The sequence below is a fragment of the Actinoplanes sp. NPDC049681 genome (assembly GCF_044465265.1).
Lineage (GTDB): Bacteria > Actinomycetota > Actinomycetes > Mycobacteriales > Micromonosporaceae > Actinoplanes.
Genome location: NZ_JBITLP010000011.1, coordinates 1 through 57,121 on the forward strand (window position 1 = coordinate 1; position 57,121 = coordinate 57,121).

The window sequence follows — 57,121 nt, forward strand, 5'->3', positions numbered from 1 at the left end:
GTGCGACCGCTGAGCTTCTCCCAGTCCTTGAGCGCGGTGTCTCGCGGCGCGTCGGTGAAACCACCCGCGGCGGCACCCCACAACACCCCACACGACGGCACCAGCAGCTCGCCGGTCACGCAGTCGCCGGCCGCTGGGGCGGCGGGCGGCGGCATGTCCTCGTCCTCGATCGGGGTCGCCACCGGGGTGGTCGGCGCCGGAGTCGTCTCCGCGGGCTGGGCCGGGGTCGTCTCCACCGGCTGGGCGGGAGTCGTCTCGGCCGGCTGGGCCGGGGTGGTCGGGGCGGGCTGGGCCGGCGTGGCGGGCACCGGCTTGGTCGGCGTGACCGGCGCGGGCTTCGCGGGGGTGGCAGCAACCGCGGCGGTGGAGACGATCAGGGCCGGGCCACCGGTGTTCTCGGCCGAGCGCAGCCGGGTCACGACGCTGGTGGAGGAGGACTGCAGGGCGAAGGCGTACGCGCCGGGGCGGGTGACGGCCTTGCTCAGGTCGAAGGTGACCTCGGTGGCGCCCGGGGCCGGGGTGGCAGCACCGACGACCGCACCGAGCGCGGGGGCGTTGGCCGAGGTGAGCGTGCGCTCCGACCAGGCCGTGCCGGCGACCCGGCTGAGCGTCAGCCGGCCGGTGACCGGGCCGACGGCGGTCAACCGCAGCCGGGCGGCGCCGACCGTGACGCCGGCCGGCACCTCGAAGCGCAGGAACGCGGTCTTGGTGTCGCCGTTCAGGCGGCCGACGGCGAGCTTGTCCTCGGCGCCGAAGCCGGCGTTCTTGCGGACGCTGGAGACGTACGCGTCGTCGGTGGCGGCCAGCTTCAGCTCGGCGCCGGCCGGAGCGGCGGCGGCCGCGGCGGCGCCCGCCGTCACGGATCCGGCACCGGCGGCCAGGGCGGCCAGGGCCGTCACGGACTTCGTCAGCTTCGATCGACGCACTTGTCATCTCCCCCGCGTTGTCCGGCCGCATCTCGGCCGGGCATGCGAAGAAGATTCCGGGGCGTGCGGTGCGCGCGGCGTGCCCGTCACGGTGCGGCCCGGTTGCGAACCGTCCGAACGGCGGCACTTGAGGATTTCGGGGTCCGAGCCGGCGCGCGCACGGGCGTACGGGGCCATATGCTCGCCGCGCTGATCGACCGAGAAGGGGACCCCTGGTGACCGACATCGCCGCCGTCCTGGCGACCTCGCCCGTGATCGACGGGCACAACGACCTGCCGATGGCGCTGCGGGCCCGCGCCGGCTACCGCGTCGAGGGGCTGGCCGCGGACCGGCGCGAGTTCCACACGGACATCGCGCGGCTGCGGGCCGGCGGCGTCGGCGGGCAGTTCTGGTCGGTCTACGTGCCCTCGGACCTGCCGGAGGCGGAGGCCGTGGTCGCCACGATGGAACAGGTCGACGCGGTGTACCGGCTCGTCGCCGCGTACCCGGAGGATCTGGCGATCGCGTACACGGCAGCGGACGTCACGGCGGCGAACCGGGACGGGAAGATCGCGTCGCTGATCGGCATCGAGGGCGGGCACAGCCTGGCGTCGTCCCTCGGCGTGCTGCGCGCCTTCGCTCGGCTCGGCGTCCGCTACGTCACGCTGACGCACAACCACAACACGCCGTGGGCCGACTCGGCAGCCGACGAGGCCAGCAGCGGCGGGCTGAACGACGAGGGCCGCGCGGTCGTGGCGGAGATGCAGCGCATCGGCGTCCTCGTGGACCTGTCCCACGTGGCGACGGCCACCATGCACGCCGCACTCGACGCCGCCACCGCCCCGGTGATCTTCAGCCACTCGTCGGCGCGGGCGGTCACGGGCCACCGCCGCAACGCGCCCGACGACGTGCTGGTCAGACTGCGCGGCAACGGTGGCGTGTGCATGGTGACCTTCGTACCGGCGTTCGTCTCCGCGGAGGTCGCCGCCTGGACAGAGGCGGCGGAGCAGGAGTGGGCGCGGCTCGGGCTGCCCGAGGACGCGGACGCGTGGCCGCGAGCGCCGCGGCCCGGCGAGGAGATCCCGGCACGGCCCGTACCGGAGCAGGGACCCGGCGGTGATCACCCGCCGGCCGCCTTCCGCCCGTGGCTGGCCGCCCACCCGCGACCGGAGGCCACCCTCGGCCAGGTGGCCGATCATGTCGACCACGTCCGGGAGACGGCGGGCGTCGACCACGTCGGGCTCGGCGGCGACTACGACGGCTGCGACCGGCTGCCCGCCGGCCTCGAGGACGTGTCCGGCTATCCGCGCCTGCTCAGCGAGCTCGCGGAGCGCGGGTGGACGCGGGCCGATCTGGAGAAGCTGACCGGCCGCAACGTGCTTCGCGTGCTGCAGGCTGCGGAGGAGCACGCCACCGAGCCCCTGTGGCCTTCTACGACTTTGGGCCGAGACCGCCCGTAGATGATCTCCGTCCGCAGCCGGATACCCCCGCCCGCGCCCGGCGGCGAGGCTGCAGCGCATCATGCGAAATCGACGGAGTCTTCTACGGGGCGCGCTGCTCGCGGCGGCCGGGCTGGGGCTCGGCGCGGCCGGCGCGGACCGGCTCCCGCACTGGTGCGGATGGGACCAGCCGCCGCTGGGTGGCGGCTACGCCCCGGCGGCGGACCGGCTCACCGCCGTCCGACGGTCGGAGGTGCGGGTCCGCTACTACGTCCAGACCGACGAACCGGTCGTGGCGTTCACCTTCGACGACGGTCCCGGGCCGCGGTGGACGCCGATGGTGCTCGACGCCCTGGACGCGGCGCGGATCCCGGCCACGTTCTTCACGGTGGGGCGCAACCTCGAGACCCATGCCGATCTCGTACGTCACCGGCTCGGCGCCCACGAGATCGGCAACCACTCGTGGTCCCACCCCGACCTGGCCACGCTGGACCTCGCGGCGACGACCGACGAGCTCAGCCGGACCCACGAGACGATCACGCGGGTGACCGGGCGGGCGCCGACGCTGATGCGGCCCCCGTACGGCCACCTGGGCGGATCCACCCTGCTCGCCGCCGACTCGATGGGCTACGACATCGTGCTCTGGTCCGACCAGATGCACGAGCGTGAGTACGAGGACGACCCCGCCGGCCAGGTCCGCGCGATCGTGGACGCCGTCCGTCCCGGCTGCATCATCCTGGCGCACGACGTGGGCGCCGAGCGCCGCCTGGTCGCGCTGCGCCACCTCGGGGAGATGATCGACGGCCTGAAGAAGCGCGGCTTCCGGTTCGCCACGGTGAGCGAGCTGGCCGCCCTTGGGACCCGCGTCTGAACACCCTCGCGATCGAGGCCTCAACCCCGCAAGGCACACAGTGGACCCGGCACCGGGGCCCTGATCCGAAAGGTGTCTGGTCTCCGCGACGTACGCTGGCCCGGTGCTCGACGCACCCACCAACGTCGATTTCGAAGACGGCGCGCAAGATGGCGCCGAATCCGGCGGCGAGCAGGGCGGTGTCGCGCCGGCGCACTGGTTCGATCCCGACGGCGTGGTCGGTGCTCGGCGCGATGGTGACATGGCTGGGTACGGCCGCGAAGTGGCTGGACATCAACGTCACGTCGGTGCCGCTGAGCGAGCCGTCGATGACCGCCGGCGAAGGGGCCCGGCTCGGTGTGGCGTGCGCGTTGTGGGTGGGGCTGCCGCTGGTGCTGGGCACGATGCGGGTGCTGCGCCGAGAGGTCTCCTGAAAGTGCCGTCCCCGGCCGGCGCGGGGGTCCGCCGCGGCCCCGGCGGCGGTAGGCTCGCGGTATGCCGATCGGTCCGCAGCCCCGCGGCCGGCGGGGCACGGTCGACGAGCCGTACAGCGCGCTGAACCTGCGGCTCGTGCTGGCCGTGTTCGGTTTCGTCGTATGCACGGTCCTGGCCGTGCTGCTGTTCCGTGCCCGGTGGACGGTGCCGGCGTGGCTGCTGGCGGCATGGGCGCTGGTCGCGGTGGGCGACGCGGTGGTGGTCCAGCTCCGGCGGCGGGCCCGCTCCCGCGCCGAGCACGGGCGCGACCACTCACTCTTCGAGTGACCGGCGGCCGGAGTCTTGGGGCTTGTCCTCGGTGTGGGCGGGACACCTGCACCGGTCCGGATACGGGCAATCGGCATGCCAGGTCGCCCGGCGCGCCGGCGGCCGCCTCGACTCGATGTCGCAGGGCAGGCTGATGAACCTGATGCTCGTCATGAGCGGAACGATCCTGCGCCGCCGGTCAACTGGACTGGGGTCATGAGATCCCGCCGGCCGGGTCTTGCATCCGGTCCGCCGGGGTCGTCGAGCCATAGCCGAATGGAACCCGGGGTAGCACCACGGTGGGACCAGTCCACGCAGGGCGTCTCCGGACGGAGGGCTGCAGCATCGGCTGAGCCCGCTGCCCTCGCACCGGGCACGGCCAGGCAGCGATACCGCAGCGGCAGATCCGGCGCCACGGCCGCAGCCACGGCCGCCGGGCGCCATGGGTGATGATGTTCCGTCGTCGCATTGCGGTCTCCCCACGTGAGTCCGCGGACCATCCGCGGCTCACGCATGAAGCTTTCCGGTCATGGCGAGATGCCGGGAGAGGCCTGCTGTCCGTGAGCGCTGTCCGCGGACGGACCACGGACACGCCCGGCTCCAAGGCGCAGGGTCCGGGCGATCCGCTCGATCTCCTCGGGGAGTGGCCGGGAGCCGCTCGTCGCGGCGACACGGCGGGCCTCGGCCAGCAGGTCGCACGCCACGTCGTCGTCGCCCGCTTCGGCGTGGGCCTCGGCCAGCTGCAGGACGTATTTCGTCACGAACTCGGATCCGCGGACCGCGCCCTCCGTGGCCGTCAAGCCGGACCTGAGGTGAGCGATGGCTTCGTCGCGGCGGCCCAGCAACCGGTACGCGAGCCCGCGCTGGAGCTGCAAGTAGCCCGGTGAGTAGAAGTAGATCCAGGCAGGCTCAGCCTCCGGGTGCTCGGAGGCTTCCTCCATCAGTACGGCAGCGCGGTCGAGTTGTTCGTCCACGGCGAAGGCTTCGCCGAGCATCGCGTGGCCGCGGGCTCGCTGCTGCGCCGCCATCGCGCGGATGCCGGGGCTGGTCGCGTATGCGGCGGCGGCCGACGACAGGCCGACGACGGGCCCCGGCCGGCGGGCCATCCACGCGAGGTTTCCGCGCATCGAAAGGGCGGTTGCGACCAGGTCCCGGTTTCCGGCCTCCGTGCCGTACTCGAGGGTACGGGCGTACCAGCGCTCGGCTTGTTCGAAGGCGTTCGTGGCCGCGTGGAGCCAGCCCGCGAACTGCACCCACTGCCCCGCCAGGTCGAGGACCGTGTTCCGAACGGGGCCGTGGGCCGCGTCGGCGAGCTCTTCGACCACCGCGAGAGGACCGGCCGTGGCGGGGATCAGGGCGCTCGCCCCGAGCGAATCCTCCAAGCGGCGCAGGTTCGCCAGGACGCCGTGCAGCGCGCCCACGGCGGCCTCGTCCACCCGGCGTGGATGAGTGGCGGCGTACCGCAGCCGGTCGAGGTCCGTGCCGGCAGGGGTGGCGGCGGGCAGGGACGCCGCCTCCCTGAGAGCACCACCGGCATCGAGAAGGTCGTCCATGCGAGCCGCCGCCCTCGCATTGGGCTCCTTGCGGCCCGTCTCCCATTCGCAGATCACGGTCTTGGAGACGTAGGCCAGCTTGCCGAGATCCCGCAGGGACATGTCACGTGCGGTGCGCAGTCGGCGGAGCTTCTCGCCGAAGGGTTCCGGTCGGTCCACAACGTCACGTCCCGGTTATACGGCCCATTGAATCCACGATATCCGAGCCGCGTCCTGCCCGATTTGGGCGGTTGGTGCCTGTACCGTCCTGTGCTGTGCGCGCCTCAATTCGCTTCGCCGCCGTCGCCGTTCTCCTGATCACTCCCCTCGTGCCGCCCGCGGGCGTCGGCGTCGCCGCGCCGGCCCCCGGCACGGCCGCGGTGCTCAACGACGTCCGTGAGCCGGTCCGTAAGACCTATTCGACCGCCGGGCTCGAGAAACGCGGAGCCGGTCTCGCGCGGCGGGCGGCGGCCGGCCCGCCGCCCACCGCGGGCACGGTCCGCAAGTGGCCCGCGCTCGACGACGTCGACGGCCGGTTCTATCGCAAGGACTACACGCTGCGGGGCATCGGTGAGCACATCGAGGTGTGGGTGGCCTCGGACGTGGGCTTCCCCGCCGGGGACTGCCGCCCGGACGGTTCGACCACCGTCACCGACGCGCAGATCGCCGCCCTCGTCCGGGAGTTCGACCGCACCATCCAGCCGCGGGAGACCGCGGCGTTCAGCACCCCGCCGGACCGGGACGGCAGCGATGCTCAGCTCACCGGCGACTACACCGGTGCCGGGCAGAAGACGGTCACGCTGGTCGACAACATCCGCGACGACAACTACTACGACTTTCCCGAGGCGGCGACGTACATCGCCGGGTTCTTCTCGGACCAGCTCAACGAGCTCGTCGACCGCAACGTCATGACGATCGACGCGTACGACTGGCGGCACCGTACCGGGGCCAACCCGCCGGACGAGCCCACCGCCGACCTGTGCACGAGCCGCCCGGCCCGGCCGCGGTTGTACGAGGGGACCTTCGCGCACGAGTGGCAGCACCTGCTGCAGCACTACACCGATCCCGACGAGGCGCTCTGGATCAACGAGGGGCTGTCGGACTACGCGCAGAGCCTCGTGGGCTATGTCGACGGCACCGCGACCGTCTTCCACCGGGGCGCGGACACCCACCTGGTGTGCTTCCAGGGGTTCGCCGTGGTGAAGACGGCCTTCAACGCGAATCCGCGGGCGTGCGGCGGGGCGCAGAACTCGCTGAACCTGTGGGACGAGGGCGCGCCCGCGGAGGTGCTCGCCGATTACGGCAACGCGTACCAGTTCCTGCTCTACCTGCACGACCGGTTCGGTCCGGCGGCGCTGTCGCGGCTGCACCGCGACGGCCGCCATCAGGGTCTGGCCGCGGTGCAGGCGGCGCTCGGGCCGAAGGTACGCCTGTACGGGGTGCTGCACGACTTCCAGACCATGACGCTCGTCGACAAGGTCGCCGGGGACGGGACGATGATCGGCGTGCCGCGGGAACGGGTCACCGCGGCGAGCCTGCGTTCGACCGTGAACCTGGCCAATCCCGCGTCGTACGACCGTCCGGGCGCGGCCCCGAACGGCGCGGACTATGTGCGGCTGCGCGACGCGGACGGGTGGTCGCTGCGCGGCGCGGACCTGCGCTCGGTGCGGTTCCGGGGGGCCCGCACGCTGCCGCCGCTCCCGCTGACGTGGACGGTACGCGATGGCGCACTGTTCTCCGGCGACGCCAGTGACACCGACGCCACCGCGGTGATCCCGGTGCGGGTCCCCGGCAAGGCGGCGACGCTCACGCTGCGGGCCCGGTACGGCGCGGAGAAGGGCTACGACTTCGGGTACGTGACGGTGTCCGCCGACGGGGGCCGGACGTACCGGGCGGTGGCGGGTGACCGTACCGTGGCGGGCCCGCTCGGACCCGCGGTCACCGGCAGCACCGACGGCTTCGAGAAGCACGGCTACGACCTTTCCGCGTACGCCGGCAAGCAGGTCCTGCTCGGCTTCCGCTACGTCAGCGACGGCGCGGTGAACGAGGGCGGCTGGTACGTCGACGACGTGGCGATCGGCGGCCGGACGATCAGCGACGGCACGACCCTGCACGGCTTCCGCTCGCCTACGCAGATCTTGCCGGTGCCGGTGCACGCGTGGAACGTACGGCTGGTGGGGATCGACGGTGCCGGCAAGCGGGCGCGGCAGGTGCCCGTGGGGCAGTTCGCGGCGCTGCGGGCGTACCCGAAGGTGGTGGCGATCGTCGCCTACGACGAGCCGACCGGGCAGGTCGACCAGTACGCGCCCTACACGCTGACCGTCAACGGCGTCGTTCAGCCGGGTGGCAGTACGCCGTAGACGATTCCCGGCGAGCCGGCGCCGCCGCGGACGATCTGGCCGCCGCACAGGATCCACGCCCCGGTCGGGGGCAGCGCGGCGAGGTTGGCGAGCACCTCCAGGCTGAGGCGGTGCTCGCGGTGGACCAGGCGGGAGACCGCGTACGTCGGGTCCACGCCGGGGTCGGGGCCGAACGTGTCGGTGCCGGTGCCGCCGCGCCGGCCCAGCCGCCCGGTCTCGATGAGCCACCGCACCGCGTCCAGGCCGAAGCCGGGCTGGTGCAGGGTGCCGTCGGTGTCGCGGCCGTAGTAGGCCTCCGTCCCCCACCTCGCATCCCAGCCGGTCCAGAGGACGACGAACGACTCGGGCGGGATCGGGCCGTGCCGGTCCTCCCAGGCCCGCAGGTCGGCCCGGGAGAGGGTGAAGTCCGGGTCGGCGGCGCACCGGTCCCGTACGTCGATCTTCACCGCCGGCCGGAACAGGTCGCCCACCTCGAGGTCGTCGGCGAGCGCGGCGCCCTCGGTGAAGTGGCCGGGCGCGCTCCAGTGGGTGCCGGTGTGCTCGCCCTGCCGTACGTAGCGCAGGCGGAAGCCGTCCCGCGCGATGGTGGCGACGGTGTCCACCGTGAACGCCGGATCGCCCGGGTAGAGGCAGACCGTCGCCGGGTCGGCGACGTGCGACAGGCTGACGAGGTCGAGCTGCATGCGCTCAGTCTGCCGGTGCGGGAGCGGTCAGTCGGCGAGGGCCAGGGCGAGGCGTCCGGTGCGGCTGTTCTTGGCCGCGTACATGGCGGCGTCCGCGCGGGCGATCAGCGTGTCCGCCGCCGCGGTCCGCGGGTCACCCCAGGCGACGCCGATGCTGGCCTGCGGCAGCAGGCGGTGGCCGTCGTGGTCGAGGCCGCCGGTGGCGAGGGCCGCCACCAGGGTCTGGCCGATGTGCCGGGCATCGGCCGCGGCCGGGACGTCGGGGCAGATGACCACGAACTCGTCGCCGCCGAAGCGGCCGACCACGTCACCGTCGCGCACCGCGTCGCGCAGCCGGGCCGCGACGTGGGTGAGCAGGCGGTCGCCCGCCGCGTGCCCGTACACGTCGTTGACCTGCTTGAACTGGTTGAGGTCGATGAAGATGACCGCGGTGCCGCGGGTCCGGCCGGGGCCGCACAGCGATTCCTGGAGGGCGGCCAGGGTGGACGCCCGGTTCCGGCACCCCGTCAGCGCGTCGTACGTGGCCCGGTGCTTGAGCTCGTCGCGCAGCCGGACGTCCTCGGTGACGTCGGTGAGGCAGATGATCGCGCCGGTCACCTCGCCGCGGGCGCCGGTCAGGCAGCGCAGGTTGGCGCGCACCCGCCGCAGGCCGCGCTCGGCGTGGTGGTAGCCGTACTCGGCATCCGTGTCCTGCCCGGCCAGGACGGCGTCGATCGCCGCGTCGATGGCGGGCCGGTCGGCGGACAGGATCCGGTCCAGGCGGTGCCCGCCGAGCACCTCGCCCGGGTCGGCGCCGATCGCCCGGGCGGCCCGCTCGTTCTGGTACGCGATCCGGCGGTCGGTCCCGATCTGCACGATGCCCATCGGGATGGTCGAGGTGAGCCGGCGCATGAGCTGCTCGCTCGCCCGCAGCGCCTCCTGGGCCGCCATCTCGTCGGAGATGTCGAGCATCTCGGCCACCACCTCGCCGATCTCCGGGTCGGCCAGGTGGTTGTGGTTGGTGACCTCGAACCACACGACGTGCCCGTCGCGGTGCAGGTGGCGCAGGCGTACGCGGCGGCCCTCGCCGTCCTTCGCGGCGAGCAGGTCCATCCAGCTGGAGATGGCCCGCACCCGGTCGTCGGGGTGGATGAGGTCGACGGCGCGGGTGCCCTTCAGCTCCTCGGCGGTCCAGCCCAGCACCTCGGCGATCTCCGGATCGGCGCCCAGGAAGATGGCGTTGAGGTCCTTGCGGACCGTGACCAGGCGAGGCTTGATCGGCTCGTGCTCGAGCGGCCCGTTGCCGCCGGGGCCGTCAAGCCCGGCGATGAGGACGAGCGCCGCGCCGTAGCGGTGCGAGAGGTCGATGATCCGCAGCTCGACGAGCTGGGCAGGGGCGGCGACCGGGCGCACCCGGCAGGCGGCGCTGCCGCGGGCCAGGAAGTCGTGCCACGCGTCGATCACCACCGGGTGGTCGTCGGCGAGGAAGAGGTCGAGCGCGGAGCGCGGTCCCACCACCGGGCGCAGGGTGCCGAGCTCGAAGTCCGCGGGGAGGCCGGTGAACTGCCCGGACGGCGTGATCGTGCTGACGAAGGCGTCCGGGTGCCGGGCCACCGCCCCGGCGTACACCGCGTCGCGCTCCGCCTCGGTCAACTTCGCGTCCGCCATGACTGTCGCATCGGCGATCGCCCCCGGGACTGAAGAAGAACGCCGTCGTTGACACTGTCACATTGACAGTGTCAGTATGGTCGGCGTGTGGACGATGGACGAGCTCGTGGATCGCGTACGCCAGGCGCTGGCGGCGGAATATCCCGGCGCGCCCAACGGCCGGGTCCGCGACGTGCCCGACCGGCGGGCCATCCGGTGGTACACGACGACCGGCCTCGTCGACCGCCCGGCGGGCATGCGGGGGCGCACGGCCCTCTACGGCCCGCGCCACCTGCTGCAGCTCGTGGCGCTGAAGCGGCGCCAGGCTCAGGGCCACTCGCTGGCCGCCATCCAGGCCGAGCTGGCCGGGGCGAGCGACGCCGAACTGGCCGCCGCCGCCCGCGTCCCGCAGGAGCTGCTGGCGGGCGCCGGCGAGCCGGACGCTCCTCAGCCGGCCAGGCCGAAATTCTGGGCTGCCGCACCCCAGGTGCAGCTCCCGGAGGTCGGTGGCGTCGCGCTGGGTGGCGGGGCGATCCTGATTCTTCCGGTACGCCCGCAGCCGGGCGACCACGCCGCCATCGCGAACGCCGCCCGCACCCTGCTCGACCTGCTCACCGCCCGCGGCCTGCTGGAGTCCACCCCCGACCCCGATGATGGGAGCCCGTCATGACCCTTTCCGTCACCCCGATGGAGCCGGCGGAGCTCGGCCGCATCCGGATCCTGCCCGACGCGGGCCTGGGGGCGCTGCGCACCGACCGCGGCAATCTCCCGCTGGACCGGCTCGACGTGCGGGCCCGGATCAGCGGGCTGGTCGCCGACACCACCGTCACCACCGAGTTCGTCAACGCGTACGACACGGCGCTGGAGGCCACGTACGTCTTCCCGCTGCCGGACCGGGCCGCGGTCACCGGCATGACGATGACCGCCGACGGCCGCACCGTCCGCGCCGAGCTGCAGGAACGGGCGGCCGCCCGGGAGGCGTACGACCGGGCGATCGAGGCCGGGCAGCGCGCGTCCATCGCCGAGGAGGACCGTCCCGACGTCTTCACCATGCGGGTCGGCAACATCCTGCCCGGCGAGCGGGTGGTCGTGGAGCTGACCCTGGTCGGCCCCCTGCCGTGGGAGGACGGGGCCGCGACGTTCCGGTTCCCGCTGGTGGTCGCGCCGCGCTACATCCCCGGTACGGCGCTGGCAGGCACCCCGGTCGGCGACGGCCAGGTGCGCGACACCGACGCGGTGCCGGATGCCTCCCGGATCACTCCCCCGGTGCTGCTGCCCGGCTTCCCGAACCCGTTGCGGCTGTCCATCGGGGTGGACATCGACACCGCCGGCCTGCCCCTCGGCGAGGTCCGCTCCAGCCTGCACACGGTCACCACGTCCGGCGGCCGGGTGGAGATCGCGCCCGGCGAGCGCGCGGACCGCGACTTCGTCCTGCGGCTGCCGTACGCCGGCGACGGCTCCGGGGCGGTGTTCGTGCCGGACTCCTCGGGCGACGGTGGCGAGGGCACGTACCAGCTCGTGGTCCTCCCGCCGGCCGACGATGAGGCCCCCGCCCGGCCCAAGGACGTCGTCCTGCTGCTCGACCGCTCCGGCAGTATGGGCGGCTGGAAGATGGTGGCCGCCCGCCGGGCCGCCGCGCGGGTCGTGGACACGCTGACCGCCGCCGACCGGTTCGCGGTGCTGACCTTCGACCACCAGATCGACCGCCCCGGGGACCTCGGCGAGGGGCTGTCCGAGGCCACCGACCGGCACCGCTTCCGCGCCGTCGAGCACCTGGCCCGCGCCGACGCCCGCGGCGGCACCGAACTGCTCGCGCCGCTGCGCGAGGGCCTCTCCCTGCTCACCGGTGCGGACGGCCGCGACCGGGTGCTGGTGCTGGTCACCGACGGCCAGGTCGGCAACGAGGACCAGATCATCGCCGAGGTGGGCAAACTGATCGGCACCACCCGCGTGCACACCGTGGGCATCGACCGGGCGGTGAACGCCGGCTTCCTCGGCCGGCTCGCCGCGCTCGGCGCCGGCCGCTGCGAGCTCGTGGAGAGCGAGGACCGGCTGGACGAGGCGATGGAGCAGATCCACCGGCGGATCGGTGCGCCCCTGGTCACCGACGTGACGGTCAGCGACGTGGAGCCGGGCCGGCCGCAATCCCTGTTCCCCGGGGTGCCACTGGTCCTCTTCGGCCGCTACACGGGCACCGCGCCGGCGAGCGTGACCGTGCGCGGCCGCCGCCGCGACGACAGCGACTTCGCCGTCGAGGTGCCGGTCGAGCGACGCGATGAGCCCGCCGTGACGGCACAGTGGGCGCGCACGCGCCTGCGGGAGCTCGAGGACTGGTACGCCGCCGGCGACCACGCCCTGGAACCGCAGATCGTGACGACGTCCCTGCGCTACGGCGTGCTGTGCCGGTTCACCGCGTTCGTCGCCGTGGACAGCCGGGTGGTGAACGAGGGCGGGCCGAGCCGGCGGGTGACCCAGCCGGTCGAGTCGCCGTCCGGATGGGACATGTTCGACGCGGCGCAACCACCGTCGTTCCTGGCCGCCGGGGCCGCCACGCCGCTGCCGCCGCCCGCCGCACCCGCGCCCGGCGTCCCGCCCCGGCCGAGCTTCGCGCCCGTACGCGCGCAGGGAGCCCGGGGGCCGCAGCCGTTCGCGGCCGTACCGTCCGCGATGATGGCCCGCGGCAGCAGCCGCAAGATGGTCGCACCGGGCGGCGCCGCGCTGACGCTGCAGGACCTCACCGCCATCGTGCGGGTCGAGGCCGAGCGGCTGCGCGAGGCGCAGGACCGGCCGGTGGCCGAGCGCCGGGAGCTGCTGGCCGACCTCGGCACCCGGCTCGCCGCGCTGCTGGAGGGCATGACCGGTCCCGAAATCACGACGTTGCGGGAGCTCGCCGACCGGCTGCGCGCCGGCGGTGACACCGAGGCCGGCTGGGCGTACGCCCGCCAGGTGCTGGACGGATTCGCGCCCGGGGCTCCGCAGCGCAAGGCGTTCTGGAAGCGCTGACGGAGCCCGGACCGGTCAGAACGGGAAGGTGCCCACCGGCGGCAGCTGCTTCGGCGCGTCCGCGGGCGGCAGGCCCTGGGCGGCGATCTCGGCCTTCGTGGCCGTGGCGAGGTCCAGGGCCACCGCCGTGCCGGTGGCCACCTCCTGCAGCGGCGTGGTGAACGGCTGGGCGGCCCGGCAGACCGCACCGGCCGGCGGCAGCGCCTTGTGCAGCAGGTAGCGGTCCATCGCGCTGGTCACGCAGGGCGACGTGCCATAGGCGGTGTGGCCGAAGTTGTCGCTGCTGAGCAGGCGCGCGTCGGCGAGCAGCCCGGCGGACCCGACCGCCTGGTAGTAGTTCGTCGCCGGGTCCCAGTAGCTGCCGACGACCAGCACCGTGTTGCGGGTACGCCGCGAGAACGGTCCGGTGTAGGCGTCCTCGTCGTGCACGTGCCAGATGTCGCGGGCGCAGGGCGCACTCGCCCAGGCCCACGCCTGCCCGAAGTACGGCGCCTTCCTCGTCGCCTTCGCCACCTTCGCCGGCCAGGACGACACCTGGGCCGGGTGCCGCCCGTCGGTGCACATGACCGCGGCGTACGCGTCGGTCGAGTTCTCGTACGGGAACGCCCGGGCCTGGCGCCGCAGCACCGCGGCGGTCGCAGTGGCCACGGCGCTCGCCGACGGATGCGTCGAGGTGAGCGTCCACAGGTCGTGCGCCAGCCCGGTGACCTCGTCGGGCGCGTCCTCGGCGTACAGGGAGCTGAGGACGATGCCGATGAACGCCGCGTACGTGAGCTTCGCGCCCTCGAGGGTGACCGGCTCGGCCTTGAGCCGCCCGGCAAGGGTGGCGAAACGCTGCACGGGATCGCCGGCGGCGAAGGCGCACCGGCTCTCACCGGCCTTGTCGCACAGGGTGAGGATTCGCTTCAGCGCCTTCTCCGCGCCCTGCGCCGACCGCAGCCGCTCGTCCTGGATGACGCCCTGCGTGGCGCCCGAGCCGGTCCACGACCGCGGGTTGATGACGCCGTCGACCGCGATGGCCCGGAAGCGGTCCGGGAACATGTTCGCGTAGTACTGGCCCAGCGCGGTTCCGTAGCTGAAGCCGAGGTAGCTGAGCTTCTTGTCGCCGACCGCGCGGCGCATCACGTCCATGTCCCGGGCCACCTCGGCCGTGGACATCGCGCCGGCGAGCCGGCGCCCGGTGGTCGAGCAGCCGGCGGCCAGCTTCCGGACGCTCTTCAGGTACGCCCTGGTCTGCTTCGCGCCGACCGGGAAAGCCACGGCCATGCCCTTCATCGCGGCCGTCTGCCGGCCGGTGTCGGCGAAACACTCGACGTTGTCGCTGGCTCCGATGCCCCGCGGATCCATGCCCACGACGTCGAACCGCTCCAGCAGCGACGTGCTGAGCACCATGGGCGCCACCAGCGCGAACGAGGTGGCGGAGACACCCGGGCCGCCCGGGTTCACGAACAGGCTGCCGATCTTGTGCTGCTGGTCCTTCGCCCGCACCCGCAGCAGCGCCACGGTGGTCCGCTCGCCGTACGGGTGGTCGTAGTCCAGCGGGACCCGGGCGGTCGCGCACTGCGCCCAGCCGTAGCAGGCGTACCACCGCAGGTGCGGGGTGGCGACGGCACCCACCCGGCGCGCCTCGGCGGCGCTGGTGCTCGCGGTCCCCACCGCCTCGATCGCGGCGACCGGGGCGTCCGGCACGTCGGGCACGGCAGCGGCCGGCACCGCGGCGGCGGTCGCGAGGACGAGCCCGGCGACGCCCGCGGTGAGCAGGCGGAAGGAGAGCGGCATGCGGATGCCCTTTCAGGTCAGGTACGAGAGAAATCGGCCATGAGCCGAGGCCTCCGGTACGCCGTTCGGGCGGCGTCACCCTGGCCGTTCGGCCGGTCTTCGTCCCGTCCGCACGCCTGCTACCGGGCTGCTCCCGGGGCCGGTAGCGGGTAGGTTTCCGCAAGGGCATCGGACGGTGAGGCGAACGGATGGCGGAGCGGGGCGGCGACGCGGGGCGGCACCCGGAGGACGGGGATCCGCTGCTGGTCCGTCCCTACCTCGGGGGTGAACCCGAAGGCACCGCAACGGACGTTCCGGCCGAGACCTGGCCCGGCGCGGACACCGAGCCGGCACCGCCCGTCCCGGCTCCGGGTCCGGCCCCCGCCGCCGGTTCCGGGCCGGCCACCAGGCCCGCCGGTTCCGGTTCCGCCACCGCTGCCAGTTGCGGGGCCGCCGCGGATTCCGGGTCCGTCGCCGTTCCCGCCGCCGCTTCCGGGTCGGTCGCCCTCTCTGCCGCCGGTTCCGGGTCGGTCGCCCCCTCTGCCGCCGGTTCCGGGCGGCGCCGGGTTCTGCTCGTGGCAGGCGGCGTCGTGGCGCTGGTGACGGGTCTCGGCGTGGCCGGTGCGATCGCGGCGCTGCCCTCCGGCCCGGACCGCGGCCCGCAGGCCTTCACCGACGTCAGCCTGCCGCCCTACCCGGCCCCCACGACCGCCGGCACGCCTGCGCCCACCGCAACCACTGCCGCGCCCGAGGGAGCCGCGCTCACCCGGTCGCCCCGGAAAACCGGCAGCCCCAAGCCTTCCGGCACCTCAGCGCCGACGCCGGCCTCCGCCTCCGCGGTGACAGTCCCACCCGCCGGTCTCGCGCCCGGGGTGCGGACGTCCAGCGCGGCGCCGAAGCCGCCGTCCGCCGACCGCACCGGCGCCATCGGCGGGCCGGGCGGGCTGTGCCTCGACCTCAACGGCGGTGTGCCCTCCGACGGCAACCACATCCAGGTGTACGAGTGCAACCGCACGCCCGCGCAGATCTGGACCCTCGCCGCTGACGGCACCCTTCGCGTCGCCGGCATGTGCGCCGCCCCTGTGCCGGACGGGACGGTGCACATCGCCGTCTGCGACGGGCGCCCGGCCGCGCAGTGGCGGGCGGGACCCGAGCGGTCACTGGTGGCACTGGCGAACGGCGGCTGCCTCACCGACCCGTCGAACGGCACGCGCTCCGGCGAAGCGGTCGACGTCGGCGACTGCACGGGCGCGGCGAACCAGCGCTGGCTCCTACCCTGACGGCCCCGGCGGCAGCGCCCGGTACGCGGGTTTGAGGATCTCCGCCAGCGGCACCCCGCCGTACGCGAGCGGGGGCGGGTCCAGCTGGTCGAGCAGCAGGTCCGGGCGCAGGGCCGGTGGCGACGGGTGCGGTGCCGCGGGCGTACCCGGGCCCCAGAAGTCCGCCAGGTCACCGAGAGCCGCGCCGGCGGGCTGGTCCGGCACGGGCGCCGCGTCCGCCACGTGCACCGAGGTGCCGCGCAGGTCGCTGAGCCGGGTCAACAGCTCGTCGCGGCCCCGGCCCCGCCAGGCGAAGACGCCGAACGGGTCGGTCTCGAAAGACGCGGCCAGGGCGTAGCAGGTCGCCGCGAGGTGGACGCACGGCATCGGCCAGCGCTCGCAGGTGCAGTCCATGGCCACCTCGTCGAGCGACAAAGGCAGCAGCGTCAGGCCGGCGCCGCGGAACACCGCGTCGATGTCCGGGGGCATCCGGCCGGCGAGCAGATCGGCGACGTACCGTGCCTGGGCCGCGAGATCGGCTTCGACCCGCGACCACTCCACGGCGCCGAAGGCCCGGACCGCGATGCGGGCGCGGAAGGCGTGGGAGTCCTCCGGGCCGCGGACCTGCGCGGTGACCAAGCTGCTGGAGATCATCAGGCTTCGCACGTGCCCGGCGCGGGCGTCGCGGCGTCCCCGGGCGAACGTCGGCGCCATCCGCAGCGCCTCGAACATCGCCACGAACGGCGCGGAGAACGGGTCAGTCACCGACGGCCTCCGGATCCAGCCGCGCCAGGTCGCGCAGCTCGTCCGTGGAGAGCGTGGTCAGCCAGCCTTCGCCGGTGCCGACGACCCGCTCGGCGAGCACGCCCTTGTCGGCGATGAGCCGGTCGATGCGCTCCTCGAGGGTGCCGAGGCACACGAGGGTGTGCACCTGCACGTCGCGGCGCTGCCCGATGCGGAACGCCCGGTCGGTGGCCTGCGCCTCGGTCGCCGGGTTCCACCAGCGGTCGACGTGCACGACGTGGTTGGCGGCGGTCAGGTTGAGCCCCGTGCCGCCGGCCTTGAGCGACAGCACGAAGATCCCGGGCCGCCGGTCGCCCTGGAACGCGGCCACCATCTCGTCGCGCGCGCCCCGCGGCGTGCCACCGTGCAGGTAGCGCACCGGCACACCGAAGCGGGCGGCGAGATGCGGGACCAACATGGACCCGAACCGAGCGAACTGCGTGAAGCACAGCACGCTCTCCCCCGCGCCGAGGGCGGCGTCGAGGATCTCCTCGAGGCGTTCCAGCTTCCCGGACCGCCCGGCCAGCGCCGAACCGTCGCCGAGCAGCTGGGCAGGATGGTTGCAGACCTGCTTGAGCTTCGTCATGGCGGCCAGCACCAGGCCCTTGCGCCGCGTCTCGGTGGTCTCCTTGATCCGCAGCAGCATGTCGTCGAGCACCGCGCGGTACAGGGTGGCCTGCTCGGCGGTGAGCCCGCACAGGTGCCGGGTGTGCCGCTTGTCGGGCAGGTCGTCGATGACGGCCGGGTCGGCCTTCACCCGGCGAAGCAGGAAAGGCCGGGTGGCGTGGCGCAGGCGTGCGGCCGCGTCCTCGTCGGCGTACCGCTCGATCGGCACCGCGTACCGGTTGCGGAAGGTGTGGGCGGTGCCGAGCAGCCCCGGGTTCAGGAAGTCCAGGATGGACCAGAGCTCGACCAGACGGTTCTCGACGGGCGTACCGGTCAGGGCCACCCGGCTGCGAGCCCGGAACCGGCGGACCGCCCGCGCCGCCCCCGCACCGCTGTTCTTGATGTGCTGCGCCTCGTCCAGCACCACCCGGTCCCAGCTCACGGCGGCCAGCGCATCGGCATCCCGGGTCGCGGTCGCGTACGTGGTCAGCACCACGTCGGCCCCGTCGGCCAGATGCCCCGGATCCGGCCGATCTGCGCCGTGCAGCACCCGCACCCGCAACGAGGGCGCGAACCGCGCGGCCTCCCGCTGCCAGTTGCCCAGCACGGACAGCGGACAGATCAGCAGCGCCGGCCCGCTGCGGCGGTGCAGCAGCAACGCCAGCAGCTGCACGGTCTTGCCCAGCCCCATGTCGTCGGCGAGGCAGGCACCCAGCCCCAGCCCGTCGAGGAAGGCGAGCCAGGAAAAACCCCTCCTCTGGTACGGCCGCAACACCCCCGCCAGCTCCCCGGGCGGATCCAGCAGCTCCAGCCGCTCCCCCAGCCGCCCGGACAGCAGGTCGGCGACCCACCCCCGCCCCCGCACGTCCACGACCGGCAGCGGCATCTCCTCGGGCGGCAGAATCCGGATCAGCCGCAACGCGTCCCCGGCGGTCATGGCACCGCCGCCCCGCCGCAGAAATTCCAGCCCGGCCCGCAACCGCTCGGCGTCGAGATACACCCAGCGCCCCCGGAACCGCACCAGCGGCACCTTCACCCGGGCCAGCTCGGCCAGCTCGGTCTCGGTCAGCACCCGCCCCCCGAGCGCCAGCCCCCAGTTGTACCCGACGATCGTCGCCAGATCGGCGGCCTCGTCCCGCAGCACCGGCGCGGCGGTCTCGGGAGCCCGGACCTCCAGCGCCAGCCCGAGCCGCTGCGGCTCCCGCCACCACGCGGGCAGCATGACCCCGAACCCGGCCTGCTCGAGCAGCTCGGCGTGGCCGAGAAACCGGTGAGCCCCCTCGGTATCGAGAACAAGCTCCGAAGGCCGCGCAAGCCGGAGCGCGGCGTCGAGCTCGCCGAACAGACGCGAGGCGCGGCCGAGCCCGGCGATCAGCCGCTCCTGAGGCCGATGCGTCCACCGCCGCAACGGAGCGACGGCGTCACGCCAGACGTCCGAGGCGGGTACGAGCAGGCTGGGCTCGTCGACGGGCTGCAGCAGGAACTCGAGCAGCCAGGAATCAGAACCACGCCCATCGCCAGGCAGAGCAGCGTCGCCCTCCACGGCGGCGGCGGCCGCCCCCGTGGCGGCGGCGGTCATGGCGTCCGGCATTGTGGCGTCGGGCGTCGTGGCGTCCCGGTGGGTGGTCGCGTCGGGCTCCTCGTCGGAGTCGAGGTCGTCCAGGTGGCTCAGCCGGAAGACGACCCGCACGGCAGCCCCGCTGCTCGCCTCGGCGTGCCACTGCTCCAGCGCATCGGCGACCGCATCCACATCACCGGCACGGCCGCCCACGCCGGATCCGCGCCCGGGGGCCGCCGCGCCCGATCCACCCGAGGCCAACCCGTCCGGTGACCCAGCCGCGCCCGTACCACCGACGGCCGATCCGCCCGGCAGACCCACCCCGCCTGATCCGTTCCCGCCCGACCGGCGTTGCGGGCCCGAGCCGTCCGCGCCGATCGCGGCCGCCCCGGTCACCTGCGAGTCGTCGGCGGTCAGCGCAGCCAGCCATGGCGCGCCGGAGAGCGTGACGCCCGATTCCGCCAGGCGGGTGCGGACCAGCCCGTCGACCAGGCGTTCCAGCGCTGTCTGCAGCGCATCCACGGCGGGCAGCCCGTCGAGCTCGCCCGGCCGGGCCCGTTCAGCGCGACACGCCGCGGGCATCCCACCGACCAGCTCGGAATGCCGCGTGGCATCCGGGCCGGTGAGTACGGGCCGCCAGAAGGCGCGCGCCGCCGGACCATCGGTGCGCAGAGCCGGGAGCACCCGCCCGCGGGCCACCAGGTCCGCGGCAAAGGCACACACGTCCGCGAGGAACTCGAGCGAAGGAGCGGCCCGCGCCCCCGCCTCATCGGCAAGGTCGGCCGTCACGAAGGGAACCGTTGCCGCCGGCACCCGCCACGGCCGCAACCGCGGCATGCCCCGCCGCGGCGCCAGCCCCAACCGCGGCGACGGCAGCGGCCCGGCGGAGGTCGACGGCAGCAGCAGGGTCGAGGGCCGGGGCTCCCCCACCGGCGCCCGCGCCCGGGGGTGCACGCCACGCCCAGCTCCGAGGACCGGCCCACCCGCACGGCCCGCCACGTGCTCGCCCCCGGGAACCGCCCGCTGCTCGCCGTCGTCGGTCTCGAGCCAGACCGCCAACGCTCCGTCGCGGGCGATGAACCCGTGCAGCACGGCGACCTGCGGCGCGTCCGGCACCTGGTCCGTGCCGGTCATTCGACCTGCCAGGCGATGTCGGGCGGTCGCACCCGGGCGCACCGGGGACCGCCGTCCGGCCCGGTGAGCCCGAGCCGCCCCACCAGCACTCCGGCGCCGTTGTGGGCGGCGCGCAGCGTGGCGGTGGGGATGTCACCGAACAGCAGCTTCGCCCGCCGGAACATCGAGAAGGTGTCGGCGTCGACGACACCCCAGCTCAGGTAGAGGAAGCGGGCACCGGGGCGGCCGTGGACCCACGGGCCGCCGACGTCGAGGAGGTCGTCGACCTCCCGGCTGTCCACCGGGAACGCCCACACCGCCGCCTCGGCGTCCGCCGGGAAGCGGTCCACGACCGAGCTCCTGCGCTGCACGCCGACGTGCACGTTGCCGCGGCGGAGGGCGTCGGCCTCGGCGCCGGGACGCCGGCCGGGCAGGTCGTCGCCCTCGATCCTGATGTGCACGCCCTGCACTCTAGGCCGACCCCGCGACAATTCCGGGTGCCCTGTCCGGCCCGTTTTGACCGGCTGGTGCGGACTCCTCCGCGGGCGCGGACTTCCATCAAGGTCCGAAACATTTCGGGACATTGACAGCGGTAATTCGATCGAGCACCCTTCCGGCCATGGGAGCGCTTTCATGGCGCTGAGCGAACTCCGGAGGAGCGAAAACGTGGCGATGCCCCCCATCCGCCGTCCGCATCGAATGCGTGCCGGCGCAGCCATGCTGACCCTCGCGGCACTCCTGCCGCTCACGGCGACGGCGGCCGACGCGGCGGTCCCGGCAACGGCAGCCACGAACGCCACCGGGGCCGGCGGGAGGAGCGCAACCGGCGCGACCGGCCCGGAATCGACTCCGCAGGGGCAACGAGCGCCGAGCGGGGCGAGCCGGAAGAGCGGCGCGGCTCGACCGACCGGCGAGATCCGGGCCGCCCGCCGGGCCACCTTCTACACTCCGCCGCCCAACCCCGGAGCCCTCGAGCAGATCGCGGACCTCACCGCACAGGGCCGCCGGCCGCTGGCCCGCAAGCTCACCGCGATGACCGAGACCCCCCAGGCCGTCTGGATCACCCAGTACGCCGGCACCGAACTCACCGCCCTCATCCGTACCCATGTCCGCCGGGCCGCCCGCCAGCGCAGCACGCCGGTGTTCGTCGCCTACAACGTGCCCTTCCGCGACTGCGGCGCCTACTCCTCGGGCGGCGCCCGCTCCGTCGCCGAGTACGAGGCCTGGATCGATGCCTTCGCGGCCGGGATCGGCAGCACCCGCGCGGTCGTCATGCTGGAGCCGGACAGCCTCGGCATCATCCCCTGGTACACCGACATCAACGGCAACGCGGAGTGGTGCAAGCCCGCCGAGGCCGACCCCGTCACCGCCCAGCGGGACCGGTTCGCGATGCTGAACTACGCCGTGGACCGGTTCAAGGCGCTCCGGCGCACCAACGTCTACCTCGACGGCACCAACAGCAACTGGCTCAGCTCGGGCGACGCCGCCGACCGGCTGGTGCGGGCGGGCGTGCTGCGAGCCGACGGCTTCTTCCTCAACGTCTCCAACTTCGAGGCGACACCGCGGTTGCTGAAGTACGGCACCTGGACGGCGAAGTGCGTCTACTACGGCACGCACGGCGGCGCGTTCCGGGACTGCGCCAGCCAGTACCACCCGGCGGACCCGGCCGACTTCAGCACCTGGACGCGCAGCGACGCCTGGTACGACGCCACCGTCGGCACCGTCTCCCCCGATCGCCTGCCCCACTTCGTCCTGGACACCAGCCGCAACGGCCGGGGCTCCTGGACACCCCCGGCCGGCTCGGCGTGGCCGGACCCGATGACCTGGTGCAATCCGCCGGACCGGGGTCTCGGGCTCCGTCCCACCTCCCGTACCGGGAACGAGCTCGCCGACGCCTTCCTGTGGATCAAGATCCCCGGCGAGTCCGACGGTCAGTGCGACCGCGGCACCGGGACCGGCCTGGACCCGGCCCGGGGGAACACGGCCGACCCGGCCGCCGGCGCGTGGTTCCCCGGGCAGGCCGTGGAGCTGGTCCGGCTCGCGAACCCACCGCTGCGGTGAGCGCGAGCCGGGCCGGCCGGTTCACGCGTGGTCGCGCAACCACGCGTCGATCAGGCCGCCGAAGTGCCCGAGGAAGCGCTCGTGCTCGTGCGGCGGGTACATCGCCCGTACCGTCTCGGTGAGCAGGGACCGGAACTCCGGCGAGCCGACCCACTCGTGGACCATCTCGTCGACGTGGGCCAGGTGTTTCTCGCAGAACTCCTCGTACTTGTCGATCTCGAAGTAGTCGTCCGCCAGCTTGCGGTACAGCGCGAGCTTCTCCTGGTACGGCAGCGACGTGTCGTCGGCGACGGCGAAGTAGGCCGACATGTCCATGTCCAGCCGCGGTTTGCGGTCGGTGACCACGCAGTAGACGGTCCAGCGCAGCAGGGCGGTCATCGCCCACGGGAAGTAGTAGTGCAGGGAGGTGACCGCGACGTCGGGGCAGGCGTTGGCGTAGTCGATGGGGTGCACCTCGTCGCCCTTGATCAGCGACTCGCACGAGTTGAACTCCCAGCGGAAGAACGCGTTGACCAGGCGGGAGATGGTGACGACCTCGTCGCCGACCCCGGGGCTGAGGAAGTTGTGGTCGACGGCGTACCGCTCGTGCATGGGCAGTTCGGGGCGGAACTTCATCACCATGGTCTCGGGGCCGATGGTCAGCGAGCGGGCGAAGACGTCGTAGTCCTCGACGGCGGCCTGCAGGTGCATGAGCCGCTCGCCCGAGGCGTCGTACGCGGCGTGCAGCTCCTCCGGGTTGCGGATCTTGGAGACGCCGACCCAGGCGCCGCCGTCGTAGGGCTTCATGAACATCGGGTAGCCGACCGACTCCGCCAGCGCCTCGAGGTCGAACGGCTGGTTGTAGCGCGCCGACGTGTATGCGTACCGGGAGTTGTCCAGCGGGTTCTTGAACGGCACGAGCACCGTCTCGGGCACCTTGAGACCGAGCCGCATCATCGCGCAGTACGCGGCGTGCTTCTCCATGGACTGGAAGGTGAACGGGCTGTTGAGCAGGTACACGTCGTCCATCAGCGCGGCCTTCTTGAGCCATTCGCGCGGGTGGTAGTACCAGTAGGCGAGCCGGTCGATGACCAGGTCGTGCCGCGGCTCGTAGCGCAGGTTGAACGGCTCGATGGTGACCCGGACGCTGCGGATCCGGTGACTGCGCCCGGCGTCGTCGGTGATCACGCCGACGCGGCGCAGCAGCGCCTCGTACGCCCTCGGCCAGTCGTCCTCGGTGCCCAGCAGCAGTCCGATGGTGTGCTCGACATCGGCCATTGGCGCCTCCCAGCTAATTGAACACCTTCTGCAGCAGCGCGGTGAGCTGCGGGTCGAGCGCGTCGCGCCAGGCGGTCCAGTTGTGGACGTCGGGCACTTCCGCGAACGACACGGCGTACCCGTGATCCCGCAAGGCACGCGCCATGTCCCGGTTGTTGGCCAAGTTCTCCTCCACGGTGCCGCATGTGAGCGCCACCGGCACGCCGGGGCCGTCGGCCGCCCGGATCACCCGGCCGGTGAAGCGCACGATCCGCAGGTAGCGGCGGAAGCCGGATTCCTGCCGGTCGTAGCGGGGCTGGAAGAAGCTCCCGGACTGCAGGAACAGGGCGGCGAAGCGCGCCGGGTGCCGCCGCTGGGCGTGCAGCATCGCAAGGGCGCCGAGGCTGGCGCCGACACCGATCACCGGCCGGTCGGTGCCCAGCTCGGCGGCGAGCTTCGGCAGGACGTCGTTGGCGAGGGCCCGCGCGTACGCCGGGCTCGCCGAATACCACTCCAGCCGCTCCCCCGGCGGCAGCAGCACCAGGTGGTACGGCGGCACGCGCCCCGCGGCGATCATGGCGGCGGTGTAGCGGCCGAGCTCGCCGTACCGGTGGTAGTCGGGCCCGTCGTGGACGACGACGACCCGGTCGGTGGCGGCGTCGGGCGACCAGATGCGGGCCACCATCTCGCCCCGCACGGCGGGCAGCGGGAGGTAGACGTCGTGCCACCGGCCGGCGCCATGCGGCAGGTGCAACCAGTCGGGCTCGCGGTAGTCGGGGCACCACAGCACGGACGCGTCGCCCTGCCGGCGGGGATTGTCGGGGTCGTCGACGGTCTCGGTGGCGCCGTCCGGATAGCCGAGCGCGAGCCTGTACTCGAGGCGCTGCACGGCGGGCCGGGGCAGGCGCAGCTCCCAGGCGCGCAGGTCGTCGCGGTAGCGGAAGTCGCCGGACACCACGGACGAGTCCAGCCGTACCGAAGCCAGCCGGCGCTCGTGGTCGCGCAGCCGGAATCCGACCTCCGTCGACGTGCACCACGCTCCGGCAGCCGGTTCCATGTCGGAACCTTAACCGCTCGAAAGCGGTCAGGGCGATGCCGGCGACAGTCCGAACATGTCGGCGAGGCCGGTGACGCGAAGCTGGCGGTGCACGAACTCGCTCGGGTTGCGCAGCACGAACCGGGTGCCGGTCTCGCGGGCGGTGTTGTAGCCGGCGACCAGGGCGCCGACGCCCTGCGAGTCCATGAAGGTCACGTACGTGAGGTCGACGATCATCGTTGCCGGGCGCTCGGCGTGCAGGGTGCCGACCAAGGCGCTGCGTAGGGCGTCCACGGTCGCCGCGTCCAGCGTGCCGCGCACGTCGACCACGATGGCGCCGTCCGCCTGGCGCCGGGTGGTCATGACGGCCTCGCCCATGCATCCCGCCTTCCGGGGCCCGTGTGTTCCAGGCCCGTGGCCCCACCGTACAACGCTCCTGATGTTCACCGCAGGTTGCCTCACAAGTGCGGCAACGGGCCGGACATCAAGTGCGCCGGATCGGCAAGCGGACGGGGGAAGTTTCCCGCATCCCGCAGATCATCTTGCGATCGCCGCAGGTGGGGGACACGGTGACAACGATGGTCATCGACGGCCTCGGAAGGGGAGGATGGCTGTGGCAACCAGCTCTGGCCAGAAGCCGGGCATCTTCGCGGTACGCGACGTCCGGTCGCTCATCACCGAGACCGCCGAGGAGGGTCACGGCCTGAAGAAGGCCGTCGGCCCCCTGCAGCTGACCGCCATGGGCGTCGGCGCGATCATCGGCACCGGCATCTTCGTCGTCATCGGCGAGGGCGCCGGTATGGCCGGCCCCGCGGTCATCCTGTCCTTCGTCCTGGCCGCGGTGGCGTGCTCGTTCTCGGCGCTCTCCTACGCCGAGCTGGCGTCCTCCATCCCCGTCTCGGGCAGCGCCTACACCTACACCTATGCGACGCTCGGCGAGATCGTCGCGTGGATCATCGGCTGGGACCTGATCCTCGAGTACGGCGTGAGCGTCGCCGCCATCGCGGTGGGCTGGGGCGGCAACCTCAACGCCTTCCTGGACGCCGCGTTCGGGTACACGCTGCCGGACGCGATCGCCAAGTCGCCGGAGGACGGCGGCGTGTTCAACCTGCCGGCGGTCTTCATCGTCCTGGCCATCACCCTGCTGCTGGTCCGGGGCGTGACCGAGAGCGCGCGGGTCAACCTGGTCATGGTCGTGGTGAAGCTGACGGTGCTGCTCTTCTTCATCGTGGTGGCGCTCTTCAACTTCGGCACCGGCCATTTCCAGCCGTTCGCGCCGGACGGCGTCGACGGGGTGACGTCCGCGGCGGCCATCATCTTCTTCGCGTACATCGGCTTCGACGCCGTCTCCACCGGCAGCGAGGAAGCGCGCAACCCGGCCAAGGACCTGCCGCTCGCGATCATCGGATCGCTGGTGATCTGCACGATCTTCTACGTGCTGACCGCGGTCGGCGCGATCGGCATCGCCAGCCCGCAGCAGCTCGAGGGCAGCGACGCGCCGCTGGCCGCGGCCCTCGACCAGGGCGCCGGCATCAGCTGGGCGGCGGGGATCCTGGCGCTCGGCGCGGTCGTCGCGATCACCAGCGTGGTCCTGGTCATCATGTACGGCCAGACCCGCATCTTCTTCGCCATGTGCCGCGACGGCCTGCTCCCCCAGCGGCTGGCCACGGTCAACCAGCGCTACGGCACCCCGGCGACGCTGACCATCGGGCTCGGCGTCCTGATCGCGATCCTGGCGGCGCTGGTCCCGCTCTCGGAGATCGTCAAGCTCGTCAACATCGGCACGCTGTTCGCGTTCATCCTGGTCAACGTCGGAGTGATCATCCTGCGCCGGACCCGCCCGGAGATGCCGCGGCCGTACCGTGTGCCGTGGTCGCCGGTGCTGCCGATCATCGGCATCGTCTTTGCGATCTACCTGATGGCGGACCTTCCGCTCGCCACCTGGATCCGGTTCGTCGTGTGGCTCGTCGTGGGCATGCTGATCTATTTCCTGTACGGGTACCGCAACTCGCGGCTGCGCCGCGAGCACGCCGAGGGCACCCCCGGCTGGGCCCGTGAGGAGGGTGACTAACCATGACCGCGCCGGTGATCGTGGGGGTGGACGGGGGCGCGTCCGGCGAGGACGCCCTGGTGCTCGGCCGGTGGGCGGCGTCCGTGCTCGGCGCCCCGCTGGTGGTCGCCGTGGTGCATCCCGCGCCGTCCGCGCTCGGCTCCGGCCGGGTGGACGCCGAGTGGGTCGCCGACCGGCACCGCGCGGCGGCCGCCGTGCTCGACGGCGCACGCGCATTGCTGACCGACGCCACCTGCGAGGTGGAGTACCGGACCGTGGCCTCCACCTCAGCGGCGCACGGGCTGCACGACCTCGCCGAAGAACTGCGGGCGGAGACCATCGTGGTCGGCTCCGGGCGCGCCGGCCCGCGGCACCGCCTGTTCGCGGGCAGCACCGCGGACCGGCTGCTCGCCGGCAGTGTCTGCCCGGTGGCGGTCGCTCCGGCGGGGATGGAGAAGCCGCCCGGCGCCCTGGGCCGCATCGGCGTGGCGTACGTCGACACCCCGGACGGCCGGGCGGCGCTGGAGGCTGCCGTACGGCTGGCGGCCCGTACGGGGAGCCCGGTGCGCCTCTACACCGTGGTGGCCGACGCGGACGCGACACTCCCGTTCCTCGTCGGGCAGGACGCCGAGCACGCCTTCCTGGACACCGCCCGGGAGACGTACGAGCAGGCGCTGGGCCGGGCCGCCGAGTCGGTGCGGGGCGCGCCGGTGGACTGGGAGATCCGCACCGGCGACGTGGTGGATCAGCTGGCCGAGCTCGACGACGTGGACGTGCTGTTCTGCGGCTCGCGCGGGTACGGCCCGGCGCGGCGGGTGCTGCTCGGCGGCGTCTCGGCGCGGCTGGTCCGCCGCGCCCGGCGCCCGGTCGTCGTGGTGCCGCGCAGCGGGTGACCGGTCCCCCGGCGCCGCGCAGCAACCCGGCGGCCTATCCGGCGCGATGTCGGCCGGGTCGTTCCTGGAACGCGGTCTCGTCGTCGAAGGGCAGCGCGACGTCGGTGGGTGCCTCCGCCGCCCGCTCGTCCCAGGGCGAGACGGCCGACGGGCGTGGCATCCGGGTGCCCAGATCGGCCAGCGGGACGTAGACGCGGGCGTCGACCGCCTCCGCCAGCAGCAGGGCCGCGACGAGGGCGGTCGGCCGTTCCGCCGGATCCCGGTGCAGGCAGCGCGAGCACAGGTCGAGGACCTCCGGCGCCAGGCCGTCGACGTCCGGCAGGGGGTCCGGGTCGCGGAAGCGCTGGGCGTGGACGAGCTCGGTGTGCGACTCGGCGCGCCAGGGAAGCCGCCCGGAGAGGCAGTGGTAGAGCAGCACGCCGAGCGAGAACATGTCCGAGGCGGGGGTGGCGGGCAGGCCGTCGAAGCGTTCCGGGGCGACGTAGGCCGGCGTACCCATGACCGGGCCGTCCGGATCGGGGTCGTGACTGCCGGCGGCGGCCGCGATGCCGAAGTCGAGCACCTTGGCGCCGGACGGGGTCAGCATGATGTTGGCGGGCTTGATGTCGCGGTGCACGACGTGTTCGGCGTGCGCGGCGGCGAGGGCCGCCGCGACCTCCGCGCAGATGCGCACGGCGATGCGCCAGTCGAGCCGGCCCGCACCGAGATGCTCCATGAGCGTCTGGCCGTCGACCAGCTCCATGACGATGTACGGGACGTCCCGGTCGGGCGTCGGCGACGTGCCGAAGTCATGCACACCGGCGACGTTGGGATGCGCCAGCCGGGCCGCGGAGCGGGCCTCGGTCCGGACCAGGTCCACGCCGTTGACGTCACCGAGCGTGCCCTCGACGGCGGGCGCCATGATCTTCACCGCGACGGGCCGATCGAGCACCCGGTCGTGGCCGCGCCACACCTCGGACATCCCGCCGATCCCGATGCGCTGTACGAGCTGGTACCGCCCGCCCAGCGTGCGCATCGGCCACCCCCTGGTTCCCGCGCGGCGCCCGCCCGCACCGCGATCTCCGCCTCCGTACCCCCGGCCCGGGCGGCACAAACGCCTCAGTGGCCGGTCGAACCCATCGGTGTCACACCGGCACCACGATGAGCTCGTCGATGTCCTTGCCGGTGCCGACGCGCTCGGACACCGTCGCGGCCACGCGGCGGGTCAGCATGCGGCGCAGCCCCGAGGGGCGCAGCGCGGACAGGCGCAGCCGGCCGGCCCGCCGGTGCACCGCGGCCTGCGCGGCGACGGCCGGCGCGATCGCCGGGAAGTCCATGTAGACCGCCCGGTTCTCGGGCGAACCGAGGTAGGCGAACGGCCCCGATCCGGCCAGCGGCTCCAGCGGCGTGCCCATCAGCCCGATGTTGCGGTACGCGCCGCGGTCCAGCATGGAGACCGCGTGCCGGATGCCGCGACGCCGGCCGATGACGAGGAACGTCCGGTAGAGCATCGAGCTGACGATCAGTGACGACCGGCCGCCGCGGTACTTCGGCAGCACCGCGAGCGTGGCGCAGTCCCAGACCAGGCCGCCGTCCATGCCGTGCGCCGCCAGGATCGTCTCGACGTCGACGCCGATGTGCTCGGGCGCGTCGTCGATGGTCTTGACGCCGCGGCCGGTGCTCTCGATCATCCGCGCCACCCCGGCCGGGACGCCGCGCCGGCGGTCGATGACGAGGAAGAACAGGCTGTTCGCCTCGTACGGGCCGTACTCGGCGGCCATGACCGCGGCGTCGTTGCCGAAGGTGTGCTGGAAGACCTGCCGCTCGAGCGCCCGGCCGACGTCGGCGAGGGGGGTGTCCGGGCCGGCCACTGCGCAGACGAAGCGCCCGCGGGGGGTGGGGTGCGCCGCCAGGAACTCGGCGGTCACCCGGCGCGCCTGCGCCGGGGAGAGCTCGTAGCGGGTGCGGAACGCGGCGGTCACGGCTCAGAACTCCTTGGCGACGATCTCGGTCGTGCGGAAGTACTCCTCGGTGAACTCGAGGACCTTCTGCGGGTCGAACGCCTTGCAGGTGTAGATGTCGACGCTGAAGAACGAGATCGGGCGCTCCCACGAGTAGAAGTGGGCGCCGGAGGTCTCCCAGTGGATCCAGCCGGCCCACCCGTACAGCTCGCTGACGTGGGTCACCGGCTCGATGATCGTGACCATGTCGGTGACGTCCGACAGGCGCTGCAGGTAGTCCTTGATGTGCGCGTCGGTGATCACGAACGTCGGGTAACCCTCGACGACCATGCGCTGACGGTGGATAGCCGGGGCGAGGTCTTTGAAGTCGAGCATGTCGTTCCTTACGTGGGGGGTGTGACTCCGCGCCGTCGGCCGCAATCACGGGCAGTCAGGGTGAGTCCATTTCGGGAGCTTGGAGAGACTTGTAAGGAATTTAGCGCTTCATAACGCAGCGTCAACGCGAGGCCGAAGCTCACCACCGGCCGGTCCGGCGCCGATCAAGGGAAGCGGTTCGCCACATCGGTCCCAGCGGTCCCTGGAGAGGTCACCGGTTTGGGACTTTGCTGGCGGGAGTCGCCATACCACGCGGAGAGGACGGACCATCGCGCGAGGGCCGGGCGAGGACGGCGATCACAATCACGACAGGGCCGAGTGGCAGAGATCACCACCCGGCATTGGTCACACTGCGTAGCGGTCCCGACGCGAAGGAATGGGACGCAGGGGAAACACTGTAGGTAAGGATGACACCCGGAAACGACCATGGCGGAGCTCGTCCTTGTGGGACGGGCTCCGCCATGGGTGGTCACTCGCTTCGCGGCCGCCGCTTTTAGGGCGGGCGATCAGGACCGGGCGCGATGCGGTCGACGGTAGGCGAAGTGGATCACCACCGGGCTCCGGGGGCGGGCCGGGTGACGCCGCTCTCATCGCTCACCGTCTCAGTAGGAGACCTCCGTGCGAAGGTCGTGCGCGCCGTCGGCCCGCGTGGCCTCGTAGTAGAGGCGCCGGCGTCCGCCCGGAAGCGTCACCAGGCTCAGGTAGCGCAGCCCGTTGGGCGCGTGCGGGCTGCCCAGCGGCTCGCCCTCCTCGGCGGTGAGCTCGCCGAAGCTCCCGTCGGGCAGCCGGACGCCCCGGGCCACCCCGGTCCGCTCCTCCCAGTTCTCCCCCGCCGTCGCGCGGCCGTCGTACGCGGCCAGGATCGTGTCGCCCTCGACCGACACCGACGACACCCGCACGCCACGCGCGTCCCACCGGCCCGGGCGCCCGGCCAGCGCCGTGCCGCGCCACGTCCAGTGCACGCCGTCGGGGCTGGTCGCATACTCGGTGGTCATCCGGTCGGCGTCGTCCCAGGACTCGAGGGGATGCACCGAGGCCCACAGGTGCCACCCGTACTCGTCGTAGTGCAGCACGGGGTCCTTGACGCCGGCGGTCTCGTCGCCGGCCAGGACGGTCCGGGAGGGCGCGGTCTCCAGCCCCTCCGGGGTGTCGGCCTCGAGCAGCTCCACCCGCCAGTGCTTGGTGCCGGGCGTGGCGGCGCTGACGTAGAGCCGCCACCGGCCCTCCGGGGTGCGCACGAGGGCGGGGCGTTCCAGCGACTCCGCCCCGAAGCGGTCCTTGTCCACCGTGGCCACGACCGTGAAGGTCACGCCGTCGCTCGAGCGGGCGATGACGTTGGAGATGCCGCGGCCCTCCCCGATCGGCAGCCGCAGGCGGTACGCAAGATAGATGTGACCGTCCGCAACGATCGAGGACGGCGCGCCCGCCCACGCACCCGGTTCGTCACCGGGCGGCTCGACCACCACGGTCGAGTCCTCCCAGCGAGGCAGCGACAGGGTCTGGGTTCCGATGGACAAGGCGGCTCCGTTTCGTGGCGTCGGCGGCACAGCGAAGAGTATGCGGTCAAGTGTGCATTATCTATGGGCAAGATAGGATTACGGCGCGCTGGCGTGTCGGTCCACCGACAGCCAGTCGTCGTAGCGCTCGCCCGTGACGTCCTGGAGCAACGCGATGTCGTCGGCGAACAGCGGCAGCAGCGCCGCGCGCTCGGCCGGGGTGGTGACGGGCCGGTTACCCCGCTTGCGGTGCAGCAGCGTCAGCAGCGGCCCACGGGCGGCGAGCCGCAACGGCACGGGGAACCGGTGCCCGAAGGTGCCACCGGCGCGCAGCAGGCCCCGCAGCACCCCGTTCACCGCGTTGTCCTCGACGACGTGCCGGTTGACGTTCTCCTTGGGGATCTCCCGCAGCACGCCCGTGCGCACCCCGAGGAAGTCGCAGACCCGGTCGAGGGTGGCGGCCGGCGCGTCCTTCAGCTCGCGGTAGCGCAGCAGCAGCACCTGGTCGCGCGGGAAGACCTTGAAGAGGTGCTGCACCTGGCGCCCGTACAGGCCGAGGCCGACGTAGTGCCAGAAGTCCGCCCAGCCGGCGGCCCTGCGCTCCGGCTCGGCCCGGCAGGCGGTGAGGAAGTCGGCCTCCGGCTCCAGCCCGGCATTCCACAGGTGCGTCCAGTTGGAGTGCGCCCGGTCGACCGGGTCGCGCAGGAGCAGGATCAGCCGCGCGCCGGGCACGAGGGCGTGGATGCGCAGGTGGGTGCCGTGGTCGTACAGATAGAAGGGGGTGGCCTCACCCTTCAGCGAGCCGGCCGGAGCCGGGTCGAACAACGCCTCGTAGTCGGCGCGTCGCCAGACGTGCTCCTGATAGGTCTGCACGTCCCCGGGGCCACCGGTGGCCGGCGGCCGGCCGTCGGTGAGGAAGAACTTGGGCTCCTTGACCGTCGGCAGGAAGAGCTGGGGATGCCGAACCAGCGCCGCATGCAGCGCGGTGGTGCCGGCTTTGGGCACGCCGGCGATCAGGAAATCCGGGAGTGGCATGGGGGTCCCTCCTCGTGCCAGGCACGGCGCCGTACCGGGACGGCACCCGACGAAGTAAGACTTAGCCTACAGAAGTAGTAGGTTTTGGGAAGCCGGAGTCCACCTGGCGAACGGCACGCGCCCGCCGTCAGGAGCGCAGACGCCGCCACCAGGCCCGGCGACGGAAGCGCGGGCACACCTCGGCCCCGCACAGGGCACAGTCGGTGCCCCGGCGATGGTGCTCGTGGGCCGCACGCTCGTGGCCGCAGACACACAGAGCTGCCGTAGTCATCACCGGATCACGCACCGTGGGGTCGGTTCGCGGCAGCGGCATCGGGCCGGCGGCTCGTCATGGCCTCAGCGTAGGGATTGACCGCCATTCGCGCCCGTGGCACGCCGATACAACCGTCCTGCAACCTTCGCCTTACGTACGGTAATGATTACCGTAGGTGAGGTGGATCACTATCATAAATCCGACTTGGTGATTATCGACTTCCGTGGTCCCCTGTCGGCCGCGCATTACCGAAATGGCCCGGGACGACCATTCTGTGGTTAGCGGTGCCCTAGTGTCCATTACGCACTGTGACGGATGGGGCAACAGGACGATCTTGTTGCCCGAGTGAATAGTGGCTGCTCATACGTCTGGCCAGGGTTCAACGTATGGAGATTGTCACCCTGGCCCTTTGGTTAGTTGACGCTACGTAGCGTGGCGCTAGATTTGTCGACAGAAGCGAGCGACTTGGGTTCCTGCCCCCGGAAACCCTCTGATTTTGTCGCGTCTGCCGCCCCGAAGGGATCCACATGCCGCACGCCACGTCCCCCGGCAACACGCCGAGTAACGACACGTCGTCACCCTCGGTGAGTGTCGTGATCCCGGCTCTGAACGAGGAGCGGAACCTGCCGCATGTCTTCGCGAAGCTTCCCGAGGGCATCGACGAGGTGATCGTGGTCGACGGCGGCTCCGTGGACCGCACCGTCGAGGTGGCGCGCGAGCTCCGCCCGGACGTCGTGATCGTGCAGCAGAGCCGTACCGGCAAGGGCAACGCACTGGCGTGCGGCTTCGCCGCCTGCACCGGCGACATCATCGTGATGATCGACGCGGACGGCTCCACCGACCCGGCCGAGATCCCGCTCTTCGTGGCACAGCTCGTCGCCGGCGCCGACTTCGTCAAGGGCTCGCGGTTCTCCCACGGCGGCCACAGCCACGACATCACCAAGCTGCGCAAGCTCGGCAACGACGGGCTCAACCTCGTGGTGAACGTGCTGTTCGGGACCAAGTTCACCGACCTGTGCTACGGCTACAACGCGTTCTGGCGCCGGGTCGTGCCGACGCTGGACCTGCCGGACACCCGGCTGCCGCGCCCGAGCGACGGCTCCAAGCTCTGGGGCGACGGGTTCGAGATCGAGACGATGATCAACATCCGGGCCGCGGCCGACGGCATGGAGGTCGGCGAGGTCGGCAGCATCGAGCACGCCCGCATCCACGGGCAGAGCAACCTCAACACCTTCCGCGACGGCTTCCGGGTGCTGCGGACGATCTTCAGCGAGTACGGCCGGATGCGCCGCCTGCGCCGCAGCGGTGCCACCCGTACCGGCGCCGTGGTGCACCAGCACCCCACCGCCGCGCCGTCGAACACCGCGCCGGCCCACGCGCTCAACAAGGTCGTCAACCGGCCGCCGGCCGCCGGCGTCACCCCCGCCGCGGACCCGCGCCAGCACGTCGCGCACCTCAACCGGGGCCTGCGCCGCGACGAGGTCGGCACCCGGCGTACCGACGACATCAAGGCCCTGCAGGCCCGCTCCACCCGCGAGGACTGACGCCGCACGCAGGTCGTCCCGCCTGCGCGCCGGCCGTCATCCCGCTCACCACCTGCGCTCGAGGAGCACCCCCCGTGGAACCCACCCCCCGTCCCGCCGTCAGCATCGTGATCCCGACCCACAGCGAGGAGCGCTGGGCGTCGCTCGTGCGCACCGTCGCGGCCGTGAAGTGCCAGCAGTACACGCCGGCCGAGATCGTCGTCGTGGTCGACCACAACCCGGCGCTGTACCGCCGGGCCCGGCGTGACCTGGGCGGCGTGACGGTCCTGGAGAACCTCTACAACCAGGGCGTCTCCGGCAACCGCAACACCGGTGCGTTCCACACCTCGACGTCGCTGATCGCCTTCGTCGACGACGACATCGCCATGGACACCGACTGGCTGGGGCACCTGGTCGCGCCGTTCACCGACCCGCGGGTGATCGGCGCCGGCGGCGGCATCGCACCGGCCTGGGAGGGCCCCGAGCCGCGCTGGATGCCCGAGGAGTTCCTCTGGGCCGTCGGCGGCTCGTACGCCGGCCTGCCCACCACCACCAGCCGGGTCCGCAACGTCTGGTCGGCCGGCATGGTCGTCCGCCGCGACGCGTTCCTGGCGGTCGGCGGGTTCCGCACCGGCTTCGGCAAGCTGGGCAGCCAGAACCGCCCCGAGGACACCGAGCTGTGCCTGCGGATGAGCGCGCTGAACGGCGGCCACTGGATGTACGTCCCGGACGCGGTGATCCGCCACGAGGTCCCCGCCGCCCGGTCCACCTTCTCCTGGTTCGTACGCCGTTGCTACGCCGAGGGCCGCGGCAAGGTCGCGATGGCCGGCCTGCTCGACGGCTCGCAGAGCCTGGGCTCCGAGCGCGACTACCTGCGCTCGCTGCCCAAGGCCGTACTGCGCAACCTGCTCGACGCGGGGCGCGGGCGGGGCGGGCACCACGTCCTCAAGGCCGGCGGCGTGCTCGCCGGCGTCGCCGCCGCCGGTTGGGGCGGGGTGGTCGAGACGGTGACCGCCAAGCGCACCGAGCGCCGGCCCGAGCCGATCGGCGCGGCGCGATGACGGCCGAGCTGAACGGCGTCACGCGCAAGGGCTGGGAGCCGCCGCTGCGGGCCGACGAGCTGATCACCGCCCCGGCGTTCGAGGCCACCGGCGACGTCCGCCCGGCCGTCGTCCTCGACGTCGACCTGGCGGAGCCGCTGCAGACGGTTGCCGCCGTCGGCCCCGACGGGCGCCGGGTCCGCCAGGCGTGGGTGCTGGTCCGGCTCTTCACCGAGCCGCTCGGCACCGTGCTGGCCGACGTACCGGAGCAGGGTCTGACCCCGGCCGGCCTGGCCGCGGCGATCGGCGCCGAACTGGGCAGCACGCTGGCGCCCCGCCTCGCCGGGCTCGGGCTGACCGCCCTCCCGGTCGACGGCATCAGCCCGGCGGCCGAACCGGCCTTCCTGGCCCGGCGCCGCGAGGTGCTCGCCGACGCCCCGCCGATCACCGTGGTGATCTGCACCCGGGAGCGGCCCGGCGCCCTCGCCCGCTGCCTCGACAGCCTGCTCACCCAGGCGTATCCGGACTTCCGCGTGCTCGTCGTGGACAACGCGCCGGTCACCGACGCGACCGCCGAGGTGGTCCGCTCGGCGGCTCGCCGCGGGCCGGTGTCCTACCTGGTGGAGCCGAAGGCCGGGCTGTCCTTCGCCCGCAACGCCGCCGTCGCCGCCGCGCCGGGCGAGATCCTCGCCTGGATCGACGACGACGAGTACGCCGACCCGAACTGGCTCGCCGAGATCGCCCGTGCCCTCGCCGACCACCCGGAGGCCGACGTCGTCTCCGGCGTGATCGTGCCGGCCGAGCTGGAGACGCAGGCGCAGCTGTGGTTCGAGCAGTTCGGCGGCCACAGCAAGGGCCGCGGCTTCAAGCCGGACGTGTTCAGCCCGGCGACCGCGCACGTGCAGAGCCCGCTGTACCCGCTGCCGCCCTTCGGCACCGGCGCGAACATGACCTTCCGTCCGGGCGTGATCGAGCGCATCGGCGGCTGGGACACCGCGCTGGGCGCCGGCACGCCGGCCATGGGCTCGGAGGACACCCTCGCCTTCACCCAGGTCCTGGTCGGCGGCGGCACGATCGTCTACCAGCCCACGGCGGTGACGCACCACTACCACCGGCGCGACTTCGAGGGCCTGCAGAAGCAGATGGTCGGGTACGGCGCCGGGCTCACCGCCGCGTACACGAGCCTGCTGATGAAGCGGCCGGGGCTGCTGTGGCCGCTGCTCAAGCTCGTGCCGGGCGCGCTGCGCGACCTGACGAGCAAGGACAGCCTGCGCGTCTCCACCCTGCGCGAGGACTTCCCGCGCGAGCTGCTGACGGCCAACCGGCGCGGGATGATCGCGGGCCCGCGGGCATACCTGAAGGGCCGGCGGGCGGCCCGGGCCAAGGCCCGGAGCAGCCGCTGATCGTGGTGACTCCGCCGTTCCCCGGACAGTCGCCCGAGCACGGGGCATTCTCGGAGCATATGTGGCGAATGGTAGGTATCCGGTACGCCGCCCGCCCGCGACGCGGGGTGGCGGCCGGATGCTGACCGTGCCCGACCCGGAACCCGGCGAGCCGGCCCTGCGCCCGGCCGCACCCATGACCTCGATCCAGCACTTCGAGGCCCCGAGCGACGCGACCGTCGTCCTGCCCGGGGCACCCGACCAGGCCGGGGAGGCCGAACCCATGCCCGAGCAGCGCGCGGCGAAGCCGGAGCGGGCCCAGGACGACGAGCAGGTCCGGGCCGCGGCCGCCCGGGTACGCCCGGCCGCGCCCGAAGGCGCCGAGCGACCGGCCCGCGCCGACATCCAGACGACCGCGGGCGTGCCCAAGAAGCCGATCCCCGAGGAGTCGGCGGACGAGCCGACGATGGTCCTCCCCCCGTCGAAACCCGACAACCCTGAACCTCAGGTCGAGGGTGAGGGTGGCAAGTCTCGACCTCAGGTTCAGGCTGAGAGCGACGCGGACAAAACCGTCGTCATCAGACTGCCCGAGCGCAAAACGGACGAGGATCCCGACCAGACCGCGATCATCCGGACGACTGCGCCGAGGAACCCCGGCCCGTCGCCGGAGGACACGGTCGTGATCCCGGGGCCGGTCAAGAAGGCCCCCGCGGCCGGGTCGCCCCCGGCCAAGGCTCAGCCCGCCCGGGACCCCGGTGAGGACACCGTGGTGCTGCGGCCACGGGCCGACGACACGATGGTGCTGCCGTCCTCCACGGTCGCTCCGCCCACCGACGTCGTCACCGCGATCATCCCCGTCCTGCCGGGCGGCGCCGGCAAGGCCGCCAAGCCCGTCGAGACCCCGGCACCGGCCAACCCCGGCCGGGTGCCCAAGCCCGCCCGTCCCCGCCGCGAACCGCTCGACCTGGGTCACGCCCCAGCGGTACTGACGATCTCCGCGCTGGGCGTGCTCATGGTGGCGCTCGCGTATGCCGGCGGCCGGGTCAGCACCGGCAATGCGCCGTACGCGTACTGGCTGGGGCAGGTCGTGGTCTTCACTCCGGTGGTGATCCGGCTGCTGAGCCGCCGCATGGCCGGCACGGCCGAGTCGTTCCTGCTCGTCATGGGGCTGGCGCTGAACCAGTACCTGCTCAAGTGGATGTACAGCCCGGACCAGTTCCGCTTCCCCGACGAGCTCCAGCACTGGCTGGCGACGACGATCATCACCGAATCCGGCGAGCTGTTCCAGCCGAACCCCGCCCTGCCGCCGGCCGTGCACTTCCCCGGACTGGCGGAGATGGGTGCGGCCGTGACCTCGATGACGGGCCTGCCGGTCACCGCCGCCGGGGTCATCGTGGCCGGCGTCGCGCACCTCGTGTTCGTGGCGGTGCTGTTCGCGGCGGTGCTGCGGGCCAGCAACTCCCCCGCCGTCGCCGGCGTCTGCTGTGCGACGTACGCGACAGCCCTGCACTACCTGTTCTTCAACTCGATGTTCCTCTACCAGACCGCGGCGCTGCCCTTCTTCATGCTGACGATCTGGGCGACCCGCAGGTGGCGGGCCGAGGGCGGCTGGCCGTTCGTGACGCTCGCGGTCTGCTCGGCCGCGCTCACCACGGTCAGTCACCACGTCACCGCCTTCGCGCTGGTCATCACGCTACTGCTGCTCGCCGTGGTGGAGCTGGCGGTGCAGAAGCCGCGGCGGTGGGCCGCCCTGATCATGCCGGCGGTGGCCCTGGTGGTGGTCGCCACCTGGATGCTCACCGTGGCCCGTGACGTGCTCGGTTACCTCGAGGCGCCGGTGGAGCAGGTCGGGCAGACCATCTCGAACCTCTTCAGCGGACGCTCCGAGGCGTCGTCGACCACGGCGGCGGTCAGCGTCGGCCAGCTGCTCGTGCAGGGCACCGGCCTGCTGGGGCTGTTCGTGCTCTACGCCGCCCTGGTCCGGGACATGATCCACCGCCGGGACCGGGACTCCTGGCGGTGGGCGGCGGTGGTGGGCGGCGCGGTGTTCTTCGCCGGCAACGGCGTGCGCTTCCTCGGGCAGAACGGCCCGGAGATCGCCGGCCGGCTCTCCACGTTCACCTACGTGCCCATCTCGATCCTGGCCGCCATCGCGCTGGTCCGGGGCGTGCAGATCATCCCCGCCAAGGACGCGGACGGGCACCGGTGGCGCGCGGCCGCGCCGGCGATCGACTTCATCCACCCGGGCGGCTGGAACCTCTACAGCCGGGTCGCCGCCGGCTCCGCGATGATCACCCTGCTGATGGTCGGTGCCCGGGCCGGCGGCTGGCCGCCGCTGGGCTCCATCCTGCCGGGCCCGTACCTGGCCGGTGGTTTCGAGCGGTCGGTCGACGCGTACGGCGTGCACACCGCCGACTGGGAGCGGCGCACCCTCGGGCCGGGGAACCGGATCGGCGGCGACGTCACGTCGGTGTCGCTGGCGTCGACGTACGGCCGGCAGGACCCGGTCCGCGAGGTCGGGCCGCTGTACTACGCCGACGACTGGGGGCTGGAGGAGGACCAGTTCGTCTCCGACCTCGCCATCCAGTACCTCGTCGTGGACAAACGCCTGTCGGAACAGCTGCCCGAGGGCGAGGCGTACTTCGAGAACGACCCGAACGCGGGCTCCATCACCCGGCCGCTGACCACGACGCAGATCGCCAAGTTCGACTCGCTGACCGACGTCGACCGCCTCTACGACAACGGCACCGTCCGCGTCTACCGCATGGGGGTCCAGTGAACACGCTGCTCACCCGGATCGTCGCCGGGCTCACCGTCGCCGCCGGTGCGGCCGTCCTGACCGGCTTCAAGCCGCTGACCGTCGCCGGCGGCCTGCTGCTGGCCCTCGTGCTGCCCGGCGTCGCGGTCACCGAGGCCCTGTTCACCCGCCGTACGCTCACCGCGGTCGAGCGGACACTGCTGGCACCGGCGCTGAGCATGGGCGTGCTGGTCGTCGCCGGCTTCGCGATCTACCTCTGCGGCGTCCCGCTGGACCGGCTGTCCTGGACCGTGGCGACCGGCAGCCTGACCCTCGTGGCGCTCGCTCTCCCCATGGTGCTGCCGAAGCGCGCAGCGGTCGCCCCGGCTCCCGTCGGGGAGGAGCCCCGGCCGGTGGTCGAGCGGCGGTCCCGCATCGACCTCACCCCCCGGGACGCGACGGTGATGGCCGAAGCCCGGACCATCATCATGTCCGTGGCGCCGCCCGAGGACGAGGAGCAGGCGGCCGCCGAGGAGAAGGCGCAGCGCAGCCGGCTGGTGCGTCAGCTGCTGCCGCTGGTGCTGGTCCTGGCGGTGCTCGGCGGCGCCAGCTGGCTGTCGTTCGGCACGTCGCGGGAGACGTTCGAGACGACGGTGACCGCACTCTCCGCCGCGCCGTCCGGGCCGGTGGACGCGCGGGGCAACCGGGTCGTGGCGGTGTCCGCGTCCGGGCTGGTCGCGTCGGACGGCCCGTACACGCTGACGGTGAGCGCGGCGGCCGGCGGCACGCCGACCCGCCGGGTGATCACGCCGGTCGGCGACGGCTCGTGGAGCGAGCAGCTGACCATGCCGGGCGACCAGCGGATGACCGTCAGCCTCTACCGGGCCGGCGACACCGGCGCCTTCCGCACCCTCTACATCAGCGCGGTCGAATAGCGCGGGTGACACCGCTTCGGCGCGCGCGGGGACGCACGGCATACTGGTCCGCGACACGCGACTGGCGGCATCGAGGATGGACCACCATCGGGGAGCACGTCGTGGGCGCCGTCCGCCTGGGTGCCCACGCTCTGGGAGACGCGCATGTCCGAAAGCCCTGAGGCGCCGGCTCACGAGGCCCGGCTCCTGCCCGGCAAGCCCGTCGCCGACGCGGTCCTGGCCGACGTCGCACAGCGGGTGGCCAAGCTGCGCGAGGGCGGTGTCCAGCCCTCGCTGGCCACGATCCTGGTCGGCGACGACGACGCCAGCGCCGGGTACATCCGCATCAAGCAGCGCCAGGCGGCGGAGCTCGGTTTCGTCTCTCCACACGAGCACCTGCCGGCCACCGCGACCCAGGACGACCTGCACCGGGTGATCGACCGGCTCAACGCCGACCCGGCCGTGCACGCCCTGCTGATCCAGTACCCGCCGCCCGCGCACATCGACTACGACGCCGCGCTGATGACCGTCGACCCCGACAAGGACGTCGACGGCATGCACCCGCTCAACCTGGGCCGGCTCTCGGTGGGGCTGCCCGGTCCCCGGCCGTGCACCCCGGCCGGCATCGAGGCCCTGCTCGCGCACCACGAGATCCCGGTGGCCGGGCGCGAGGTGGTGATCCTGGGCCGCGGCGCCACGATCGGCCGGCCGCTGGCCATGCTGCTCTCGCAGAAGCGGCCGACCGCGAACGCGGCCGTGACCGTGGTGCACACCGGCGTGCCGGACTGGCAGCGGTACACCCGCCGGGCCGAAATCCTGGTCGCCGCGGCGGGCGTGCCGGGCATCATCCAGCCCGACCACGTACGCCCGGGCGCCACGGTGATCGGTGCGGGCGTGCGCTACGAGGGCCGCCGCCTGCTGCCCGACGTGGCGGAGGAGGTCGCCGCGGTCGCGGGCGCCATCACCCCGCGGGTGGGCGGGGTCGGCCCGACGACGGTCGCCATGCTGTTCCGCAACGCCGTCGAGGCCGCGGAGAAGGCCGCCGGCGTCAGCCGCTGAAGCGGGCGCTCTTCGCCATCGCCACGAACGCCGCGAGCGACTGGGCGTCGGTGTCGATGCGCCACTTCTCGTTGTACCCGGGGTGGGTGTCGGTGTCGAACCAGCACACCCCACCCACCGCCGGGTGCGCCCCGACCCAGTCGGCGAAGAGCGTGATCCAGTCCGCCTTGGTCCGGCCGCCACGGTCCACGGCACCCACCTCGGTGATGAGGATCGGCTTGCGGGCCGCGTACGAGCGGTAGATCGGGCCGAACAGCGTCTCCGGCTTCTCGTGGTGCAGGTTGTAGCCGGAGACGCCGACCCAGTCGACGTACTTGTCCCCGGGGTAGAGCGCGGCGAACGTGTTCCAGTCGGCGACCGGCGACGAGTTCCAGTTGGGGCTCCACACCCAGGCGACGTTGTCGGCGCCCTGCTCCCCGAAGATCCGGTGCAGGCGCTTCCACGATTCGACGAAGCCCTTGGCGTTCTTGTCGTTGCGGACGGCGCCCCAGCCGTACCAGTCGCCGTTCATCTCCCAGGCCCAGCGCAGCAGCAGCGGCCGGCCGATGCTCTTGAGCCGGCGGGCGGCGCGGGCGATGAGGTCGTCGCTGGCGCCGGAGGTGATGTCGGCGTAACGGGTGCCGCGCCAGGACACCATGGGGAACGCGTGCGCCGGCAGCCCGTCGATCGAGCGCGGCAGCAGGTCGTCCCAGTCGTAGAACACGTGCACGATCCGCTCGTCGCGGCCGGTCTGCTGCCGGCGCAGCTGCTGCGCCTGGGCACGGGTGGTGCCGGACAGATCCAGGTACGCCCCGAGCATGGCCTTGCCCGGGCGGAACGGCACCGTGCCACCGCCCTTGGTCACCACCGGCGGCGGCGCGGGCACGGAGGCACGCGGGGCTCCGGATGCCGACCGGCCGGGTGAACTGGTCGCCTCGGCGGGACCGTCCTGCGGGCGGATCCGGAGCGCGGCCACCGCGGCCGCCGGGACCGCCGCGGCCGCGGCGATGCCGAGCACCTGGCGGCGGCTCAGCGCGCGGCGGGGCGCGCGGTGGGCGGGGCTCATGTCAGGTTCCGGCCGGTGGCCCGGGCCACCCGGCGGACGACCCGCCATCCGGGCTGGGCGAGCTGCTTGAGCCGCGGCACCAGCGGCGAGCCCCCGCCGCGCACGAGGTGCACGAGGTCGGCACCGGTCATGTCCGGGGTCGGCTGGAACCGGGGTACGGCGAAGCGCCGCTCCCCCGGCGTGTGCAGCCGCCGGCCCACCTCGGTGGCGTTGTCGTGCCCGGCGGCGAGCACCGCCGCCCGCACCTTGGCGCCGTTGTAGCCGTGGGGATAGGCGAAGCTGCGCACCCGCCGGCCGAGGCGCTGCTCCAGCTCGTCCTTGCTGCGGACGGTCTCCTCACGCAGCTGGGCGGCGGGCAGCACGTCGAGCGGGTGGTGGACCAGGCTGTGGTTGCCGATCTCGATGCCGGCGTCGGCGACCTCGGCCAGTTCGTCCCAGGTGAGCAGCTTGCCGAAGTCCGGTGACCAGCGGCCCAGCCAATCGGCGTACTCCCCCAGGTGGCCGACGGACGCGTACAGGGTCGCGCCGGCGCCGGCCTCGGCCAGCACCGGGACGGCCTCGGTGAGGAAGTCGCGGTACCCGTCGTCGAACGTGACGGCGATCAGCTTGTCGGTGCAGCCCTGCTCGAGCAGGTCGAGTGCCTCGGTGAGGCCGACGAGCCGGTATCCGGCCGCGGTCAGGGCGGAGAGTTGTTCGGCCAGGCGCTTCGGCGGCACGGCGAGATCGCGCATCGGGCCGGCGACCGCGGACACGGAGTGATACATCAACGCCGGCATGGCATCCCACACCGGCGGCGCCGTGACGGTCACCGCAACCCCTCCCACGCGCTCGCGGACATGACCATTATCGGTCGTGGACCCGGCAAGCTTCGTGGTTCGTGCACTGTTGTCGCAGGGCACGGTTGTCGCGGGGGCCAAAGCAGCGCCGCATCGGCGCCGCTCAGGCCACGTTACGGGGCTGTTTGCGCAGTGTCCAGCACGACCGCGGCGACGACCGCGGACATATCGGCGACGGTCATTCTCACCACGCCGCCCCGGGTCGCCAGACCCTGGTCCGCCTCGTACGCGACGACGCCCGCGTGCTCCAGCTCGTCGGCGAGCACGGCCAGGCGCCGTTCGATCCGGGCGGCGAGGTTCTCGGCGAGGTCGTCGTACCGGGCGGCGGGGATCTGCACGGTCATGGGAGTCACCTTTCGCCGTTGGCGGGACGTCGCCGCCGGAACGGGGCGACGTGTCCCACGTTAGGCGGTGCGCGTACCGGTTGCGGCTTTTCGGGTTTTTTGCGCCGGACCGGGGGCGAACGGCCCTCCGCCGAAAGTCATAGGCGCCGATCCGGCTGCGGAGGGAAGCGCGCGCACCCTCGGTGACGGCAAGGTGATGACCATGACATCGGACCGTGCGCGCCGCCTCGCCGAGGCCGCCTGTGAAGCCGGCCTCGTGCTGGGCATCACGGCGCTGCCGACCGCCTGGCGCGCCCTCGACGGCGAGCTGATCGTGATTCTGGCCGGCATGCTCGCCGTGCTCACCGCCGCGACATACGCGCTACACGCAGTCACATTCGACTGCTTCCTGCTGACGGCTCAGCGCCAAAAGGGCAGTTTTTCTTATACCCAGCGTAAGGAATGAACCGTCGGACGTCTCGGCGCGTACCCCGGGTTGCACCGCTCTTCGACCCACCCGGGGGTGACCAGGATGTTCCGACTCATCCAGCTCCAAGCGCAGCACGGCGTACCGCGCATCGGAGTGGATCCCGACGGCTACGGCAGCGAACGGGCCGCCCTCGCCCGTTACCGAGAGGCACCGGCCATGTTCTTCGGCGTGGGCCGCTTCGACGAATCGGGGCGGCTGGCGGAGATCATCATGGACACCGTGTGCGGACCGGCCGCCGGCTGCCCGAGGCAGGCGGTCGTGGTGCACGCCGAGACCTTCCAGCGGCTCTGCGACACCTGCTCCTTCGGCCTCGAGGTGCTCACCCTGCCGGAGCTGGCGCTGCGGCTCGGGGTCGCCGTACGGCTGGCGCCGGTGCTGGCACCCTCCGGCCGGCACGCCGCGCCCGAGGAGACCTGCTCGGTCGGGAACAGGATCGCGCGTGAGTTCGCCGCGCACGTCGACGACCCGGTCTGGCGCATGGAGCTCTGCGCGGAGCTGGCCCGTACGCCGAGCGCGGTCAACGGCCTGCTGATCGGCGTCGGTGCGCTGAGCCACCGCGACGTGCTCGACCACTACCCGGCCCTGTGCGCGCTCGGCACCCAGCTGCCCGTCATGATCCACGCGGACCTGCTGCGGGCCACCGCGCGGCCGCTGTCGCCGGCCGGCGTCGCGGCGCTGCGGCTCGGTCTTTAGCGGACGAGGCGCTGATCAGCTCCGGCCGATCAGCGCACCCACCCGCTCCGGGGCGAAGATGTCGTCGGCGAGCAGCATCGCGAGCCCGACCAGCCCGGAGCGGGTGTCCAGCCGCGTCGCGACGATCTCGAGGTTGCGCGTCGCCAGGGGCAGCGAACGCTTGTAGACCATCTCCCGGATCCCCGCGAACAGCTGTTCCTCGATGCGGGCCAGCTGTCCGCCGATGACGATCACGCGCGGGTTGAAGAGGCTGACCGAGTCGGCGATGGCGTGGCCGATGATGCGACCGGCGCGCCGGGCCAGCCGTACGGCGGTGACGTCGCCGGTGCGGATCAGCGTCACCGCGTCGTCCACCGACGTGACGTCCCGCCCCGCCGCCCGCAGGTCGCGCACCAGCGCCCAGCCGCCCGCGTACGCCTCCACGCACCCGGAGTTGCCGCACCGGCACTGCGGCTCGCTCTCGGCGTCGTCGACGGCGAGCTGGATGTGCCCGATGTCGCCGGCCGCGCCGTCGGCCCCGCGGTAGACCTCGCCGCCGATGATCATTCCGGCGCCGATGCCCGTGCCGACCTTGAGCATCAGGAGCTGGCGGACCTCCGGGTGGACGCAGCGGTGCTCGCCGAACGCCATCGCATTGACGTCCTTGTCGACCAGCACCGGGCAGTCGTAGCGGCCGGCGAACCAGCCGGGGATGTCGAAGCGGTCCCAGCCGCTCATGATCGGCGGGCTGACGACCTGACCGCTGTCGAAGTCGACCGGCCCCGGTACGTCGATGCCGATGCCGTGCACGTCGGCAGGGGAACGCCCGGCCGCGGCCAGCAGCGCGGTGAACATCTCGTGCGCGGCACTCAGGACGACCTGGGGGCCGGCGGCCACGTCCATCACCCGCTCCTGCTCGGCAGTCACCTCACCCCGCAGGTTGCACAACGCCGTCCGCATCCCCGTGGCGCCGATGTCGGCGACGAGCAAGACGCCCCGGTCGCGGTGGAACGTGAACCGGCTGGCCGGGCGGCCGCCGGTCGGTGAGCCCTCCCCGCTCGGCACCACCAGCCGGGCCGCCAGCAGCGCGTCCAGCCGCTGGTTGACCGTGGACCGGGACAGACCCGTCTGCTGCATGACGTCGGCCCGGGTGAGGCTGGGCTGCGCGCGGAAGAGGGCCAGGACCTCGCCGAGTCCAGTGCCGGAGACCCCGCTGACCGGGGGGCTGATGCTCACGGCGCGATCCTATTACGTCTACCCACTATGCGAAAGTCCCGACTCTTTTGCTTGACAGTCGTCATAAGTCGAGCATCTAATCAAGCGAAACCCCCCTCGGAAGGGACTCCCCCCATGCCACGCATCGCCGCGGCGTCCGCGACCGCACTCCTTCTCACCCTCGCCGCCTGTTCCTCCGGATCGGACTCCGGGACGTCCGGCGGCTCGGCCGGCCCCGCCAAGGTGGCCGCCGTCATCAAGGGGCTGGACAACCCCTTCTTCCAGTCCATGGAGCAGGGCATCAAGGACCAGGGCGCGACCGCCGGGATCACCCCCACCGTGCAGGCCGCCAACTCGATCACCGACACCACGGGCCAGGCCGACCGCCTCACCGCGCTCGCCGGCCAGGACTTCTCCTGCTACATCGTCAACCCGATCTCCGGCACCAACCTGGTGCAGGGCATCGCCCAGCTCGCGGCCCAGAAGAAGACCATCGTCAACATCGACAGCCCGGTCGACGCCGCCGCCGCGAAGGCCGCCAGCGCCACGCCGGCCACGTACATCGGCACGAACAACGAGTCCGCGGGCGAGAAGGCGGGCGCGCACATGATCACGCTGGTGCCGGCGAACGCCAAGGTCGCGGCCATCGGCGGGATCGCCGGCGACGTCACCAGCGGTGCCCGGGTCGAGGGCTTCACCAAGGCGACCACCGGCAAGCTGCAGCTGGTCCAGACCGTCGCCGCCAACTGGGAACGCCAGGAGGCGCTCACCCAGGCCTCGAACATCATGCAGGCCCACCCCGACCTGGCCGGCTTCTTCGTCGCCAACGACGACATGGGCCTCGGCGTCGCCCAGGCGGTCGCCAACGCCGGGAAGACCGGCAAGATCCACATCATCAGCGTGGACGGCAACAAGGACGCCCTCACCGCGGTCAAGAGCGGCGGGCTCGACGCCACCGTCGCGCAGTACCCGTACGCGATCGGCCTGATGGGCATGGAGGCCTGCCAGGCGGCCGCGACCGGCAAGACCCTGCCCGCCAACGTCGAGGCGCCGGTCGAGCTGGTCACCAAGGAGAACGCCGACAAGGCGCTCGCCAGCACGCCGAAGCCGTTCGGCACCTACGACGACCCCTTCAAGGCCCTGATCGGCGGATGAGCATGACGACCGCGACCGTCGCCGCGCGCGACACCGAACCCTGGTCCCACCGCCTCAAGGACATCGGCTTCTGGGCCGAGTGGGCCGCCCTCGTGGGCCTCGTCGCCCTGGTGATCATCTTCCAGGTCCTCAACCCCACGTTCCTCAGCAGCGGCAACGTCCGCTCGATGCTGATCGCCTCGGCCATCCTGGTGGTCCTCGCGGTCGGGCAGACCTTCGTGGTCGCCACCGGCGGCATCGACCTGTCGGTCGCGTCGATGATGACGCTGGCCGCCGTGGTCTTCGGCGCCACCTACTCCAGTTGGGGCCTGGCGGGCGCCATGCTCGCCGCCGTCGTCACCGGCCTCGCCGCGGGACTGCTCAACGGCGTCATCATCGCCCGCGGCAAGATCACGGACTTCATCGTCACGCTCGGCATGCTCTCCGCCGCGTCCGGCACGGCCCTGGTGCTCGCCGACGGCAAACCGGTCACGGTCATCGACACCTTTCTGCTCCGGCTGTCGACCGGCGGACTCGGCATCTTCGGCTGGTTCGTGGTCATCGCGGCGGTGGTCGCCGTGATCGCCCACGTCATGCTCTTCCACACCCGGTTCGGCACCCACGTGCTGGCGACCGGCGGGTCGGCCGAGGCGGCCACCGCGACCGGCATCAGCACCGCCCGCATCAAGATCGCCGTGTACGCCATCTCCGGCCTGCTCGCCGGCCTCGCCGCGATCCTGCTGGTCGCCCGGGTCGGCGCGGCCGAACCGGCGTCCAACACCTCGTTCCTGCTCAACTCCGTGGCCGCGGTGGTGCTCGGCGGGGTCAGCCTGCTCGGCGGCCGCGGCACGATCACCGGCCCCGTCATCGGCGCCCTGCTGCTCACGGCCCTCACCAACGGGCTCACCCTGCTCGGCGTCTCGCAGTTCTACCAACCGCTCGCCGTCGGCATCGTCGTGGTGCTCGCCGCCCTGCTCACGAGGTTCCAGAAATGACCGCTCTGCTCACCGCCGACGGCGTATCCCTGTCCTTCGGCAGCGTCCGCGCCCTGGTCGACGTCTCACTCACCCTGCAACCCGGCGAGATCACCGCCCTGGTCGGCGACAACGGCGCCGGCAAGTCCACCCTCGTCCGCTGCATCTCCGGCATCCACCGGCCCGACGCCGGCACCATCTCCCTGGACGGCAAGCCCCTGCATTTCAAGTCGCCCGAGGACGCCCGCGAGGCCGGCATCGAGACCGTGCACCAGAACCTGGCCCTGGTCGAGGACCTGACCGTGTGGCAGAACCTCTTTCTCAACCGCGAGATGGTGCACCGCATCGGGCCGGTGGCCGTCCTCGACCGGCGCGGCATGCAGCGGGAGGCCCAGCGGATGGTCTCGACGCTCGCCGTGAACGTGCCCGCCGTCCGCAACCGGGTCCGCCGCCTCTCCGGCGGCCAGCGCCAGGCGGTGGCCATCTGCCGCGCCGCCGGCTTCGAGTCCCGCCTCGTGATCATGGACGAGCCCACCGCCGCGCTCGGCGTCCAGGAAACCGCGCGGGTGGAGGACCTGATCCGCAAGCTGCGCGACGACGGCCACGCCGTCCTGCTCATCAGCCACAACTTCGCCCAGGTGATGGCGCTCAGCGACCAGGTGTGGGTCATGCGCGCCGGCCGGTGCGTGGGCGGGCGCCGCACCGCCGAGACCACGGGCGAGGAGATCGTCGCCCTCATCACCGGCGCCAAGAGCGCCTGAATCCCAAGGACACCCCTCATGCAGCTGCGCAATCCCCTCGGCGTCCACGCTCTGGTCTGGGCCGGTGACACCTCGCCCGCGGCCGTCGCGTACGCCGTCACCCAGACCGCCAAGACCGGCTTCGACCTGCTCGAGTTCTCCCTCCACGACTCCCTCAACCTCGACGTGGCGGCCACCCGCGGGTTGCTGCGGGAACACGGACTCAAGGTCGCCTGCTCGCGCGGGCTGGCCTTCGACGCCGACGTCTCCAGCGACGACCCGGCGGTGGTCGACCGCGGCGCGAAACTGCTGCACGACTCGCTGGCCATCACCCACGACCTGGGCGGCACCCACTTCACCGGCGCGCTCTACAGCGCGCTCGGCAAGTACGGAGCCCCGCTCACCGAGGCGGGCCGGGCGAACGTCGTCCGGGTGCTGCGCGACCTCGCCGCCGAGGCCGCCACCCGGGGCATGACCCTGGGCCTCGAGGTGTGCAACCGCTACGAGACCAACGTCGTCAACACCGCCCGCGACGCGCTGCGGCTCGCCGACGACATCGGGGCGGACAATGTGCTCGTGCACCTGGACACCTACCACATGAACATCGAGGAGGACGACCTCGTCCGCCCCGTACGGGAGGTCGGCGACCGCCTCGGCTACGTGCATATCGGCGAGAACCACCGCGGCTACCTCGGGTCGGGGCACCTCGATTTCACGTCGTTCTTCCACGCCCTCGCGGACATCGGCTACACCGGCCCGATCACCTTCGAGTCGTTCTCGTCGGCCGTCGTGGCCCCCGGCCTCTCCAACGACCTGGCCGTCTGGCGCAACCTGTGGTCCGACGGCGAGGACCTGGCCCGGCACGCCCGCGCCTTCATGGCCAACCAGCTGACGGCCCGCCCCTCATGACCGCGACGGCCCGGGCCCTCACCTTCGACGCCCTGGTGCAGCGCGCCCGCGGCCTGGTGCGCAACGGGCGCCGCGCGATCCTCGGGATCGCCGGCGCCCCCGCCGCGGGCAAGACCACACTGGCCGAGGAACTGGTCGCGGCTATCACGGCGCAGGGCCCGGCCGGCTGGGTCGCCCACGTGCCGATGGACGGCTTCCACCTGGCCGACGTGGAGCTGGAACGCCTCGGCAACCGCCACCGCAAGGGCGCACCGGACACCTTCGACGCCCTCGGCTACGCGGCCCTGCTGCGCCGCCTGCACGAGGACACCGACGACATCGTGTACGCCCCCGGCTTCGAACGCGTCATCGAACAACCGATCGCCGGCGCCATCCCGGTGCCGCGCTCGGCCCGCCTCATCGTCTCCGAGGGCAACTACCTGCTGGTCGACGACGAACGATGGACGAAGGTACGACCGCTGCTCGACGAGGTCTGGTACGCGGACCTGGACCGCGAGTCCCGCCTCGACCGCCTGATCGCGCGCCACATCCGCTTCGGCAAGGAGGAGAACGCGGCGATCGCCTGGGCCACCGGCACCGACGAACGCAACGCCGCGGTCATCGAGGCGACCCGCGACCGCGCCGACCTGCTCGTGCCGTCCTCCCTCATCCGCGGCCTCGGCTCGCCGCCGCCGCGGTGATCCCGCCCGTGGCAGACTTCAACCGTGTCTGTCGGTGAGACCGTCGAGACCGAGCCGCGGCGGCGGCCCGGCCGGGCCGCACGTTTCGGCCTGATCGTCACCGCCATCGTCCTGCTGCTGTTCGGCGTTCCCTGGTGGACGCTGGTCTGGGCCGGCAACCGCTGGCCCGGCGCGGTGTTCGCCGCCGGCACAATTCTCTTCGCCGCCCTCGCCGCCGCCTTCCCGGTGCTGATGTTCTCCGGGCACGGCCGCCGTCACCGCGACGGTGCCGCGCGCACCGCCGACACCTTGCTGGGCGTCGTCTGGGTGCTGTTCGTCTGGTCGATCCTCGGCAACCTGCTGCGCGCCGTCCTGGCCGTCGCGGGTGTCGCCGACCCCGCCCGGTCGCGGGTCGTCACGGCGGTGGTCGCGCTGATCGCGCTCGTCCTGCTCCTCTGGGGGTACGCGGAAGCGATGCGCGTGTCGCGGGTTCGCCGCATCGACGTGACCGTCCCGCGCCTCGGCCCCGGGCTGGACGGGCTGCGCGTCGTGCTGCTGACCGACACGCACTACGGCCCGATCGACCGCGCGCGCTGGTCCCGCGGCGTGGTCGCCGTGGTGAACTCGCTGGACGCCGACATCGTCGCGCACACCGGCGACATCGCCGACGGCGAAGTGGCGCAACGCCGGGAGCAGGCCGCCCCGCTCGGCGACGTCCGCGCGAAGCTCGCCCGCGTGTACGTGACCGGCAACCACGAATACTTCAGCGGCGCCCAGCGCTGGGTCGAGCACATGGCCTCGCTCGGCTGGGAGGCCCTGCACAACCGGCACGTCGTCGTCTCCCGCGGCGGCAGCAGCCTGGTCGTCGCCGGGGTGGACGACCGTACGGCGGCCGGCTCGGGCGTGCCGGGGCACCACATGGACCACGAGGCGGCGCTGCGCGGCACCGACCCGTCCCTGCCGGTCCTGCTCCTGGCCCACCAGCCGCAGCAGATCACCGGTGCGGTCGCCCACGGGGTGGACCTGCAGCTGTCCGGCCACACCCACGGCGGCCAGATCTGGCCCTTCCACTACCTCGTCCGGCTCGACCAGCCGGTGCTGCAGGGGCTGAGCCGGCACGGCGAGCGCACCCAGCTGTACACGTCCCGGGGCACCGGCTTCTGGGGGCCACCGTTCCGCGTGTTCGCGCCGAGCGAGATCACCCTGCTGACCCTGCGGCGCGGCTGAGGCGTACCCGATCGAAGGCTGGTGACCGCCCGGCCGCGCTGGTGTACTGGCCGGGTGTCGCATCGAGACCCACGGATCTTCATCAGCTACCGGCGCGAGGACACCGCCGCCTATGCCGGCTGGCTGCAGGATCGTCTCGGCCAGCAGTTCGGCGTCCGGAACATCTTCAAGGACGCCACCTCGCTGCAGGCCGGCCACGACTTCCCGCGGATGATCGGCCAGGCGGTCGCCGGCTGTGACGTCCTGGTGGCACTGATCGGGCCGCACTGGGCGGGCCCCCCGGGGCAGTCCCGGCTGCACGATCCCGCCGACTGGGTCCGGCTCGAGATCGAGGCCGCCTTCAGCCACGGCATCCGGGTGATCCCGATGGTCTCCCGCGACGCGCCGCCGCTGCGGCCCGGGGCACTGCCGCCCGGCCTGGATCCGTTGCGCAGCCGGCAGATGCTGCCGTTCCATCCGGACACCTTCGCCGAGGACGTACGCCGGCTCATCGCCGTGATCGAGAGCAACGGCGGGCCGGCCTTCGGCACCGGTCAGGGCAACCGGCTCACGTCGTCGCGGGTACAGCGCTTCGCCGAGCTGCAGCGCCTGTACGAGAGCCAGATCGAGGTGGACGCGCCACCGTACAGATACGACCCGCTGATGAAGGCGGAGAGCCGCCGCGAAGTGCTGGACGCCATGGTCGACGCCCTCGACGACGGCGAGCGGCCGGCCAACCTGGCGCTCGCCAACCTGCAGGACGGGCCCGGCACCTGGCGCGAAGGGCTGGGGCGGCGTGGCCTGGTCGCCGTGGTGCCCAGGCGGCTCGTCTACGTGCCGCACCGCGGCCGGATCCCGGTCTACCTGCCGTTCGCGCAGATCCTGCGGGTCCAGCTCCGGCTGACCCGCACGAGCATCACGCTGACCCTGCCCGACCGCAACATCGAGGTGTTCTCGTTCAAGCCGTTCGTGCGGGCGGCCGAGTTCGCGAAGTACATGCGGGAGCGCCTGCCCGCGCCCTGAGGTCGGGTCAGGATCCGAAGCGGAGGCGGAAGTCCGCGAGCGTCACCGACAGCAGCGGCTTCCGCCCCGCCAGATACGACAGGGGACTTCCGCTCTCGATGTGCCAGGTGATCCCGGTGCGCCGCAGTGCCGCCGTACCGCTCACCGGGGTGCGGACCCTTGTGCCGTCCTCGCGCGCCTGGACCAGGGAGAGCGGGGCGGGCCACCGGCCAGGGAGGCGGCGGCCCGGCCGGATCTCGGCGTGGGCGATGCCCGTGGCGGCGGCCGCGGGCGGGGCGACGGTGAGCTCGGCCAGGTCCTTGGGGATGGCCCACAGGGCCCGGCCGCCCTCGCACGACTCGGGGCTGTCCACCCAGATGTCCATGACCGTCGGGCGCAGCGGGCGGACCAGCACCGCCGCGAGCAGCTCCCGGTAGTGCAGCGTGCCGCCCGGTTCGTAGGCGACCCACGCGGCGCCGACCAGGCTGCGGCCGCCCAGGGCCAGCGGGCGCAGCCCGGCGGGCAGCGGGGGCAGGGCACGGCGGGGCACGGCGAAGACCGACAGGTGGAGCTGGCCACGCAGGTGCCACGGCGAGGGTGGGTACATCAGGCGCAGGCTACCCGGGCCGCCGCCCAGTCGGCGTGGTCCAGGGCATTGCCGTCGCCCGCGTCCGCCACGCGCAGCTCCATCGTCGTGGCGCCGGTGAGGTCGACGCTGACCTCGGTGGCGGGGTCGGCGCCGGTCACGACGCCCGACTCGTAGCGGCGCTCGCCGTCCAGCCACACCGAGAAGACCACCGAGCCGCCGGTGCCGGTCTCGTCGTCGACACCGACGGCCGCGCGCAGGCGGGAACAGGTACCGGACAGCGGCACGGTCACCGCCGAGGGGGCGTGGGCGCCGATGCCTTTCGGGTACGCCGTACCCGCGACGGTCAGCGGGCCGCCGTCGCCGGCCGCCTGCTCGCCGTTGCTGCGGTCCCGCTCCACCGGTCCCCAGCCGTTGGTCCGCGGGGTGTACGGGCGGTCGCTCAGCCACGCCCAGCCCGGCGGCAGCGGCGCCGCCGTGGTCACCGACGCCGAGGTGGTGGAGGTGAAGCCGGTCGGGGTGGTCGTCACGGCGGTGGCGGTCAGGGCGTACGTGCCCACGTCCGTGTCCGGCGGCGCGGTGACCCGGAACGCCGCCGTGGCCGGGGTGCCGTACGCGACCGCGCCCAGCGTCACCGAGGGCGGCTCGACGGTCCAGCCCTGCGGGGCGGTCAGCCGTACCGTCGCGTTCTCGAGCCCTCCCGCGCAGCGTGCCGTGACCGTGACCTGGACCGGTTCGGCGACGCCGGGCCGCACCGAGCCGTCGGTGGTGGCCGCCAGCGACGGCGGGCACGGCGCCGGCACGTCGGAGTCGGGGACGCCGCCGGCCGCCGCCTCCCGCCGGCTCAGGGGCCGCACCACCAGCTCCTGCGAGTACGGGCCGGCCGGCGACAGACGGAACGGCGCCAGCACCGAGTTCGGCGTCTCGCCCATGCCCGTCTCGCCCGCCTCGGCATGCAGGGTGACCCAGCCCCGGTTGCGGACGAGCGGCAGCTGGTGGTCGTACTCGGCGCGGTCGAGGTCGTCGTACGCGGTGACGCTCACGTCCCGCATGCCGCCGACGAGCAGGCCCGCGCGCCCGTCGGTGAGGGCGGCCCACCGGGCGTCGGTGTGGTTCCCGTACGCCTGCGGCCGCGAGTACCGCACGTACTCGCCGGCGACGGTGCTGCGGTACACACCCATCGGTGCGCCGCTGCGGCGGTCGTCGTACGACTCCTGCGGCCCGCGCGCGTGGTAGGCGAACTGCTGCAGCTCGGCGGGCAGCCGCAGCGACAGGCCGACCCGCGGCAGGTACGGCAGCTCGCCGAGGCGCGGCCCGGACGGCACCACGTCCTGGCGCAGCGTGATCGTGCCGCGCCGGTCGATGCGGTAGCGCAGCGTCTGGTCGAACGCGATGCCCGTACCGGCCCAGCGGGTGCGGGCCTCGACCACCGCCGCGTCCGCCTCGGTGGTGGCCCGCACGCCGGTCACCGACGACGTGAGCGCGTCGAGGCCGGTGTCGTGCCAGATGCGGCGGTCGTCGGTGCCCCAGTCGTACGTCTCGTTGCTGGTGGGCGGCCGCCACACGTCCAGCAGCGGCCCGCCCCGCAGCAGCTCGCGGCCGCCGCTGCGCAGCGACACCAGGGCGCCGTCGGCGAAGCGGTAGCCGAACCCCGGGCCGGACACCGTGATCGTCGCGCCGCGGGTGGTGAGCGCGGGCGCGCCCGCCACCGGGGGCGTCGCGACGCCGGGCACCGCCGTACCCCCGACCGGGAACTGGTTCTGGCCCAGCACCCAGCCGCGGCGCGCCCAGGGCACGTCGCGGGTGCTCGCCGCCGTGACGGTCAGGAAGCGCTCCCGGTCCTGCGGGTTCGCCGGCACCGCCCCGACGGCGAGGTCGGCCGACCCGGAGGGGTCCAGGCGCAGGGTACGGGTGCCCGAGCGCAGGGTCCGCTCCTGCTCGGTCAGCGTCCAGCGCACCCGGACGTCGAGCGCGCCGGCCTGCTGCTCGTTGTGCAGCGTGATCCGCCCGGCGGCGGCGTCGGTGGCGCTGATCCGCACCGGCGCCTGAGCCCAGGCCATCTCGGCGGTCTCCGGCTGGACGTACCGGTCCGATCCGACCAGGCCGTCGGTGCCGGACAGGCTGATCCCGAGGCTGAGGAAGCCGCCGTGGCGCCGGACGGTGTCGAAGCCCAGTGCGAGCACGGCCTTGCCGGCTCCCGCCTCGAGCTGCCCTGGAGTGAGGGCGGTGGCGTAGATACGGGCGTCGTCGACGAGACCGCGGCCGAGGCGGGCGTTCCACAGGTCGTTGTCCTGCTGCGTCTCGGCGTTGCGGCCCACGTTCACCTCGTACAGGCCGGGGTCGACCGCTCCCGTGCGGGGGACGGACGCCACCCGGGCGCCGTCGATGTACAGGTGCAGGGCCGTGCCGTCGTAGCCGCCGGTGACGCGGTGCCAGGCGCCGTACCAGTTCGCGGGGACGCGTGCGGCGGCGGTGGCCCAGCCGTTCGCGTCGACGCCGAACTCGAGGGTGTCGCGGTCGCGCATCTGCAGGGCGTACCCCTGGCCCTTGGTGAGGATCGGGAAGCTGCCGGACCACTCCCCCGGCTTGACCCACGCATCGAGGGTGAGCGGGCCGGTCAGGTCGAGGCGGCGGTCGCGGAACACGTCGACGTAGTCGTCCAGGCTGGACAGGTCGACGGCCTTGCCGCGGTGACCCGGCGCCAGGCCCGGCTTGCCGACGAGGAAGGCCTGCAGGTGCCCGGCGGCCGAGTCCGGGGTGAGCAGCAGCGGCTGACGCGGGTTCTGCTCGGCCCAGTCCCAGATGAAGCCGCCCTGCATCTCCGGGTGCTTGCGGGCCAGCGCCCAGAACTGGTCGAAGTTGCCCAGCCCGTTGCCCATGGCGTGGGCGTACTCCCCCATCACGATCGGCTTCGTGCTGCTGAGCGTCCGTGCCTCCAGCCGGGCCGGGGTCGGGTAGCGGGGACCGTCGACGTCGGCGTACGGGGCATCGCCGTCCGGGTTGTTCGACTGGTGGTAGAGCAGGCGGGTGGGCTCGTTGGCGTCGGCCCACGCGGCCATCGCGAAGTGCGCGGCGCCGAGGCCGGCCTCGTTGCCGGTGTCCCAGAGGATGACGCTGGGATGGTTCTTGTCGCGGGCGACCATCGCCTGGAAGCGGTCCGCGAACGCCTTCTGCCACTCCGGCCGGTCCGCCAGGCAGACCGACGGGCAGCTCTCGTGGTTGTGCGTCTCGATGTCGACCTCGTCGTCCACCCACAGCCCGTAGCGGTCGGCGAGGTCGTAGAGGTACGGGTCCGACGGGTAGTGCGAGGTGCGGACGGCGTTGAGGTGCAGCCGCTTCATGAGGAACACGTCGTCGCGCTGCACCTGCCGGGTGAGGTGCCGCCCGGTGTCCGGATCGGTCTCGGCGCGGTTGGTGCCCTTGATCAGGATCCGCCGGCCGTTGACGAGGATCTGCCGGTTGCGCACCTCGACCTCGCGGAACCCGACCGGCTGGGTCGTGGTCTGTCGCACGCGTCCGCTCCCGTCGAGCAGTTGCAGCGCGAGCGTGTAGAGGTTCGGCTCCTCGGCACTCCACTTCGCCGGGTTCCGCACCGGCGCCGTCAGGGTCACCCGGCCGACGCCGGTCGCGGCCTCGGCGGTGGTCACCGTGCGTCCGCCACCGTCCAGCAGGGTGCCGCGCACGGTGAACGTCCCGGGCGCTCCGGCCACGTCGACCCGGGCGGAGAGGACGGCGTCGGTGAAGGTGGCGTCCAGGTCGGTCGTCACGTACGCGTCCCGCAGCCGGGTCTGCTCGGTGCGGTAGAGGACGACGTCGCGGAAGATGCCGCTGTAGCGCCACTGGTCGAAGTCCTCGAGATACGCGCCCGAGCCCCAGCGGTGCACCTGGACGGCGATGGTGTTGCGGCCCGGCCTCAGCCGATCGGTGACGTCGAACTCCGCGGGCGTGTAGCCGCCCTGGTCGTACCCGACGTAGGCGCCGTTGACCCAGACCAGATAGTTGCTCGTCACGCCCTCGAAGCGGAGGAAGACCCGGCCGCCGTCCCACGACGCCGGGAGATCGACGGTACGCAGGTAGGCGCCGG

General features: G+C 72.9%; 48 protein-coding genes and 1 riboswitch (1 of these 49 cut by a window edge). Of the genes, 26 read left to right on the plus strand and 22 right to left on the minus strand.

Annotated features, from left to right (window positions below; translation table 11 throughout):
• Positions 1-926, minus strand: a 926-nt coding sequence (locus ACIBO8_RS34195) for a DNRLRE domain-containing protein (protein ID WP_396119597.1), incomplete at its 3' end; no start/stop codon positions are given.
• A 215-nt stretch (positions 927-1,141) separates the two neighbouring features.
• On the opposite strand from ACIBO8_RS34195, the gene ACIBO8_RS34200 reads away from it, so the two are divergent.
• The 4 genes from ACIBO8_RS34200 (at position 1,142) to ACIBO8_RS34215 (ending at position 3,956) form a co-directional block, all read left to right on the plus strand.
• Positions 1,142-2,365 carry a dipeptidase gene (locus ACIBO8_RS34200; RefSeq protein ID WP_396119598.1) on the plus strand — a complete coding sequence of 408 codons (1,224 nt, stop codon included), beginning with the start codon at positions 1,142-1,144 and terminating at the stop codon, positions 2,363-2,365.
• Positions 2,366-2,426: 61 nt separating this feature from the next.
• On the plus strand, positions 2,427-3,215 hold the full coding sequence (locus tag ACIBO8_RS34205) for a polysaccharide deacetylase family protein (RefSeq protein WP_396119599.1): 789 nt from the start codon (positions 2,427-2,429) through the stop codon (positions 3,213-3,215).
• Between the two features lie 149 nt (positions 3,216-3,364).
• Complete coding sequence (locus tag ACIBO8_RS34210) at positions 3,365-3,628, plus strand: hypothetical protein (RefSeq protein ID WP_396119600.1); 264 nt, start codon at positions 3,365-3,367, stop codon at positions 3,626-3,628.
• A 61-nt stretch (positions 3,629-3,689) separates the two neighbouring features.
• Entirely contained in the window at positions 3,690-3,956 is a 267-nt protein-coding gene (locus ACIBO8_RS34215; RefSeq protein WP_396119601.1) for a hypothetical protein, read from the plus strand.
• A 506-nt stretch (positions 3,957-4,462) separates the two neighbouring features.
• Here the strand turns inward: ACIBO8_RS34215 and ACIBO8_RS34220 are convergent.
• Complete coding sequence (locus tag ACIBO8_RS34220; RefSeq protein WP_396119603.1) at positions 4,463-5,647, minus strand: multiprotein-bridging factor 1 family protein; 1,185 nt, start codon at positions 5,645-5,647, stop codon at positions 4,463-4,465.
• Positions 5,648-5,742: 95 nt separating this feature from the next.
• Here ACIBO8_RS34220 and ACIBO8_RS34225 point away from each other — a divergent pair, with 95 nt between their 5' ends.
• Entirely contained in the window at positions 5,743-7,827 is a 2,085-nt protein-coding gene (locus ACIBO8_RS34225) for a peptidase M6 immune inhibitor A (protein WP_396119604.1), read from the plus strand.
• On the opposite strand, the gene ACIBO8_RS34230 is transcribed toward ACIBO8_RS34225, so the two are convergent.
• Together ACIBO8_RS34230 and ACIBO8_RS34235 are read right to left on the minus strand one after the other, a co-directional pair.
• Positions 7,803-8,510, minus strand: a complete 708-nt coding sequence (locus ACIBO8_RS34230; RefSeq protein WP_396119605.1) for a cyclase family protein — start codon at positions 8,508-8,510, stop codon at positions 7,803-7,805. The two genes, ACIBO8_RS34225 and ACIBO8_RS34230, sit on opposite strands and share 25 nt — an antisense overlap.
• A gap of 27 nt (positions 8,511-8,537) precedes the next feature.
• Positions 8,538-10,157 (minus strand): diguanylate cyclase domain-containing protein, encoded by a 1,620-nt coding sequence (locus ACIBO8_RS34235; protein WP_396119606.1) that lies wholly within the window; start codon positions 10,155-10,157, stop codon positions 8,538-8,540.
• Between the two features lie 76 nt (positions 10,158-10,233).
• On the opposite strand from ACIBO8_RS34235, the gene ACIBO8_RS34240 reads away from it, so the two are divergent.
• Complete coding sequence (locus tag ACIBO8_RS34240; RefSeq protein ID WP_396119607.1) at positions 10,234-10,806, plus strand: MerR family transcriptional regulator; 573 nt, start codon at positions 10,234-10,236, stop codon at positions 10,804-10,806.
• Entirely contained in the window at positions 10,803-13,139 is a 2,337-nt protein-coding gene (locus ACIBO8_RS34245) for a VIT domain-containing protein (RefSeq protein WP_396119608.1), read from the plus strand. The genes ACIBO8_RS34240 and ACIBO8_RS34245 overlap by 4 nt, the downstream gene beginning before the upstream one ends.
• Positions 13,140-13,154: 15 nt before the next feature.
• On the opposite strand, the gene ACIBO8_RS34250 is transcribed toward ACIBO8_RS34245, so the two are convergent.
• On the minus strand, positions 13,155-14,918 hold the full coding sequence (locus tag ACIBO8_RS34250) for an alpha/beta fold hydrolase (protein ID WP_396119609.1): 1,764 nt from the start codon (positions 14,916-14,918) through the stop codon (positions 13,155-13,157).
• A 188-nt stretch (positions 14,919-15,106) separates the two neighbouring features.
• On the opposite strand from ACIBO8_RS34250, the gene ACIBO8_RS34255 reads away from it, so the two are divergent.
• Positions 15,107-16,177, plus strand: coding sequence for a ricin-type beta-trefoil lectin domain protein (locus ACIBO8_RS34255; RefSeq protein WP_396119610.1), 1,071 nt, complete (start codon positions 15,107-15,109; stop codon positions 16,175-16,177).
• Here the strand turns inward: ACIBO8_RS34255 and ACIBO8_RS34260 are convergent.
• Genes ACIBO8_RS34260 through ACIBO8_RS34270 form a run of 3 tightly spaced genes read right to left on the minus strand, consistent with a single transcriptional unit; the run spans position 16,169 to position 20,677 of the window.
• The gene (locus tag ACIBO8_RS34260; protein ID WP_396119611.1) at positions 16,169-16,921 is read right to left on the minus strand and encodes a hypothetical protein; all 753 of its coding nucleotides are present in this window, start codon (positions 16,919-16,921) and stop codon (positions 16,169-16,171) included. The two genes, ACIBO8_RS34255 and ACIBO8_RS34260, sit on opposite strands and share 9 nt — an antisense overlap.
• The gene (locus ACIBO8_RS34265) at positions 16,914-20,237 is read right to left on the minus strand and encodes an SNF2-related protein (protein ID WP_396119612.1); all 3,324 of its coding nucleotides are present in this window, start codon (positions 20,235-20,237) and stop codon (positions 16,914-16,916) included. Before ACIBO8_RS34265 ends, ACIBO8_RS34260 begins: the two co-directional genes overlap by 8 nt.
• Positions 20,234-20,677 carry a DUF5990 family protein gene (locus tag ACIBO8_RS34270; RefSeq protein ID WP_396119613.1) on the minus strand — a complete coding sequence of 148 codons (444 nt, stop codon included), beginning with the start codon at positions 20,675-20,677 and terminating at the stop codon, positions 20,234-20,236. Before ACIBO8_RS34270 ends, ACIBO8_RS34265 begins: the two co-directional genes overlap by 4 nt.
• Before the next feature lie 211 nt (positions 20,678-20,888).
• Here ACIBO8_RS34270 and ACIBO8_RS34275 point away from each other — a divergent pair, with 211 nt between their 5' ends.
• The gene (locus ACIBO8_RS34275) at positions 20,889-22,277 is read left to right on the plus strand and encodes a glycoside hydrolase family 6 protein (protein ID WP_396119911.1); all 1,389 of its coding nucleotides are present in this window, start codon (positions 20,889-20,891) and stop codon (positions 22,275-22,277) included.
• A 21-nt stretch (positions 22,278-22,298) separates the two neighbouring features.
• Here ACIBO8_RS34275 and ACIBO8_RS34280 read toward each other — a convergent pair whose 3' ends face one another.
• The 3 genes from ACIBO8_RS34280 to ACIBO8_RS34290 are packed head-to-tail and all read right to left on the minus strand — an operon-like array spanning position 22,299 to position 24,927.
• Positions 22,299-23,534 carry a RimK family alpha-L-glutamate ligase gene (locus ACIBO8_RS34280; protein WP_396119614.1) on the minus strand — a complete coding sequence of 412 codons (1,236 nt, stop codon included), beginning with the start codon at positions 23,532-23,534 and terminating at the stop codon, positions 22,299-22,301.
• Positions 23,535-23,547: 13 nt separating this feature from the next.
• Complete coding sequence (locus tag ACIBO8_RS34285; RefSeq protein ID WP_396119615.1) at positions 23,548-24,570, minus strand: alpha/beta hydrolase; 1,023 nt, start codon at positions 24,568-24,570, stop codon at positions 23,548-23,550.
• Between the two features lie 27 nt (positions 24,571-24,597).
• Entirely contained in the window at positions 24,598-24,927 is a 330-nt protein-coding gene (locus ACIBO8_RS34290) for an STAS domain-containing protein (protein ID WP_396119616.1), read from the minus strand.
• Between the two features lie 235 nt (positions 24,928-25,162).
• Between ACIBO8_RS34290 and ACIBO8_RS34295 the strand changes: the two genes are divergently transcribed.
• Complete coding sequence (locus ACIBO8_RS34295) at positions 25,163-26,620, plus strand: amino acid permease (RefSeq protein WP_396119617.1); 1,458 nt, start codon at positions 25,163-25,165, stop codon at positions 26,618-26,620.
• A 2-nt stretch (positions 26,621-26,622) separates the two neighbouring features.
• Positions 26,623-27,492: a universal stress protein gene (locus ACIBO8_RS34300; protein ID WP_396119618.1), complete on the plus strand. Its 870-nt coding sequence runs from the start codon at positions 26,623-26,625 to the stop codon at positions 27,490-27,492.
• A 34-nt stretch (positions 27,493-27,526) separates the two neighbouring features.
• On the opposite strand, the gene ACIBO8_RS34305 is transcribed toward ACIBO8_RS34300, so the two are convergent.
• From ACIBO8_RS34305 to ACIBO8_RS34325, 5 genes are all read right to left on the minus strand, one after another.
• Positions 27,527-28,507: a serine/threonine-protein kinase gene (locus ACIBO8_RS34305; protein ID WP_396119619.1), complete on the minus strand. Its 981-nt coding sequence runs from the start codon at positions 28,505-28,507 to the stop codon at positions 27,527-27,529.
• 109 nt (positions 28,508-28,616) lie between these two features.
• On the minus strand, positions 28,617-29,453 hold the full coding sequence (locus tag ACIBO8_RS34310; protein ID WP_396119620.1) for a hypothetical protein: 837 nt from the start codon (positions 29,451-29,453) through the stop codon (positions 28,617-28,619).
• Positions 29,454-29,456: 3 nt separating this feature from the next.
• A complete protein-coding gene (locus tag ACIBO8_RS34315) occupies positions 29,457-29,807 on the minus strand; it encodes an S-adenosylmethionine decarboxylase (protein WP_396119621.1) in 351 nt (116 codons plus the stop codon).
• Between the two features lie 602 nt (positions 29,808-30,409).
• Complete coding sequence (locus ACIBO8_RS34320) at positions 30,410-31,324, minus strand: hypothetical protein (RefSeq protein ID WP_396119622.1); 915 nt, start codon at positions 31,322-31,324, stop codon at positions 30,410-30,412.
• A gap of 78 nt (positions 31,325-31,402) precedes the next feature.
• Positions 31,403-32,338 (minus strand): sulfotransferase family protein, encoded by a 936-nt coding sequence (locus tag ACIBO8_RS34325; RefSeq protein WP_396119623.1) that lies wholly within the window; start codon positions 32,336-32,338, stop codon positions 31,403-31,405.
• 780 nt (positions 32,339-33,118) lie between these two features.
• Here ACIBO8_RS34325 and ACIBO8_RS34330 point away from each other — a divergent pair.
• The 6 genes from ACIBO8_RS34330 to ACIBO8_RS34355 all read left to right on the plus strand — a co-directional run bounded on the left by ACIBO8_RS34330 (position 33,119) and on the right by ACIBO8_RS34355 (position 41,246).
• Positions 33,119-34,135, plus strand: coding sequence for a glycosyltransferase family 2 protein (locus ACIBO8_RS34330; protein WP_396119624.1), 1,017 nt, complete (start codon positions 33,119-33,121; stop codon positions 34,133-34,135).
• 74 nt (positions 34,136-34,209) lie between these two features.
• The gene (locus ACIBO8_RS34335; protein WP_396119625.1) at positions 34,210-35,175 is read left to right on the plus strand and encodes a glycosyltransferase; all 966 of its coding nucleotides are present in this window, start codon (positions 34,210-34,212) and stop codon (positions 35,173-35,175) included.
• Positions 35,172-36,557: a glycosyltransferase gene (locus ACIBO8_RS34340; RefSeq protein WP_396119626.1), complete on the plus strand. Its 1,386-nt coding sequence runs from the start codon at positions 35,172-35,174 to the stop codon at positions 36,555-36,557. Before ACIBO8_RS34335 ends, ACIBO8_RS34340 begins: the two co-directional genes overlap by 4 nt.
• Before the next feature lie 118 nt (positions 36,558-36,675).
• Positions 36,676-39,315, plus strand: a complete 2,640-nt coding sequence (locus tag ACIBO8_RS34345) for a hypothetical protein (RefSeq protein ID WP_396119627.1) — start codon at positions 36,676-36,678, stop codon at positions 39,313-39,315.
• Positions 39,312-40,208 carry a hypothetical protein gene (locus ACIBO8_RS34350; RefSeq protein WP_396119628.1) on the plus strand — a complete coding sequence of 299 codons (897 nt, stop codon included), beginning with the start codon at positions 39,312-39,314 and terminating at the stop codon, positions 40,206-40,208. The genes ACIBO8_RS34345 and ACIBO8_RS34350 overlap by 4 nt, the downstream gene beginning before the upstream one ends.
• Positions 40,209-40,255: 47 nt before the next feature.
• Positions 40,256-40,337: riboswitch (ZMP/ZTP riboswitch) on the plus strand.
• Between the two features lie 15 nt (positions 40,338-40,352).
• Positions 40,353-41,246 (plus strand): bifunctional 5,10-methylenetetrahydrofolate dehydrogenase/5,10-methenyltetrahydrofolate cyclohydrolase, encoded by an 894-nt coding sequence (locus ACIBO8_RS34355; protein WP_396119629.1) that lies wholly within the window; start codon positions 40,353-40,355, stop codon positions 41,244-41,246.
• On the opposite strand, the gene ACIBO8_RS34360 is transcribed toward ACIBO8_RS34355, so the two are convergent.
• The 3 genes from ACIBO8_RS34360 to ACIBO8_RS34370 form a co-directional block, all read right to left on the minus strand.
• A complete protein-coding gene (locus ACIBO8_RS34360) occupies positions 41,236-42,291 on the minus strand; it encodes a glycoside hydrolase family 26 protein (RefSeq protein ID WP_396119630.1) in 1,056 nt (351 codons plus the stop codon). The two genes, ACIBO8_RS34355 and ACIBO8_RS34360, sit on opposite strands and share 11 nt — an antisense overlap.
• Positions 42,288-43,100: a polysaccharide deacetylase family protein gene (locus ACIBO8_RS34365; protein ID WP_396119631.1), complete on the minus strand. Its 813-nt coding sequence runs from the start codon at positions 43,098-43,100 to the stop codon at positions 42,288-42,290. Before ACIBO8_RS34365 ends, ACIBO8_RS34360 begins: the two co-directional genes overlap by 4 nt.
• Positions 43,101-43,240: 140 nt before the next feature.
• The gene (locus ACIBO8_RS34370; RefSeq protein WP_396119632.1) at positions 43,241-43,471 is read right to left on the minus strand and encodes a hypothetical protein; all 231 of its coding nucleotides are present in this window, start codon (positions 43,469-43,471) and stop codon (positions 43,241-43,243) included.
• A 202-nt stretch (positions 43,472-43,673) separates the two neighbouring features.
• Between ACIBO8_RS34370 and ACIBO8_RS34375 the strand changes: the two genes are divergently transcribed.
• The gene (locus ACIBO8_RS34375) at positions 43,674-43,916 is read left to right on the plus strand and encodes a hypothetical protein (RefSeq protein ID WP_396119634.1); all 243 of its coding nucleotides are present in this window, start codon (positions 43,674-43,676) and stop codon (positions 43,914-43,916) included.
• 66 nt (positions 43,917-43,982) lie between these two features.
• The gene (locus tag ACIBO8_RS34380; protein ID WP_396119635.1) at positions 43,983-44,633 is read left to right on the plus strand and encodes a hypothetical protein; all 651 of its coding nucleotides are present in this window, start codon (positions 43,983-43,985) and stop codon (positions 44,631-44,633) included.
• 15 nt (positions 44,634-44,648) lie between these two features.
• Here ACIBO8_RS34380 and ACIBO8_RS34385 read toward each other — a convergent pair whose 3' ends face one another.
• Complete coding sequence (locus ACIBO8_RS34385) at positions 44,649-45,848, minus strand: ROK family protein (protein ID WP_396119636.1); 1,200 nt, start codon at positions 45,846-45,848, stop codon at positions 44,649-44,651.
• Between the two features lie 114 nt (positions 45,849-45,962).
• Here ACIBO8_RS34385 and ACIBO8_RS34390 point away from each other — a divergent pair, with 114 nt between their 5' ends.
• Genes ACIBO8_RS34390 through ACIBO8_RS34420 form a run of 7 tightly spaced genes read left to right on the plus strand, consistent with a single transcriptional unit; the run spans position 45,963 to position 52,472 of the window.
• Positions 45,963-46,982 (plus strand): substrate-binding domain-containing protein, encoded by a 1,020-nt coding sequence (locus ACIBO8_RS34390; protein WP_396119637.1) that lies wholly within the window; start codon positions 45,963-45,965, stop codon positions 46,980-46,982.
• On the plus strand, positions 46,979-47,956 hold the full coding sequence (locus tag ACIBO8_RS34395; RefSeq protein WP_396119639.1) for an ABC transporter permease: 978 nt from the start codon (positions 46,979-46,981) through the stop codon (positions 47,954-47,956). The genes ACIBO8_RS34390 and ACIBO8_RS34395 overlap by 4 nt, the downstream gene beginning before the upstream one ends.
• Positions 47,953-48,696 carry an ATP-binding cassette domain-containing protein gene (locus ACIBO8_RS34400; RefSeq protein ID WP_396119640.1) on the plus strand — a complete coding sequence of 248 codons (744 nt, stop codon included), beginning with the start codon at positions 47,953-47,955 and terminating at the stop codon, positions 48,694-48,696. The genes ACIBO8_RS34395 and ACIBO8_RS34400 overlap by 4 nt, the downstream gene beginning before the upstream one ends.
• An 18-nt stretch (positions 48,697-48,714) precedes the next feature.
• Entirely contained in the window at positions 48,715-49,584 is an 870-nt protein-coding gene (locus ACIBO8_RS34405; RefSeq protein WP_396119641.1) for a sugar phosphate isomerase/epimerase family protein, read from the plus strand.
• On the plus strand, positions 49,581-50,264 hold the full coding sequence (locus ACIBO8_RS34410; RefSeq protein ID WP_396119642.1) for a nucleoside/nucleotide kinase family protein: 684 nt from the start codon (positions 49,581-49,583) through the stop codon (positions 50,262-50,264). Before ACIBO8_RS34405 ends, ACIBO8_RS34410 begins: the two co-directional genes overlap by 4 nt.
• A gap of 24 nt (positions 50,265-50,288) precedes the next feature.
• A complete protein-coding gene (locus tag ACIBO8_RS34415) occupies positions 50,289-51,470 on the plus strand; it encodes a metallophosphoesterase (RefSeq protein WP_396119643.1) in 1,182 nt (393 codons plus the stop codon).
• Positions 51,471-51,524: 54 nt separating this feature from the next.
• Positions 51,525-52,472 (plus strand): toll/interleukin-1 receptor domain-containing protein, encoded by a 948-nt coding sequence (locus ACIBO8_RS34420; protein ID WP_396119644.1) that lies wholly within the window; start codon positions 51,525-51,527, stop codon positions 52,470-52,472.
• Positions 52,473-52,479: 7 nt separating this feature from the next.
• Here ACIBO8_RS34420 and ACIBO8_RS34425 read toward each other — a convergent pair whose 3' ends face one another.
• Complete coding sequence (locus ACIBO8_RS34425) at positions 52,480-53,058, minus strand: acetoacetate decarboxylase family protein (RefSeq protein ID WP_396119645.1); 579 nt, start codon at positions 53,056-53,058, stop codon at positions 52,480-52,482.
• Positions 53,058-57,121: the 3' portion of a glycoside hydrolase family 2 TIM barrel-domain containing protein gene (locus ACIBO8_RS34430; RefSeq protein ID WP_396119646.1), read on the minus strand. The gene runs 436 nt beyond the window's last position; only the last 4,064 of its 4,500 coding nucleotides appear in the window; the start codon falls outside the window, past its right edge; its stop codon occupies positions 53,058-53,060. Before ACIBO8_RS34430 ends, ACIBO8_RS34425 begins: the two co-directional genes overlap by 1 nt.

Excerpts from the sequence above, each read along its gene's own strand:
- ACIBO8_RS34215 (WP_396119601.1), top strand. The coding sequence starts at position 3,690 with ATGCCGATCGGTCCGCAGCCCCGCGGCCGGCGGGGCACGGTCGACGAG.
- ACIBO8_RS34300 (WP_396119618.1), top strand. The coding sequence starts at position 26,623 with ATGACCGCGCCGGTGATCGTGGGGGTGGACGGGGGCGCGTCCGGCGAG.
- ACIBO8_RS34390 (WP_396119637.1), top strand. The coding sequence starts at position 45,963 with ATGCCACGCATCGCCGCGGCGTCCGCGACCGCACTCCTTCTCACCCTC.
- ACIBO8_RS34325 (WP_396119623.1), bottom strand. The coding sequence starts at position 32,338 with ATGCCACTCCCGGATTTCCTGATCGCCGGCGTGCCCAAAGCCGGCACC.
- ACIBO8_RS34355 (WP_396119629.1), top strand. The coding sequence starts at position 40,353 with ATGTCCGAAAGCCCTGAGGCGCCGGCTCACGAGGCCCGGCTCCTGCCC.
- ACIBO8_RS34340 (WP_396119626.1), top strand. The coding sequence starts at position 35,172 with ATGACGGCCGAGCTGAACGGCGTCACGCGCAAGGGCTGGGAGCCGCCG.
- ACIBO8_RS34315 (WP_396119621.1), bottom strand. The coding sequence starts at position 29,807 with ATGCTCGACTTCAAAGACCTCGCCCCGGCTATCCACCGTCAGCGCATG.
- ACIBO8_RS34235 (WP_396119606.1), bottom strand. The coding sequence starts at position 10,157 with ATGGCGGACGCGAAGTTGACCGAGGCGGAGCGCGACGCGGTGTACGCC.
- ACIBO8_RS34405 (WP_396119641.1), top strand. The coding sequence starts at position 48,715 with ATGCAGCTGCGCAATCCCCTCGGCGTCCACGCTCTGGTCTGGGCCGGT.
- ACIBO8_RS34400 (WP_396119640.1), top strand. The coding sequence starts at position 47,953 with ATGACCGCTCTGCTCACCGCCGACGGCGTATCCCTGTCCTTCGGCAGC.
- ACIBO8_RS34285 (WP_396119615.1), bottom strand. The coding sequence starts at position 24,570 with ATGGAACCGGCTGCCGGAGCGTGGTGCACGTCGACGGAGGTCGGATTC.
- ACIBO8_RS34265 (WP_396119612.1), bottom strand. The coding sequence starts at position 20,237 with ATGACCGGCACGGACCAGGTGCCGGACGCGCCGCAGGTCGCCGTGCTG.
- ACIBO8_RS34245 (WP_396119608.1), top strand. The coding sequence starts at position 10,803 with ATGACCCTTTCCGTCACCCCGATGGAGCCGGCGGAGCTCGGCCGCATC.
- ACIBO8_RS34410 (WP_396119642.1), top strand. The coding sequence starts at position 49,581 with ATGACCGCGACGGCCCGGGCCCTCACCTTCGACGCCCTGGTGCAGCGC.
- ACIBO8_RS34345 (WP_396119627.1), top strand. The coding sequence starts at position 36,676 with ATGCTGACCGTGCCCGACCCGGAACCCGGCGAGCCGGCCCTGCGCCCG.
- ACIBO8_RS34230 (WP_396119605.1), bottom strand. The coding sequence starts at position 8,510 with ATGCAGCTCGACCTCGTCAGCCTGTCGCACGTCGCCGACCCGGCGACG.
- ACIBO8_RS34205 (WP_396119599.1), top strand. The coding sequence starts at position 2,427 with ATGCGAAATCGACGGAGTCTTCTACGGGGCGCGCTGCTCGCGGCGGCC.
- ACIBO8_RS34380 (WP_396119635.1), top strand. The coding sequence starts at position 43,983 with ATGTTCCGACTCATCCAGCTCCAAGCGCAGCACGGCGTACCGCGCATC.
- ACIBO8_RS34395 (WP_396119639.1), top strand. The coding sequence starts at position 46,979 with ATGAGCATGACGACCGCGACCGTCGCCGCGCGCGACACCGAACCCTGG.
- ACIBO8_RS34375 (WP_396119634.1), top strand. The coding sequence starts at position 43,674 with ATGACATCGGACCGTGCGCGCCGCCTCGCCGAGGCCGCCTGTGAAGCC.
- ACIBO8_RS34290 (WP_396119616.1), bottom strand. The coding sequence starts at position 24,927 with ATGGGCGAGGCCGTCATGACCACCCGGCGCCAGGCGGACGGCGCCATC.
- ACIBO8_RS34210 (WP_396119600.1), top strand. The coding sequence starts at position 3,365 with ATGGCGCCGAATCCGGCGGCGAGCAGGGCGGTGTCGCGCCGGCGCACT.
- ACIBO8_RS34280 (WP_396119614.1), bottom strand. The coding sequence starts at position 23,534 with ATGGCCGATGTCGAGCACACCATCGGACTGCTGCTGGGCACCGAGGAC.
- ACIBO8_RS34425 (WP_396119645.1), bottom strand. The coding sequence starts at position 53,058 with ATGTACCCACCCTCGCCGTGGCACCTGCGTGGCCAGCTCCACCTGTCG.
- ACIBO8_RS34360 (WP_396119630.1), bottom strand. The coding sequence starts at position 42,291 with ATGAGCCCCGCCCACCGCGCGCCCCGCCGCGCGCTGAGCCGCCGCCAG.
- ACIBO8_RS34305 (WP_396119619.1), bottom strand. The coding sequence starts at position 28,507 with ATGCGCACGCTGGGCGGGCGGTACCAGCTCGTACAGCGCATCGGGATC.
- ACIBO8_RS34275 (WP_396119911.1), top strand. The coding sequence starts at position 20,889 with ATGCCCCCCATCCGCCGTCCGCATCGAATGCGTGCCGGCGCAGCCATG.
- ACIBO8_RS34250 (WP_396119609.1), bottom strand. The coding sequence starts at position 14,918 with ATGCCGCTCTCCTTCCGCCTGCTCACCGCGGGCGTCGCCGGGCTCGTC.
- ACIBO8_RS34240 (WP_396119607.1), top strand. The coding sequence starts at position 10,234 with ATGGTCGGCGTGTGGACGATGGACGAGCTCGTGGATCGCGTACGCCAG.
- ACIBO8_RS34330 (WP_396119624.1), top strand. The coding sequence starts at position 33,119 with ATGCCGCACGCCACGTCCCCCGGCAACACGCCGAGTAACGACACGTCG.
- ACIBO8_RS34255 (WP_396119610.1), top strand. The coding sequence starts at position 15,107 with ATGGCGGAGCGGGGCGGCGACGCGGGGCGGCACCCGGAGGACGGGGAT.
- ACIBO8_RS34370 (WP_396119632.1), bottom strand. The coding sequence starts at position 43,471 with ATGACCGTGCAGATCCCCGCCGCCCGGTACGACGACCTCGCCGAGAAC.